This is a genomic window from Sphingopyxis sp. Root1497 (assembly GCF_001427085.1).
GTDB lineage: Bacteria > Pseudomonadota > Alphaproteobacteria > Sphingomonadales > Sphingomonadaceae > Sphingopyxis.
Window position 1 is genome coordinate 958,458 of sequence record NZ_LMGF01000005.1, and the last position, 53,985, is coordinate 1,012,442.

52 protein-coding genes and 1 tRNA gene are annotated in these 53,985 nt (G+C 66.8%); 32 read left to right on the forward strand and 21 right to left on the reverse strand.

Annotation, left to right across the window (positions count from 1 at the left end):
* Positions 1 to 23: 23 nt before the first annotated feature.
* The 3 genes from ASD67_RS19040 to ASD67_RS22760 all read left to right on the forward strand — a co-directional run bounded on the left by ASD67_RS19040 (position 24) and on the right by ASD67_RS22760 (position 4,047).
* Positions 24 to 2,171, forward strand: a complete 2,148-nt coding sequence (locus ASD67_RS19040; protein ID WP_082545185.1) for a catalase — start codon at positions 24 to 26, stop codon at positions 2,169 to 2,171.
* Positions 2,172 to 2,183: 12 nt separating this feature from the next.
* Positions 2,184 to 3,416: an NAD(P)/FAD-dependent oxidoreductase gene (locus tag ASD67_RS19045; RefSeq protein ID WP_235535744.1), complete on the forward strand. Its 1,233-nt coding sequence runs from the start codon at positions 2,184 to 2,186 to the stop codon at positions 3,414 to 3,416.
* A gap of 457 nt (positions 3,417 to 3,873) precedes the next feature.
* Entirely contained in the window at positions 3,874 to 4,047 is a 174-nt protein-coding gene (locus ASD67_RS22760) for a DUF1328 domain-containing protein (protein WP_082545186.1), read from the forward strand.
* Positions 4,048 to 4,203: 156 nt separating this feature from the next.
* Here the strand turns inward: ASD67_RS22760 and ASD67_RS19050 are convergent, their stop codons facing one another.
* Entirely contained in the window at positions 4,204 to 6,027 is a 1,824-nt protein-coding gene (locus ASD67_RS19050) for a DUF885 domain-containing protein (protein WP_056350544.1), read from the reverse strand.
* Positions 6,028 to 6,248: 221 nt separating this feature from the next.
* Between ASD67_RS19050 and ASD67_RS19055 the strand changes: the two genes are divergently transcribed.
* The 3 genes from ASD67_RS19055 to ASD67_RS19065 all read left to right on the forward strand — a co-directional run bounded on the left by ASD67_RS19055 (position 6,249) and on the right by ASD67_RS19065 (position 9,078).
* Positions 6,249 to 6,869, forward strand: coding sequence for a hypothetical protein (locus ASD67_RS19055; RefSeq protein ID WP_056350546.1), 621 nt, complete (start codon positions 6,249 to 6,251; stop codon positions 6,867 to 6,869).
* 128 nt (positions 6,870 to 6,997) lie between these two features.
* Entirely contained in the window at positions 6,998 to 7,732 is a 735-nt protein-coding gene (locus ASD67_RS19060) for a response regulator (RefSeq protein WP_056350548.1), read from the forward strand.
* Positions 7,729 to 9,078, forward strand: a complete 1,350-nt coding sequence (locus ASD67_RS19065) for an ATP-binding protein (protein ID WP_056350550.1) — start codon at positions 7,729 to 7,731, stop codon at positions 9,076 to 9,078. Before ASD67_RS19060 ends, ASD67_RS19065 begins: the two co-directional genes overlap by 4 nt.
* Positions 9,079 to 9,175: 97 nt before the next feature.
* Here the strand turns inward: ASD67_RS19065 and ASD67_RS19070 are convergent, their stop codons facing one another.
* From ASD67_RS19070 to ASD67_RS19105, 9 genes are all read right to left on the reverse strand, one after another.
* Positions 9,176 to 9,976 carry an acyl-CoA thioesterase gene (locus tag ASD67_RS19070; protein WP_056350552.1) on the reverse strand — a complete coding sequence of 267 codons (801 nt, stop codon included), beginning with the start codon at positions 9,974 to 9,976 and terminating at the stop codon, positions 9,176 to 9,178.
* Positions 9,977 to 9,983: 7 nt separating this feature from the next.
* Positions 9,984 to 11,156: a saccharopine dehydrogenase family protein gene (locus tag ASD67_RS19075; protein ID WP_056350554.1), complete on the reverse strand. Its 1,173-nt coding sequence runs from the start codon at positions 11,154 to 11,156 to the stop codon at positions 9,984 to 9,986.
* A 73-nt stretch (positions 11,157 to 11,229) separates the two neighbouring features.
* Positions 11,230 to 11,742, reverse strand: coding sequence for a DoxX family protein (locus ASD67_RS19080; protein ID WP_082545188.1), 513 nt, complete (start codon positions 11,740 to 11,742; stop codon positions 11,230 to 11,232).
* A gap of 86 nt (positions 11,743 to 11,828) precedes the next feature.
* Positions 11,829 to 11,987: a hypothetical protein gene (locus tag ASD67_RS23215; RefSeq protein WP_156377790.1), complete on the reverse strand. Its 159-nt coding sequence runs from the start codon at positions 11,985 to 11,987 to the stop codon at positions 11,829 to 11,831.
* 53 nt (positions 11,988 to 12,040) lie between these two features.
* Positions 12,041 to 13,777, reverse strand: a complete 1,737-nt coding sequence (locus ASD67_RS19085) for a cellulase family glycosylhydrolase (protein ID WP_056350558.1) — start codon at positions 13,775 to 13,777, stop codon at positions 12,041 to 12,043.
* 169 nt (positions 13,778 to 13,946) lie between these two features.
* Positions 13,947 to 14,501 carry a dCTP deaminase gene (dcd, locus tag ASD67_RS19090; RefSeq protein ID WP_056350559.1) on the reverse strand — a complete coding sequence of 185 codons (555 nt, stop codon included), beginning with the start codon at positions 14,499 to 14,501 and terminating at the stop codon, positions 13,947 to 13,949.
* A gap of 39 nt (positions 14,502 to 14,540) precedes the next feature.
* Complete coding sequence (locus ASD67_RS19095; protein WP_056350561.1) at positions 14,541 to 14,996, reverse strand: cytidine deaminase; 456 nt, start codon at positions 14,994 to 14,996, stop codon at positions 14,541 to 14,543.
* Complete coding sequence (locus tag ASD67_RS19100; RefSeq protein WP_056350563.1) at positions 14,993 to 15,754, reverse strand: glycoside hydrolase family 25 protein; 762 nt, start codon at positions 15,752 to 15,754, stop codon at positions 14,993 to 14,995. Before ASD67_RS19100 ends, ASD67_RS19095 begins: the two co-directional genes overlap by 4 nt.
* 2 nt (positions 15,755 to 15,756) lie before the next feature.
* A complete protein-coding gene (locus ASD67_RS19105) occupies positions 15,757 to 16,254 on the reverse strand; it encodes a UPF0262 family protein (RefSeq protein ID WP_056350565.1) in 498 nt (165 codons plus the stop codon).
* Between the two features lie 129 nt (positions 16,255 to 16,383).
* On the opposite strand from ASD67_RS19105, the gene ASD67_RS19110 reads away from it, so the two are divergent.
* Complete coding sequence (locus tag ASD67_RS19110) at positions 16,384 to 17,895, forward strand: replicative DNA helicase (RefSeq protein ID WP_056350566.1); 1,512 nt, start codon at positions 16,384 to 16,386, stop codon at positions 17,893 to 17,895.
* 110 nt (positions 17,896 to 18,005) lie between these two features.
* On the opposite strand, the gene ASD67_RS19115 is transcribed toward ASD67_RS19110, so the two are convergent.
* The 6 genes from ASD67_RS19115 to astD all read right to left on the reverse strand — a co-directional run bounded on the left by ASD67_RS19115 (position 18,006) and on the right by astD (position 23,527).
* Positions 18,006 to 18,797, reverse strand: a complete 792-nt coding sequence (locus ASD67_RS19115) for a phosphoadenylyl-sulfate reductase (RefSeq protein ID WP_056350569.1) — start codon at positions 18,795 to 18,797, stop codon at positions 18,006 to 18,008.
* Positions 18,790 to 19,203 (reverse strand): DUF934 domain-containing protein, encoded by a 414-nt coding sequence (locus tag ASD67_RS19120; RefSeq protein ID WP_056350571.1) that lies wholly within the window; start codon positions 19,201 to 19,203, stop codon positions 18,790 to 18,792. The genes ASD67_RS19115 and ASD67_RS19120 overlap by 8 nt, the downstream gene beginning before the upstream one ends.
* Complete coding sequence (locus tag ASD67_RS19125) at positions 19,196 to 20,827, reverse strand: nitrite/sulfite reductase (protein WP_056350573.1); 1,632 nt, start codon at positions 20,825 to 20,827, stop codon at positions 19,196 to 19,198. Before ASD67_RS19125 ends, ASD67_RS19120 begins: the two co-directional genes overlap by 8 nt.
* Position 20,828: 1 nt before the next feature.
* Positions 20,829 to 21,125, reverse strand: a complete 297-nt coding sequence (locus ASD67_RS19130) for a DUF2849 domain-containing protein (protein ID WP_056350575.1) — start codon at positions 21,123 to 21,125, stop codon at positions 20,829 to 20,831.
* Positions 21,122 to 21,910: a uroporphyrinogen-III C-methyltransferase gene (cobA, locus tag ASD67_RS19135; protein WP_056352172.1), complete on the reverse strand. Its 789-nt coding sequence runs from the start codon at positions 21,908 to 21,910 to the stop codon at positions 21,122 to 21,124. Before cobA ends, ASD67_RS19130 begins: the two co-directional genes overlap by 4 nt.
* A gap of 171 nt (positions 21,911 to 22,081) precedes the next feature.
* Positions 22,082 to 23,527 carry a succinylglutamate-semialdehyde dehydrogenase gene (astD, locus tag ASD67_RS19140; protein ID WP_056350576.1) on the reverse strand — a complete coding sequence of 482 codons (1,446 nt, stop codon included), beginning with the start codon at positions 23,525 to 23,527 and terminating at the stop codon, positions 22,082 to 22,084.
* A gap of 221 nt (positions 23,528 to 23,748) precedes the next feature.
* On the opposite strand from astD, the gene ASD67_RS19145 reads away from it, so the two are divergent.
* The 4 genes from ASD67_RS19145 to ASD67_RS19160 all read left to right on the forward strand — a co-directional run bounded on the left by ASD67_RS19145 (position 23,749) and on the right by ASD67_RS19160 (position 27,717).
* Entirely contained in the window at positions 23,749 to 24,639 is an 891-nt protein-coding gene (locus ASD67_RS19145) for an alpha/beta fold hydrolase (RefSeq protein ID WP_056352173.1), read from the forward strand.
* Entirely contained in the window at positions 24,636 to 25,784 is a 1,149-nt protein-coding gene (locus ASD67_RS19150) for a glycosyltransferase (protein WP_235535745.1), read from the forward strand. The genes ASD67_RS19145 and ASD67_RS19150 overlap by 4 nt, the downstream gene beginning before the upstream one ends.
* A 99-nt stretch (positions 25,785 to 25,883) precedes the next feature.
* Positions 25,884 to 27,287: an NAD(P)H-dependent flavin oxidoreductase gene (locus ASD67_RS19155; protein ID WP_056350578.1), complete on the forward strand. Its 1,404-nt coding sequence runs from the start codon at positions 25,884 to 25,886 to the stop codon at positions 27,285 to 27,287.
* 16 nt (positions 27,288 to 27,303) lie between these two features.
* Positions 27,304 to 27,717, forward strand: a complete 414-nt coding sequence (locus tag ASD67_RS19160; RefSeq protein ID WP_056350580.1) for a hypothetical protein — start codon at positions 27,304 to 27,306, stop codon at positions 27,715 to 27,717.
* Positions 27,718 to 27,727: 10 nt separating this feature from the next.
* On the opposite strand, the gene ASD67_RS19165 is transcribed toward ASD67_RS19160, so the two are convergent.
* Positions 27,728 to 28,726 carry a 2-hydroxyacid dehydrogenase gene (locus ASD67_RS19165; RefSeq protein WP_056350582.1) on the reverse strand — a complete coding sequence of 333 codons (999 nt, stop codon included), beginning with the start codon at positions 28,724 to 28,726 and terminating at the stop codon, positions 27,728 to 27,730.
* 125 nt (positions 28,727 to 28,851) lie between these two features.
* Here ASD67_RS19165 and ASD67_RS19170 point away from each other — a divergent pair, with 125 nt between their 5' ends.
* On the forward strand, positions 28,852 to 29,310 hold the full coding sequence (locus ASD67_RS19170) for an SH3 domain-containing protein (protein WP_056350584.1): 459 nt from the start codon (positions 28,852 to 28,854) through the stop codon (positions 29,308 to 29,310).
* 93 nt (positions 29,311 to 29,403) lie between these two features.
* Here the strand turns inward: ASD67_RS19170 and ASD67_RS19175 are convergent, their stop codons facing one another.
* The 3 genes from ASD67_RS19175 to ASD67_RS19185 form a co-directional block, all read right to left on the reverse strand.
* The gene (locus ASD67_RS19175) at positions 29,404 to 29,799 is read right to left on the reverse strand and encodes a hypothetical protein (protein WP_056350587.1); all 396 of its coding nucleotides are present in this window, start codon (positions 29,797 to 29,799) and stop codon (positions 29,404 to 29,406) included.
* Positions 29,800 to 29,936: 137 nt separating this feature from the next.
* Complete coding sequence (locus ASD67_RS19180; RefSeq protein WP_056350589.1) at positions 29,937 to 30,413, reverse strand: hypothetical protein; 477 nt, start codon at positions 30,411 to 30,413, stop codon at positions 29,937 to 29,939.
* Positions 30,414 to 30,604: 191 nt separating this feature from the next.
* Positions 30,605 to 31,792, reverse strand: coding sequence for an acetyl-CoA C-acyltransferase (locus ASD67_RS19185; RefSeq protein ID WP_056350591.1), 1,188 nt, complete (start codon positions 31,790 to 31,792; stop codon positions 30,605 to 30,607).
* Between the two features lie 158 nt (positions 31,793 to 31,950).
* Between ASD67_RS19185 and ASD67_RS19190 the strand changes: the two genes are divergently transcribed.
* Entirely contained in the window at positions 31,951 to 33,405 is a 1,455-nt protein-coding gene (locus tag ASD67_RS19190) for a coniferyl aldehyde dehydrogenase (protein WP_056350593.1), read from the forward strand.
* Between the two features lie 132 nt (positions 33,406 to 33,537).
* Here ASD67_RS19190 and ASD67_RS19195 read toward each other — a convergent pair whose 3' ends face one another.
* A complete protein-coding gene (locus ASD67_RS19195; protein ID WP_056350595.1) occupies positions 33,538 to 34,635 on the reverse strand; it encodes an AI-2E family transporter in 1,098 nt (365 codons plus the stop codon).
* A gap of 102 nt (positions 34,636 to 34,737) precedes the next feature.
* Here ASD67_RS19195 and ASD67_RS19200 point away from each other — a divergent pair.
* The 19 genes from ASD67_RS19200 to ASD67_RS23815 form a co-directional block, all read left to right on the forward strand.
* A tRNA-Leu gene (locus ASD67_RS19200) sits at positions 34,738 to 34,822 on the forward strand.
* A gap of 317 nt (positions 34,823 to 35,139) precedes the next feature.
* Complete coding sequence (locus tag ASD67_RS19205) at positions 35,140 to 35,760, forward strand: PilZ domain-containing protein (RefSeq protein ID WP_056350598.1); 621 nt, start codon at positions 35,140 to 35,142, stop codon at positions 35,758 to 35,760.
* A 150-nt stretch (positions 35,761 to 35,910) separates the two neighbouring features.
* Positions 35,911 to 37,734 carry a DUF885 domain-containing protein gene (locus ASD67_RS19210; protein ID WP_056350599.1) on the forward strand — a complete coding sequence of 608 codons (1,824 nt, stop codon included), beginning with the start codon at positions 35,911 to 35,913 and terminating at the stop codon, positions 37,732 to 37,734.
* A 267-nt stretch (positions 37,735 to 38,001) separates the two neighbouring features.
* Positions 38,002 to 38,382 (forward strand): hypothetical protein, encoded by a 381-nt coding sequence (locus ASD67_RS19215; RefSeq protein WP_056350601.1) that lies wholly within the window; start codon positions 38,002 to 38,004, stop codon positions 38,380 to 38,382.
* Between the two features lie 54 nt (positions 38,383 to 38,436).
* Positions 38,437 to 40,023, forward strand: coding sequence for a phage tail sheath family protein (locus tag ASD67_RS19220; RefSeq protein WP_056350603.1), 1,587 nt, complete (start codon positions 38,437 to 38,439; stop codon positions 40,021 to 40,023).
* 19 nt (positions 40,024 to 40,042) lie between these two features.
* The gene (locus ASD67_RS19225) at positions 40,043 to 40,576 is read left to right on the forward strand and encodes a phage tail protein (RefSeq protein WP_056350605.1); all 534 of its coding nucleotides are present in this window, start codon (positions 40,043 to 40,045) and stop codon (positions 40,574 to 40,576) included.
* A gap of 3 nt (positions 40,577 to 40,579) precedes the next feature.
* The gene (locus tag ASD67_RS19230; RefSeq protein ID WP_056350607.1) at positions 40,580 to 41,263 is read left to right on the forward strand and encodes a hypothetical protein; all 684 of its coding nucleotides are present in this window, start codon (positions 40,580 to 40,582) and stop codon (positions 41,261 to 41,263) included.
* Positions 41,260 to 42,174: a hypothetical protein gene (locus tag ASD67_RS19235; protein ID WP_056350609.1), complete on the forward strand. Its 915-nt coding sequence runs from the start codon at positions 41,260 to 41,262 to the stop codon at positions 42,172 to 42,174. Before ASD67_RS19230 ends, ASD67_RS19235 begins: the two co-directional genes overlap by 4 nt.
* Positions 42,171 to 43,448: a DUF4255 domain-containing protein gene (locus ASD67_RS19240; protein WP_056350611.1), complete on the forward strand. Its 1,278-nt coding sequence runs from the start codon at positions 42,171 to 42,173 to the stop codon at positions 43,446 to 43,448. The genes ASD67_RS19235 and ASD67_RS19240 overlap by 4 nt, the downstream gene beginning before the upstream one ends.
* Complete coding sequence (locus tag ASD67_RS19245) at positions 43,445 to 45,337, forward strand: ATP-binding protein (RefSeq protein WP_056350613.1); 1,893 nt, start codon at positions 43,445 to 43,447, stop codon at positions 45,335 to 45,337. The genes ASD67_RS19240 and ASD67_RS19245 overlap by 4 nt, the downstream gene beginning before the upstream one ends.
* Positions 45,334 to 45,588, forward strand: a complete 255-nt coding sequence (locus tag ASD67_RS19250) for a hypothetical protein (protein WP_056350616.1) — start codon at positions 45,334 to 45,336, stop codon at positions 45,586 to 45,588. The genes ASD67_RS19245 and ASD67_RS19250 overlap by 4 nt, the downstream gene beginning before the upstream one ends.
* Complete coding sequence (locus ASD67_RS19255) at positions 45,585 to 49,103, forward strand: eCIS core domain-containing protein (RefSeq protein ID WP_056350618.1); 3,519 nt, start codon at positions 45,585 to 45,587, stop codon at positions 49,101 to 49,103. Before ASD67_RS19250 ends, ASD67_RS19255 begins: the two co-directional genes overlap by 4 nt.
* Positions 49,100 to 49,753, forward strand: a complete 654-nt coding sequence (locus tag ASD67_RS19260) for a hypothetical protein (protein WP_056350620.1) — start codon at positions 49,100 to 49,102, stop codon at positions 49,751 to 49,753. The genes ASD67_RS19255 and ASD67_RS19260 overlap by 4 nt, the downstream gene beginning before the upstream one ends.
* A gap of 13 nt (positions 49,754 to 49,766) precedes the next feature.
* Positions 49,767 to 50,072, forward strand: coding sequence for a hypothetical protein (locus ASD67_RS19265; RefSeq protein ID WP_056350622.1), 306 nt, complete (start codon positions 49,767 to 49,769; stop codon positions 50,070 to 50,072).
* Positions 50,069 to 51,226, forward strand: a complete 1,158-nt coding sequence (locus ASD67_RS19270; protein ID WP_056350624.1) for a hypothetical protein — start codon at positions 50,069 to 50,071, stop codon at positions 51,224 to 51,226. The genes ASD67_RS19265 and ASD67_RS19270 overlap by 4 nt, the downstream gene beginning before the upstream one ends.
* Complete coding sequence (locus ASD67_RS19275; protein WP_056350625.1) at positions 51,223 to 51,741, forward strand: phage baseplate assembly protein V; 519 nt, start codon at positions 51,223 to 51,225, stop codon at positions 51,739 to 51,741. The genes ASD67_RS19270 and ASD67_RS19275 overlap by 4 nt, the downstream gene beginning before the upstream one ends.
* Positions 51,738 to 52,076 carry a hypothetical protein gene (locus ASD67_RS19280; RefSeq protein WP_056350627.1) on the forward strand — a complete coding sequence of 113 codons (339 nt, stop codon included), beginning with the start codon at positions 51,738 to 51,740 and terminating at the stop codon, positions 52,074 to 52,076. Before ASD67_RS19275 ends, ASD67_RS19280 begins: the two co-directional genes overlap by 4 nt.
* On the forward strand, positions 52,073 to 52,432 hold the full coding sequence (locus ASD67_RS19285; RefSeq protein WP_056350629.1) for a GPW/gp25 family protein: 360 nt from the start codon (positions 52,073 to 52,075) through the stop codon (positions 52,430 to 52,432). The genes ASD67_RS19280 and ASD67_RS19285 overlap by 4 nt, the downstream gene beginning before the upstream one ends.
* On the forward strand, positions 52,429 to 53,985 hold a 1,557-nt coding region (locus ASD67_RS23815; RefSeq protein WP_235535746.1), incomplete at its 3' end, for a hypothetical protein. The genes ASD67_RS19285 and ASD67_RS23815, both read left to right, overlap by 4 nt.

Below are 53,985 nucleotides of genomic sequence, written 5' to 3' on the forward strand. Positions count from 1 at the left end.
CCTCAAAACCCAAGGAACCGATCATGGCCAAGAAGCCCGCGCCGTCCCCCGCGACCGACCACGCCCTTCGCGACCATCAGCCGGGAGAGCGTCAGATCAAGCCGACCGACAGCCGGGGCAATGGCGACGAACTGCACCAGGACGTCGGAACCGAGGTCGCCGATCCGGCCGGCTATCTCACCGACAATTTCGGCCATCGCATTTCGGATAACCAGAATTCGCTCCGCGCTGGCGAGCGCGGGCCGACGCTGCTCGAGGATTTCGTCCTCCGCGAGAAAATCTTCCACTTCGACCACGAGCGCATCCCTGAGCGCATCGTCCACGCCCGCGGCTCGGGCGCGCATGGCGTGTTCGAGTGCACGAAGGCGATCCCTGGGCTGACCAAGGCCTCGATCCTGCAGAAGGAGGGCGCGACCTGCCCGGTCTTCGTCCGCTTCTCGACTGTCGCGGGCGGCGCGGGCTCGGTTGATACGCCGCGCGACGTCCGCGGCTTCGCAGTGAAGCTCTACACCGACAGCGGCAATTGGGATCTCGTCGGCAACAATATCCCCGTCTTCTTCATCCAGGACGCGATGAAATTCCCCGACCTCGTCCACAGCGTCAAGATGGAGGCCGATCGCGGCTATCCGCAGGCGGCGAGCGCACACGACACCTTCTGGGACTTCATCGGGCTGATGCCCGAGGCGATGCACATGATCATGTGGGCGATGTCCGACCGCACGATCCCGCGCAGCCTGCGCATGATTGAGGGTTTCGGCGTCCACACCTTTCGTTTCGTCAACGAAAAGGGCGAGGGCAAATTCGTCAAATTCCACTGGAAGCCCGTGCTCGGCATCCAGTCGACGACATGGGACGAGGCGGTCAAGATCGCCGGCGCTGACCCCGATTTTCACCGCCGCGACCTGTTCGAGGCGATCGACGCGGGCGAATTCCCGGCGTGGGATTTGGGCGTGCAGGTGTTCGACGAAGTCTTCGCCAAGAAGCAGCCTTATGACGTTCTCGATGCGACAAAGCTGATCCCCGAGGAGGATATCCCGGTCGAGATCGTCGGCCGTATGACGCTCAACCGCAACGTCGACAATTTCTTCGCCGAGACCGAACAGGTTGCCTTCCTGCCGTCGAACATCATTCCGGGGATTGATTTCAGCAACGATCCACTGCTGCAGGGCCGGCTTTTCTCCTATCTCGACACGCAAAAGTCGCGCCTCGGCACGACCAATTTCCACCAGATCCCGATCAACGCGCCCAAATGCCCGTTCCACAATTTCCAGCGCGACGGGATGATGCAGACGCTCGTGCCGACCGGACGCGCCAATTACGAACCCAACAGCCTTGCCGAGGCGGGCGAGAATGGCGGTCCGCGCGCGAGCGCTGAAACGGGCTTCAAAACCTTCAAGACGAACGACGAGCGGAACGATCCGGCGCAGAAGCTGCGCGTCCGCGCCGAGCTTTTCGCCGATCATTTCAGCCAGGCACGGCTCTTCTACCTGTCGCAGACCGAAAATGAGCAGGCGCATATCGCCTCGGCGCTGGTTTTCGAACTGTCGAAGGTCACGCTCGATCATGTTCGCGCGCGCGTCGTCGGCCAGCTTCGCAATATCGACGAGGACCTGGCCAAGCGCGTCGCCGCGGGTCTCGCGATCGACCTGCCGGCGAAGGAAAAGGCCGCGCGTGCGCCGATCGATCTCAAGACCTCCGACGCGCTGTCGATCCAGAAGAATGCCGACGACACGATGGAGGGCCGCAAGGTCGCGATCCTGTTCGCCGAAGGATCGGACAAGGCGGCGATCGACAAGCTGAAGGGCGACATCGAGGGCGCTGGCGGCACCGCCTTCCTTGTCGCGCCCAAGGTCGGCGGGATCAAGGTCAAGGGTGGCACGCTCAAGGCCGACGGCCAGCTTGCGGGCTCGCCCTCGGTATTGTTCGACGCGGTTGCTTCGATCCTGACCGACGAGCAAGCCAAGGCGCTGTCGGGGCAGGGCGCTGCGGTCCAGTGGTTCATGGACGCCTATGGGCATTGCAAGACGATCGCGCATGACGAGGCGACGCAGTTGCTGCTCGACAAGGCGGGGGTTGAAAAGGATGGCGGCGTCGTTGCGATCGACAAGTTCGAAAGCGTGGGCACCCGGCGTCATTGGGCACGCGAAGCCAAGGTGCGCGATCTTGCCTGATCGCCTGTCCTGGTGAGCCGCGCATCGGCGACCCATCATCGCGACCTCCGGACCGGCCAGTCGATCTGTTCGGCACGGCGTCGTCCCGCGATCGCCGCGCAGCCGCTGACACGCGACATCGCGTGCGACGTCGTCGTGGTCGGGGCCGGCGTGTCGGGCGCCCTGATCGCCGAGGCGTTGTCGGACGCGGGGCTCGAGACCGTTATCGTCGATCGCCGGGGACCGGCAGAGGGATCGACCGCCGCGTCGACCGCCATGCTGCAATATGAACTCGACACGCCGCTGAGCTTGATGGCCGAGCGGATCGGTCGTGAAAAGGCCGAACGCATCTGGCGGCGATCGCGCCAGTCGGTCGACGCGCTACGCGAACGGACCGAACGGCTGGGCCTTGCCGTCGATGGTGCGACGCGCGGCTCGATCTATCTCGACGGCAATATCCTCGACGCCGACGGCCTCGCGCGTGAAGCCGACGCCCGGCGACGCGCGGGCTTCGAAGTCGAATTGCTCGGGCCTGCTGCGGTGCAGGAGCGATATGGGATCAAAGGACGCCACGCGCTGATCGGCTTCGGCAATTATTCCGCCGATCCGCGCCGCCTCACCATAGGCTATCTGAACGTCGCGCTGGCGCGAGGAGCCCGGCTCTACTCGCCCGTCGATATCTGCGACATCGCGCCGACGGGCGAAGGTGTAACATTGGTCTCGGCGCGCGGACCGAGCATTCGCGCGCGCCATGTCGTCGTGGCAACGGGTTATGAGATGATGAAGGGGATTCCTCGCAAGGGGAACAAGATCATCTCAAGCTGGTCGATCGCGACGCGCCCGCAGCCCCGCGCCATCTGGCCGACTGCCGCAATGATCTGGGAAGCCGCCGATCCCTATCTCTACATCCGAACCACTCCGAGAGGAGAAATCATCTGCGGCGGCGAGGATGAGGAAATCGGCGACGCGGCTCTCCGCGACGCTAAGCTTTCCGATAAGACAGCGACGCTGTCGCGAAAGCTCGCCGCGCTGTTGCCCGGAGTGGACGCGGCGCCCGCTTATAGCTGGGCGGGCAGTTTTGGAGACAGTCCGGTCGGTACTCCGACCATCGGCCGGATCCCGGGTATGCCGAACTGCTACGCCGCAATGGGATATGGCGGCAACGGCATCACCTTCTCGATGATGGCGGCCCAAATGCTGCGCGGCCTTATCTGCGGCTATGGCGACCCTGATGCGGACCTGGTCAGCTTCCATCGCAAGTTTTGACTGCAGAGACATTCTTCCTTTGGAAGGTGTCCGCTTTCCGCATTTGTCGGCTCACGAGACGACCTTCTGGAATGGGCCACAACGAGCGATTGCCAATGCACCAGAGCAAGTGGAAGGTTGCGCGCGGCCGCTTGGGACGGGGATGATCGCCTTCGCCATCTATGACGTCTGGGGGCGTTTTTGGGGGTATATCTCCGATAAGTTATAAGAAATTATAGATAAATCAGATATTTGTATCCCTATTTCGATTCCCGCTACCGCTCCAAGTCTCCCGACATCGCCGCCCAAAACCGATCGCCGGAACCTTTCCCGGGCGTCGTCGTTTAACCTGCGCACCCATTATTCAGATTATCGAGGCGCGGCCGTTGGTTGTTTCTCTCCGGCAAGGGCGCCATCGCGCTGCTTCGGAGGCTGGTGTGCGCGCCTATCACCGTGCAGATTGTTGAGGAGACTTGATATGTTCAAATGGGCTTTGATCTTCGCCGTGATCGCGCTGCTTGCCGCGGTTCTCGGTTTTGGCGGCATCGCCGGTGCGTCGGCCGGTATCGCCAAGATCCTGTTCTTCGTCGGCCTGGCGTTCGTTGCGCTGTTCGTGATCATGGGCGCATTCGCCGCAAAGAAGGTGGTGTAAAAAAATTCGGCGCCGCCGGGAACCCATCGCGACCCGCGGCGTTTCATGGGTCTGCTTGACCGAAAGTGAGAGTGGAAATTGGTTCTTGTCTTCGGACTGAACCTAGGGAGCCCCGCCGCAGAAATGCGACGGGGCTTACCTGTTTCAGGCGGTGCGTCAGGCCGGAAAGGCGGCGCGGACGCGGCGTTCGAGTACCGCGAGCGGCACCCGTCCGGCGCCCAGCACGACATCGTGAAAGCGCTTGATATCGTAACCCGGCCGGCCGGCGACCTCGTCGCGGACGCGGCTGATCGCGATCTGGCCGACCTTGTAGGCGCAGGCCTGCCCCGGATAGACGATATAGCGGTCGATCTCGGTCCGCGAGGCGGTCGGCGAGGTCGAGGAATTTTCGACCATATAGTCGATCGCCTGCTCGCGGCTCCACCCCATCGCGTGCAGCCCGGTGTCGACCACCAGCCGCGAGGCGCGAAAGGCGTAGGACGCAAGATAGCCGATCTTGCCGAGCGGGTCGTCGTCGTACATGTCGAGCTCGTCGGCGACCTGTTCGGCATAGAGGCCCCAGCCTTCGCCATAGGCGGTCACCGACGAGGCCTGGCGGTAGAGCGGCAACTCGGCATCCTCATATTTCAGCGCGCCCTCGAACAAATGCCCCGGCGCGCCTTCGTGATAGGCGAGGGTCGGCAGCGTGTAGCGCGGCCATTCGGCGGTATCGCGCAGGTTGATGAAGAAGATGCCCGGGCGCGACCCGTCGGGGGTTCCCGCCTGCGCCGACCCGCCAGGCGCGCCGATCTCGATCTCGGGCGGGACGCGGCGAATTTCATAGGGCGCCTTGGGCATGCGGCTGAACACCTGCGGCAGCCGGCCGCGCACGGTGACGAGCAGGCCGTTCAGATAGGCGAGCATTTCGGCGCGGCCGGCGTCATCGTTGGCGAACAATTGCCCCTCAGCCTTGCCGAGCGCGGCGAGCCGGTCGCGAATGCTGCCGTCCTTATAGCCCTGCGCTTTCAGCAACGCGTCCATGCGCGATGTCAGGTCGGCCACCTGTTCGCGCCCGATGCGGTGGATTTCGGCGGCGGTCAGGCTGGTCGTCGTATGCTGGGCGAGGGTCGCGGCATAATAGGCCTCGCCATCGGGCAGGCGCGCGACCCCCGCCACGACGCCGGCGCGCGGCAGCAGCGCGGTGAGCGCCTCGATCTGCCGGGTCAGCGCGGCGCGGATCGGCCCTTCGAACGCCGCGGCGGCACGGTCGCCATAGCCGCTGAGGCCGACTTCCGCGCTGCGCCGGGCGATCGACGCGACGAGGGTCTTGCCCGCGACATCGCCGTCGCGCAGCCGCGCGAGTTGCTGGAGCGCCTGGTCGAGGATGAAGCGCGGCGCGACGACCTCCATCGCGGCATTCGCCCTGACGATGTCGGTATCGGCATCGAGCAGGGCCGGGATCGCCGCGAGCCGCGCCATATAGGCGTCGGCGTCGGCCTGGTCCTTCACCGGGTGCTGGCTGTCCATAAAGGTGCTGACCCCGGTGTAGAAGCCGCCAAGCTGGGTGACACCATAGGGCCCGGGGCGATGCCCGAAACCGCCGCTGTGATAGGTGAAGCGTGCGAGCCGCTGGCGCGCGGCGAGGTCGAATTCGGCGCTGTCGTGGGCGACGCGGGCGGTATCGCCGAGCGTATCAGCCGCGATCGCGCGAACCGCGGCAAGGTCGGTGTCGATGCGCCGTGCCTGCGCCGCGCGTCCGGCCGCCGACCAGTCGGGAAATTGCGCCCGCAGCGCGGCGCGGGCACCGGTGTCGAGGCCGAGCGACGTTGCGCGGGTCGGGTCGTCGCGCAGGCTTTGCTCGAATTGGGCGGAGAGCAACGCATCGAGCCGTGCATCGGCGCTGACGCTCTCCTTCGCGGCGACCGGCCCGGCGATGCCGGCGACGGCAAGGCCGCCGAGGCCGGCCAACAGGGTACGGCGATCGGGCGCGTAGTCGGTCATGCGATTCTCCTCTTGGATTTCGGCAAGCCTAGGGTCGGGGTCCGATCGCCGCAACCGTGGCGGCGCTCCGCGCGCTTGCGGCAGCATGAACCGCGCCGTCATTCTGCGACACTTTGCGACAATTTTTCGTCAAACCGGCACGGTGCTGGGACAAGTGGCGCCTAGAAGGGTGTCATCGAGAGCCGGCCCTCTTCGGCTCCGCGACCCGAGGAGTTCGTTACGTGAGAAAGAAATTCACCCTTTTGACGCTGGGCGCCGCGCTGATCGCCGTGCCCGTTCTTGCCGCTCCGGGCATCGGCGCCAAGGCCGACGGCAATGCCACCGTGACCCGCGCCGAAGCGCAGGCCCGCGCAACCGAGATGTTCGCCAAGATGGATGCGAACAAGGACGGTAAGCTCGACGCCGCTGACCGCGCCGCAAAGCGCGCCGAAATGCAGGCGGCCGCCTTCGCCCGCTTCGACGCCAACAAGGATGGCAATATCAGCAAGGCCGAATGGGATCAGGCATCAGCCGACCGCGCCGCCAAGCGCGCCGAACGTGGCGAGAAGCGCGCCGAGGCCGGCGAACCCGGCAAGCGCGATGGTCACCGCATGGGCGGGCATCACGGCAAGCGTGGCGGCCATCATGGCGGTCCCGGTGGTCGCGGCGGCATGATGATGAAGGCCGACACCAATGGCGACAAGGCGATCAGCCAGGCCGAATTCCAGACCGCCGCGCTCGCCCGCTTCGACGCCGCCGACGCGAACAAGGACGGTCAGGTGACCGCCGAGGAACGCCAGGCACAGCGCGCCGCATGGAAGGCCAAGCGCGCCGCTCCGCCGGCGGCTCCCGCCGCCCAATAATCGGCAGCGGACCGGCGGCAACGGCAGGCTCTTCCCCCTCCCTGGCATTGCCTTTGCCGCTGGTCCCTGCCAGCTATCGCCCACCGGTCCCCCGACCGGTGGGCGAACCATTTGCAGGATCGATTTCGATGAGTGACAGCGACGCGCCGCGCATCCTGCTGATCGACGACGAACCGTCAATCCGCGAGCCGCTGACCGAATATCTGACCGCGCAGGGTTTTGCCGTTACCGACGCCGCCAATGCCGCCGAGGCGCGATCGGTGCTGCGCGCGAAGAGCATCGACCTCGTCGTGAGCGACATCATGATGCCCGGCGAAGACGGGCTGTCACTGACCCGCCATCTGCGCGAGACGAGCAGCATTCCGGTGATCCTGCTGACCGCGCGCGCCGAGGACACCGAACGGATCATCGGGCTGGAGATCGGCGCCGACGATTATGTCGTCAAACCCTTCAACCCGCGCGAACTGGTCGCGCGTATCCGCACCGTGCTGCGCCGGACGCAGGCGGGCGGACGCACGCTCGACCCCGGCGGCACCGCCTTCGCTTTTGGTCCGTGGGTGCTCCGCGAAGTCGAACGCGTGCTGGTCGACGAGGCGGGCGAAGAGGTCGCGCTGTCGTCGGGCGAATATCACCTGCTCCACGCGCTGGTGCGCCATCCGCGGCAGGTAATGAGCCGCGACCGGCTGCTCGACCTCGTGCGCGGTCGCGAGGCCGATATCTTCGACCGCGCGATCGACAATCTGATCAGCCGGTTGCGCAAGAAGATCGAGGCGGACCCCGCCCATCCGCAGCTGGTCAAGACCGTGTGGGGCGGGGGCTATACGCTCGCCTGCGAGGTCAAGCGGCTGGGCGGCGCGGCGTGACCTTGCGGCTGTGGCCCCGCAGCCTGGTCGGCCAGATGGTGTTCGCGGTCGCGGTGGCGCTGTTTGTCGCGCAGGCGATCAATTTCACGCTGCTCGCGCGCGGGCAGCGACAACAGGTCTATGCCAATGGCGGCGGCATGGCGGTGGCGCGCATCATCGACGCGCTCGAACGCGACCGCCGCGGGGTGATGGTCGAGCCCGATGAAGGCCCGCCCGGCCGATCCCCTGAAAAGCGCCATCCGCGGCTGCAGGTCCGCGATACGCCATTCGCGCCGCCGCCGCGCGCGCGCGTCGACGCCGACCTCGCGGCGCATGTCGCGGCGCAACTGGATGAGGCGGGTCTCGACGCCGAACAGGTTCAGGCCTGGGTGCTGCCGGAACGGCACAAGACCGAAAAGATGCGCGGTCCCGCGCGCACCGCGATCGTCTCGGCCAAGATCGGCGGGCGTTATGTCGTGGTGCGCAGCTGGCTTCCCGCCGAGGGCAAAAGGCTGCAGGGCTTCCTGATCTGGCAGACGCTGTTGCTCTATGTGCTGATCCTCGTTCCCATATTGCTGATCGCGTGGCGCGCGGCGTGGCCGCTGCGCACACTGACGCAGGCGGTGCGGCGCGACCCGATGGGCGATGGTCCGCCGCTGATCGAGCAGGGGCCGTCCGACGTGCGCGACGTGATCGGCGCCTTCAACGCCTCGCGGGCGCGGATCGGGACGATGCTCGCCGACAAGGACCGGATGCTCGGCGCGGTCGGGCACGACCTGCGCACCCCGCTCGCCAGCCTGCGGGTGCGGGTCGAGGCGGTCGCGGACGAAAAACTGCGCGACAAGATGATCGCGACGATCGACGAAATGACCGCGATGCTCGCCGATATCCTCGCGGTCGCGCGCAGCGGCGCGGGCAAGGAGGCGGCCGAGCGCTACAATGTCGCGACCCTGCTCGCGCAGATGGGCGAGGAATATCGCGTGATGGGCAAGCCGGTGACGGGCCCCGATGCGCTGCCGCCACTGCCGCCACTGAGCGGCCGGCCGCTGCTGGTGCGGCGCGCGCTGCGCAACCTGATCGACAATGCGCTCGCCTATGCGGGCAGCGCTACCCTGCTGGTCGAGCAAAGCGGCGGCGAGCTGCGGCTGGTCGTCCGCGACGAGGGTCCGGGCATCGCCCCGGCGCTGATCGCCGACCTCGTCGAACCCTTTGCGCGCGGCGAGGCGTCGCGCAATCGTGCGACGGGGGGCGCGGGGCTGGGCCTCGCGATCGCCAACGCGCTGGCCGAGGGCGAGGGCGGGCGGCTGGTGATCGCCAACCGCGACGATACGTCGGGGCTGGACGCGGCGATCGTGCTGCCGGTTTAACCGTCGCCCCCGCGCGGGCGGGGGCCGCAGTCCGCCCGGAGCAGCGACCGAGGGCATAAAACGACAGCGGTCCCGCCTGCGCGGGGGCGACGGTTAATTACGCGTAGATCGCGATCCCCTGGCTGCCGCTCATCACCGGTTCGCCGGCGCGGTTCCAGATCATCATGTCCTGCACCGAAAAGCCGCCGCGCGCGAAGCCGGTCTTTGCCGACAGCAGCCACCAGCCGTCCTCGGTCTCGGGCTTGCCGGTCAGCATGTTGACCGTCCAGTTCATCGAACTGATCGGCCCGAATTCGGTGAACAGGGCCATCGCGGCAGGGGGCAGGGCGTCGCCCATCGCGAGCAGCGCGACCGCGGGATGGCATTCCGGCTCCTCGACGAAGCGCACCCAGGTCAGATAATCGCCGACGTCGCTCTTCCAGTCGAAGCGCGGGCCGGTCGTCGGGCGCATGTCGAAATGGCGCACGAAGCTAGGGCGCGCCTTGTGGTCGGGCACCGGCTGCAGGCTCTCGGGCGCCGGTGCGTCGGGCATCGTCAGGCTGTTATGGTCGAGATGGCTTTGCCGGTCGCCCGAGAAAGCGAAGGTCGCGGCGGTGCCGAAGCCCATGTCACTTGACACCCCCGCATCGACGAACAGCGAGGATTTCGACTGGCGCAGCACCCGGGTATCGACGGTGCAATCGCCGCCGACCGGGCCGACGAAACTGATCTGCGCATAGCGTAGCGGGGTTTCGGTCGGGTGCAGCGCCATCGCGCCCGCAAGCGCGACCGCCGAGCTGATCCCGCCATAGGCGGTGCGGCCCTGCATCCAGCCATCGTCGATATGCGCTCTGGCCACGCCCTCTTCGGTGCGCAGCGTCGAAAGCAGCGCGTCGAGCGCGCTGGGAGAGGTCGTCATCCTGGTCTTATTCCTCGATCTGGAAGGTCAGTCCGGCGTTGGCGGTAAGCCGGTCGATCAGCGCCTCGCCGAGCAAGGCCCCGGGGGTCCACACGCCGCCGTCGCCCTTGTTCGCGAGCAACGCGATGCCGGTTTCGGCGAGCATCTTCGACGTCGAGCCGTAACCGGGGTCGCGGTCGCCCTGCACGCTGGCGCGGACGGTCGTGCCGTCGGGATATTCGCCTACGAACAATATGTCGTAGAAACCATTCTCGCGCTCGTCCTTGCTCGGGCCTTCGCCGGGCTTGAGCTTGGATTCGCCAAACGGGTTCGCCTTGGCGATCGCCTCGGCCATCGCTTTTCCGGCATCGCCGATCGTCGTCATCATCATCTCGTCATAGACGAGGTCGGCGCCCCATTTATGGCCGAGCAGGAAATTGGTGCGGTGGACATTCTTGGTGTTGATCGTCGCCATCACGAAGGGCGCGGTCCAGGTGCCGGTCGCGCTGTCATATTCGGGCATCAATCCGCTCGGCTGCGACGGGCCGTCGAAGCCGGGGGTGAGGGCGAAGCTCGACTTGAGCAGCAGCGCGAGCGAGGGCTTTTTCGCGATGGCCTTCAGCGTTTCGGTCAGGCTGGCAATCGTGCCGCCCGACGCGCCGCCCGCCATCTTGCGGACGCGGCCCTTGACCCGCGGCGCGGGTTTGCCGTGGCGCTTCACCGCTTCGGCCTGCAGGAACAGCACGCCGAGGTCGAAAGGAATGCTATCGAAACCGCAGCTGAAGGTGATGCGCGCGCCCGACGCCTTGGCGGCGTCCTGATGCGCGTCGATCATCTCGCGCATCCAGCCGGGTTCGCCGCACAAATCGGCATAAGCGGTGCCCGCCTTGACGCACGCCGCGACGACGTCGCTGCCATAGAGCTGGTACGGCCCGACCGTGGTCAGCACGACCGACGCCCGCGCCGCCATCGCGTCGAGGCTGGCGAGGTCGTCCGCGTCGGCAACGACCAGCGGCGTGTCCTTGGGCGCGCCGATCAGATCGCGGACTTCGGCCAGCTTGTCGGCGCTGCGCCCCGCCATCGCCCATTTGGGGGCGTCGGCGCGGCCGCCATAATGCTGCACCAGATATTCGGCGACGAGGCGGCCGGTGAAGCCGGTCGCGCCATAGACGATGATATCGAACTCGCGTCCGCCGGCCATGGCAAACCTCCCTTTACGTAAACGTTAAGTGGAGGCTAGCGCAGGCCGACCGCCTTGCCAAGCGCGAAGCGGGTCAGCGCCGCCAGAACGGGCGCTTCTCCACGACCACCGGCGCACCGACGGCTTCGGCGCGGCCCTCGGCGCGTGCGGCGCGCAGTTCGGCTTCGGTCAGGCGCGCTTCGGCATTGTGGCGCGCGAGTTCGTCGCGGCGGCGCTGGCGCAAGGCGTCATAGCTCCAGCGCGTATTGCCATAGCCGAACAGGCAAAGCAGTCCGCCGGCAATAGCCAGATTCTTCATCGCGGCCATCGCCTGCATCGGATCGGTGAATTCGCGGTGGAAAAAGAGGATGGTGAGCAGCACGAAACCCGCGAGCAGGATCGAGACCAGCCGCGTCGCGATGCCGAGCGCGATGCACACGCCCGCGATCAGTTCGAACAGGCCGGTCGGGATGGCGAGGCCGCCGGGCAGGCCTGCGGCGGAAATCATCGCGTTGGTGTCGGCGACGTGGATCAGCTTGTTGATCCCCGACACCACGAAAATTACGGCAATGAACAGGCGGCCGATAAAGACGGCGATCATGGACATGGGTCATCCTCCACTCAGCGCCCCGTCCGCTTGTGCAGACAGGACGCGCGGGAGGCGGGGAGGTTCCGCCGTGAGGGCGGGAGGCCTCAGCTCAGGTCGTAGATGATGTCGTCGACATCGCCGTTCCGCTCTCCGCTTCCCCCTCGGGTGCGGCGCGCGGGCACGATGCCGCGCAGGCGCGGCGCCGACCAGTGCTTACGGGCGTCGCCCGCTTCATCGGCATCGTGAACAACCTGATCGATCATGTCGTGAACCCCCTCCAAGACAAGACCGAATATGCGAGAAAGCCCGGATAGGGTCAAGAAGCGCCCGATTGCTGGCGATTGACCGTCAAGTCCCTGATTTCGCAATCATCACAGGCGACAGCGCGCAGCGTGAGGGCGCTGGCGCCGCGCGGAAGCGCGATATCGGACAGGGTGACCGCCTGCCAGTCGGTGCTTGGGGTGAGGCTGGCTTCGCGGTCGCCGAGCGCGATGCGCCCGCCCTTCGCCGAGCGTGCGCGGATCGTCACCTTCCATCGCCCCGCCGCCGCGACGTCGAGGCTGTAGCGCATCCATTCGCCCGTCACGAAGTCGCCGACATAGGGGGCGCCGTCCGCGCCGCGCGCGATGTCGACGCCGTCGTTGCGCCAGGTGGTGCCGTTGTTCCAGGGGCTGCGCTCACCGCCGGTCGCGACATGATAATTGGCATCGACGCTGTCACGATAGGCGACGCCCGCCGGACCCAGGTCATAATCGACCGCACGGATGGTGAGCGGCGTGCCGTCCAGCCGACGCGCGGTGAAGGGCCGGGCGCCGGCATCGTGCGGCTGGCGGATCATCGCGTCGATGACATCGGGATGCGGGATATTGTTTTCGAAGCGCGTGTTTGCGGCAAGCCGCATCATCGCGGCAAACGCCTCGTCGGCGTCGGGCTTCGGGCCCTTGCCGGTCGCCCAGGCAGTGATCTTCATCCAGCCGTCGCCGGCGACGATCTCGAGCGGCTGGTTGAAGCCGATCTTCTTGAGCGGCCAGAAATTCCAGCCAATGCCTTCGCCCTCGACGAGGCGGATCGCGTCGCGATACCAGACATTGCTGTTCTCGCCCGACTCGCCGAGCCACAGCGGCCTGCCATAGCTCTGACGCAGCTTGACAATGTCGGCGATGCTCGCGGCGTCGTTGCGGTTCCAATATTTGTGGAAGCTGAGCACCATATTGGCGTCCCATGCCGCGGGCAGGCCTTTGTAGTTGTTCCCCCAGCAATTGCCCTCGACGATCACGATATGCTTCTGGTCGACGCCGCGGATCGCGGCGGTGATCCGCTGCTGCAAGTCCCACACCGCCTTGTTCTCGGTCTCGTCGCAGCCATTGCCTTTGCCCGGTGTCGCAAAGCTCCAGTTCGGCTCGTTGATCAGGTCATAGCCGCCGATCCATGGCTCGTCCTTGTAGCGCGCCGCGAGCCGGGTCCACAGCGCCACCGTCTTGCGCTGATTCTCCGCGCTCTCCCACAGCGACGGTTTCGCGGGGTCGCGGTCGGAAATGGCGAGATCATTGCCTTGCCCGCCGGGTGCGGCGTGGAGGTCGAGGATCAGGTAGATGCGGTTCGCCTTGCTCCAGGCGAGCAGCTTGTCGATGCGCTCGAAACCCTCCTCGTGCCAGGTGTCGATACTCGCCTTCGGTTCCTTGTCCACCGGCAGGGTCAGCTGGTCGAAATGGATTGGCAGCCGTACCGAGTTGAACCCCCACGCCGCCATTTGCGCGATGTCGGCCTCGGTTATGTGGTTGTCGAGCCACGCGCGGTAGAATTCCGCCGTCCGCTCCTCGCCGACCAGTTCGACGAGCTTGGCGCGGATCCGGTGCTGCTGCCCGACCTCGCCGAGCTTGAGCATATAGCCCTCCTGCAGCATCCAGCCGCCGAGTCCCATGCCGCGCAGGATGACGGGCTGGCCGCTGTCATCGACGATCTGCGTGCCCTCGACCCTCAGATAGCCCTCGGCATGGGCTGAGGTGGAGGAAAACAGTGCGGCAAGCGCCAGTGCGACCGACCCGAATTTCATGATGGCATCCCCGTTTATGATTTATGGGAACGTTATCAAATTTTGATGAGAGGGCAATGATCGGTTTCTAAACCTCGTCATTGCGAGCGAAGCGAAGCAATCCAGAGCGGTTTGCGCACGCTCTGGATTGCTTCGCTTCGCCTTCGGCGCCTCGCGATGACGATGTCATTTACAGCTTCGGCAGCGTTACGCCCTTTTGCCCCATATATTTGCCCGCGCGGTCGGCGTAGCTGATCTCGCACGGCTCATTGCCCTGCAGGAACAGGAACTGGCACGCGCCCTCATTGGCATAGATTTTGGCGGGCAGGGGGGTGGTGTTCGAAAACTCCAGCGTCACATGGCCTTCCCAGCCGGGTTCGAGCGGGGTGACGTTGACGATGATGCCGCAGCGCGCATAGGTCGACTTGCCGAGGCAGATCACCAGCACGTCGCGCGGGATGCGGAAATATTCGACCGTGCGCGCCAAGGCAAAACTGTTCGGCGGGATGATGCAGACGTCGGTTTCGCGGTCGACGAAATTCTTCGGATCGAAATCCTTGGGGTCGACGATCGTGCTGTCGACATTGGTGAAGATCTTGAATTCGGGCGCGACGCGCGCGTCATAGCCGTAGGACGAGAGGCCGTAACTGATGCACCCGTCGCGGCGCTGCGCCTCGACAAACGGTTCGATCATGCCCTGCGTTTGGGCGGCTTCGCGAATCCAGCGGTCGGAAAGAATGGCCATGCCGCCGTCATGTCGGCGCGGGCGGATTCGCGCAAGCGGTCAGTCGCGAACGAAGCCGAGATCCTTGGGTCCGAAACTGTGCGGCAGCAATTCGCTGAGCCTGTAGCTCGCGACGGTCGAACCGTCGCCCGACGCGCAATGGATGGCGATGTCGGTCTGCGACTGTTCGGCGGCCTCGTTCAGGATCTGGCGGCAACGCCCGCACGGATGCACCGGATCGCCGCCGAGCAGCGCGTCGCCATCGGGTCGCCCGCCGATGATCGCGACCGCGACCAGCTCGCCGATCCAGCCCTCGTTGGCGATCTTGGCGATCGCCGAGGTTTCGGCGCAGAGCGTCAGGCCATAGCTGGCATTTTCGACATTGGCGCCGGTCACCACGCTGCCGTCCTTGAGCAGCAGCGCGGCGCCGACATGAAAGCCGGAGTAAGGAGCATAGGCCCGGCCCGCGGCATCGCGCGCCGCATCGATCAGCGCCTCGACCATTTCGTCGCTCATTGGATATCTCCGTCGGGGCGCACGACGTTCCAGCCGACGGTGCCGTCGGCGCCCGCAATGCGCATATAGTCGTTCGCCTGCCACATCGCCCAGGGATGCGCGCCATAATCGGGGGCGAAGAAGTCGCGGCGCAGCCAGGCGGTGCGCGCGATGCCGCTGGTGACGCGGTAATCGGCCTCGAACGCCGGGCTGGGCGCGACGAGGCTCGGCTTGCCCATATGCGCCTCGATCTGCGCCAGAAAAGTGGCGAGTTCGCTCAGCAGCAGCGCGCGGGTCGGCCGGTCGGGGCAGCGGTCGTCATAGTCGAGCCACACCGCCGCGGGCAGCGCGTCGGCGCGGCGCGGGACATGGCGGATGAAATTCGCCGCCTGATCGGTCGCGAGACGACAGAGGTCGTAGCGGTGGATCGGGCCGAACTGGACGCCCGCCGCGGCCGCGCCCTTGATGTTGCGCGCGAACATCGGGTCGGCGCGGTCGGCGCCGCCCGTCGCGGCGATATAGGCGAAATCGGCGCCGGCGGCCTTGATCGATCCCCACTGGACCGAACCGTTCGACGCGTCGATCGTCACCCCCTGCCAGGGATATTGGTCGCGCGCGGGCGCCCAGCGCGCGGCCCACCACAAGGCGAGACCGACGCCGAGCAGGATCAGCAGCAGCGCCGCGCCGGTCCGCTTCAGCAGGCGCAGCAACGCGCCGCGCCAGTCGCGCTTCGGCCTGGCCGGACCTTTCCCGCCGCTCTTGATCGCCCTCGTTGCCATCGTCAGCCCTTGATATGCAGCACGCAGATCAGCGTGAACAGCCGCCGTGCGGTGTCGAAATCGACCGCGATCTTGCCGTCGAGCCGGTCCATCAGCATTTCGGCGGCCTCATTATGCAGCCCGCGCCGCGCCATGTCGACGGTCTCGATCTGCTGCGCGGTCGAGGTCTTGATCGCCTGATAGTATGAATCGCAAATCGCGAAATAATCGCGGATCGGGCGGCGAAAGCGCCCGAGGCCCAATATGATCGCCTCGAGCGGCGAATGGTCCTCGCGCGCGATTTCGAAGATCAGCCGGCCTTCCTCGACGCGCAGGGTCAGCCGGTACGGGCCGGCATAGCCGTCGGCGTGGCCGCGCTGGGGCACGAACTTATTGTCTTCGATCAGGTCGAAGATCGCGACGCGCCGCTCCTGCTCGACGTCGGCGTTGCGCCAGACGATCGAGCCTTCGTCGAGCTCGATCGAGATGATGCGCTGTTGGGAAGGGTCGGCGTCGGTCATGCTGTCGGTGCTTCTACTTGGCCGGGCATGAAGGGCAAGCGAGGAGTTATGCACAGCAATCCCCAGATATGATATGCAGGGTCAACTCGTCGGTTGCGCTGCCCCGGCGCCCGACGCATGAGGATGGCCATGCCCGAACTCGCCCTCATTCCCGCCTCGGCATCCGCCGGGGACGACCGCCAATTGCCGCGCAATATCGAGGCTGAGGCCGCGTTTCTGGGTGCGATCCTGATCGACAACCGAGTCGTCGAGGACCTGCCCGTCGCGCTGACCCCCGACCATTTCTTCGAACCGCTGCACGGGCGCATCTTCCAGCACACGATGGCGCTGATCGAGCGCAACAGCATCGCGACCCCGGTGACGCTGAAGCCCTTTTTCGAGGCTGATGAGGCGATGAAGGCAGTCGGTGGTCCCGGCTATCTGGCGCAGCTCACCGGCAGCGGCGCCGGGCTGATCGGCGCGCGCGACTTCGCACGGCAGATTTTCGACCTCGCGCTGCTCCGCGAACTCGTCGGCGTCGGCCGCGTCCTCGTCGACAATGCGCTCGACACCAGCGAGCGCGTCGACCCGCAGTCGCAGATCGAGGAGGCCGAAACCGCGCTCTACCGCGTCGCGGGCGGCGAGGCCGAGATGGGCACGGTCAAGAGCTTCAGCCAGGCGAGCCTCGTCGCGCTGCAGGCGGCCGAACGCGCGCTCAATTCGGGCGGTCACCTGTCGGGGATCACGACCGGCATCGGCAGCATGAACGCCAAGATCGGCGGCATGCACAACAGCGATTTGATGATCCTCGCCGGACGTCCGGGCATGGGCAAGACCTCGCTCGCGACCAACATCGCCTATAACGCCGCCGAACGCTTTCGCCGCGACGAGGAGGACGGCATCCCGCCCGAGAAGAATATGGGCGCGAAAGTGGCCTTCTTCAGCCTCGAAATGTCCGCCGACCAGCTCGCGACGCGCGTGCTCGCCGAACAGTCGGGGGTGTCGGGCGAGGCGCTGCGCATGGGCAAGATCAGCAAGGATCAGTTCCAGCAGCTCAGCCGCGCGGCGCAGACGCTGCAGACGCTGCCTTTGTTCATCGACGACACGCCCGGCCTGACGATCGCCGGCCTGCGCACCCGCGCGCGCCGCCTGCAGCGCCGCCACGGCATCGGCTTCATCATCGTCGACTATCTCCAGCTGTTGCAGGGATCGTCGAAAAGCGGCGACAATCGCGTCCAGGAAATTTCAGAAATTTCACGCGGTCTGAAGACCTTGGCAAAGGAACTTCATGTTCCCGTGATGGCGCTGTCGCAGCTTAGCCGTCAGGTCGAAAGCCGTGAGGACAAGCGCCCGCAGCTCTCCGACCTTCGCGAATCGGGTTCGATCGAGCAGGACGCCGACATGGTGCTCTTCGTGTTTCGCGAGGATTATTATGTCGCCGCGAAAGAACCCAAGCGCCCGGTCGAGGGCGACGATGTGAAAATCCATGCCCAGCATGAGGAATGGGCGGCCGAGATGGAGCGCGTCTTCGGCCTCGCCGAAGTCATCGTCGCGAAATCGCGTCACGGCTCGACCGGCAAGATCCGCATGCACTTCGAGGCGAAGACGACCAAGTTCAGCGACCTTGCCGACGACGGCATGGCGTATGACGATTATGAGTAGTCAAACATCGTCATTGCGAGCGTAGCGAAGCAATCTCCAGCTATCGGCCTCGCCCAAGGCCGATAGCTGGAGATTGCCGCGTCGCTATGCTCTTCGCAATGACGAAATAGTCAGAACGCGGGGTCGTTCGCCGGATCGTCGTCGATCGGCGACACCACTTCGTGGATGCCGCATTCGGTCTTGTCCCAGCCGCGCCAGCGGCCCGAGCGCGGGTCTTCGCCCGGCAGGACCTTCGACGTGCAGGGTGAGCAGCCGATCGACGGATAGCCCTCGGCTTCGAGCGGGTGGCGTGGCAGGTCGTGCGCTTCGAAATAGGCGTCGAGGTCGGCGCGCGTCCAGTTGGCGAGCGGGTTGAACTTCAGGCGGCCGGTCGACCCATCGAGTTCGAAGCGCGGCAGGCCGGTGCGCGTCGCCGACTGGAAACCCTTGCGGCCGGTGATCGAGGCGTCGAAATTGGTCATCGCCTTTTCGAGCGGCTTGACCTTGCGGATCTCGCAGCAACCGTCGGGGTCGTAGGACCAGCGCAATTCGGTTGCGTCCTTCGCCGTCAGGTCCGCGGCATCGGGGGTCAGGTTGACGATATTGAGGCCCAGCCGCGCCGCGAGTTCGTCGCGGTACGCCAGCGTTTCGGGGAAATGCTTGCCGGTGTCGAGGAACAGCACCGGCATGTCGGGCGCGGCGCGGCTCACGAGGTGGAGCAGCACCGCGCTTTCGGCGCCGAAGCTCGACACGATCGCGGTTTCGCCGAGCAGTCCGGCACCGATCACGCTGGTCACCACCTCGGCGGCGTCCTGGCCGCGGAACAGGTTGTTCAGGCGGATGACGTCGGCCTGCGTGAAACGCGGCGCCACGTCGATCCGGTCGCGGGAGCGGTCGTCCGGAGAATTCCTCACCTCAGCCATGCCTCAGCTTCCAGATCGGCACCGCGCCGTCGGCGGCGCCCTGATAATGTTCGGGCCAGCGCGCCAGCGCCGCTTCGACATCGGCGGGGTTGAGGTCTTTTTCGGCGGCGAAGCTGTCGAAACCGCAGCGCTTCATATAGGCGATCTGGTCGACCAGCACGTCGCCCTGCGCGCGCAGTTCGCCGACATAGCCCGCCTCGCGCAGGATGCGCGCCGACGAATAGCCGCGGCCGTCGCGGAATTTCGGGAAGGCGACCTCGATCAGCGCCAGCCGGTCGAGATGCGGGATCAGCGCGCGCGCATCCTCGTCGGGTTCGAGCCGCACCGCGGTCGCGTTCGACTGCGACAGAAAGGCGTCGAGAGTGACGGCGGGTTCTTCGCCGTCGGCGTGCACATGCTCAACCATAGATCGCCTCCTTGAACGGGGCCATGCCGATACGGCGATAGGTGTCGACGAAGCGCTCGCCTTCGGCCCGTTCGGCCAGATATTTGTCGGTGACGCGTTCGACCGCGTCGACGATGCCGTCCTCATCGAAACCGGGGCCGGTGATCGTGCCGAGGCTGACGTCCTCCGCCCCCGATCCGCCGAGCGATAACTGGTAATTTTCGGTGCCCTTGCGGTCGACCCCCAGGATGCCGATGTGCCCGGCATGGTGGTGGCCACAGGCGTTGATGCAGCCCGAAATCTTAAGCTTGAGCTCGCCGAGTTCCTTCTGACGGCCAAGGTCCGAAAAGCGCGTCGCGATCTTCTGCGCGACCGGAATCGAGCGCGCATTGGCCAGGCTGCAATAATCGAGCCCGGGGCAGGCGATGATGTCGCTGATCAGGTCGAGGTTCGGCGTCGCCAGCCCTGCGGCGTCGAGCGCCTGCCAGATCGCGTACAGATCGGCCTTGCGGACGTGCGGCAGCACGATGTTCTGCGCATGGGTGACGCGCAACTCGTCATGGCTATATTGTTCGGCGAGGTCGGCCATCAGGTCGATCTGCGCCGACGATGCGTCGCCGGGAATGCCGCCGACGGGCTTCAGGCTGATGTTGACGATCGCATGGCCCGGCACCTTGTGCGCGGCGACATTTTGGTCGACCCAGACGGCGAAGTCGGGATCGCTGCGATCGATCGCGTCGGGCGCCGACATGTCGAGCGGCGGGGCTGCGAATTGCGCGGCGATGCGATCGAACTCGGCCTTCGGCGGGTCGATGCCCAGCGCCTTCACATGGACGAATTCTGCCTCGACCTGACGGCGATATTCATCGGCGCCCAGCTCGTGGATCAGGATTTTGATCCGCGCTTTGTAGATATTGTCGCGGCGACCATAGCGGTTGTACACGCGCAGGCACGCCTCGGCATAGCTCAGCATGTCGTCGAGCGGCACGAAATCCTTGATCAGCGGCGCGATCATCGGGGTGCGGCCCATGCCGCCGCCCACGTAAAACGCCGCGCCGTGAACCCCGTCCTTCTCGACGATCTGGATGCCGATGTCGTGGAGGCGCATCGCGGCGCGATCCTCGTCGGCGGCGATCACTGCGATCTTGAACTTGCGCGGCAAATAGCTGAATTCGGGGTGGAAGCTCGACCATTGGCGGAGCAGCTCGGCCCAGGGCCGCGGATCGGTGATCTCGTCGGCGGCGGCGCCGGCCCATTGGTCCGAGCTGATATTGCGGATGCAATTGCCGCTTGTCTGGATCGCGTGCATTTCGACCGACGCGAGATCTTCGAGGATCGCGGGGGCGTCCTCCAGCTTGATCCAGTTATACTGGATATTCTGGCGGGTGGTGAAATGGCCGTAATCGCGGTCGTACTTGCGCGCGATATGCGCGAGCATGCGCATCTGGCGGCCATCGAGCGTCCCGTAAGGCACCGCGACGCGCAGCATATAGGCGTGAAGCTGGAGATAGAGCCCGTTCATCAGGCGCAGCGGCTTGAACTGGTCCTCGGTGATTTCCCCTGCCAGGCGGCGCTTCACCTGATCCGAAAATTCGGCAACGCGGGCGGCGACCATCGCATGGTCATATTCGTCATATTTATACATGTCAGATCACCCAGTCGCCGGCCGCGGGATCGGCGGGTTTCAGTGTCAGGTCGGGGCGCACGGTGGGGCCGAGCGCGCGGATGCGGTCCTTGATATGCGCCGGGCGCGGGCCTTCGGCGGTCGCTTCGCCGTTGATGATATAGGGCGCGTTAACGCGGCGGGCGCCTTCCTCGGCGGCGAGGGTCGCTTCGCCATGCTCGCCGACATCGGCGGCGTCCTCGATGTGCAGCGACCAGTCGCTGCCGGTCCACCAGGTAACGAACCCGGTCTTCAAATCATTGCCCGTGAGCAGTTTCATGCGAGATTTCCTGTTAAAGCGGCGACGCCGGGCGCGCCGAGGCAGTCGAGCGCGTCGGCGCGCGCCGCGACCTTGCCGACGATGATGAGCGCGGGGCTGGCGACCTTTTCGCGAACGACGAGGTCGCCGAGGTCGGTGAGCAGGGTACGCAGCACGCGCGCGTCGGCGGTCGTGCCGCGCTCGATCACCGCGACGGGCAGGCCCGGCGAAACACCATCGGCGATCAGCTTGTCGGCGATCGCGCTGGCGGTCGCGAGGCCCATGTAGATGACGAGGGTACGGCCATGCCCGGCAAGTCCCGACCAGTCCTGATCGCTGAGGTCCTTGCACTGGCCCGCGACGAAGCTGACCGCGCTCGCATCGTCGCGATGGGTGAGCGGAAGGCCGGCCTGCGCGGCGCAGCCAGCTGCGGCGGTGATGCCTGGCACGACTTCGCAGGCGACGCCGGCTTCGCGCGCCGCATCGAGTTCTTCACCGCCGCGACCGAAAATGAACGGATCGCCGCCTTTCAGGCGCACGACCTGCTTGCCGGCCAGCGTTTCGCGGACGAGCAGGTCGTTGATCATGTCCTGCTTCATCGTATGGCGGCTGCGCTGCTTGGCGACGCTGATCCGCTCGACATGCGGCGGGATAAGCGCGAGCACTCCGTCGCCGACCAGCCCGTCATGGACGACCAGGTCTGCGCTTTCGAGCAGCCGCGCGGCGCGCAGCGTCAGCAGGTCGGGGTCGCCGGGACCGGCGCCGACGAGCCAAAGCTTGCCAACAGGAGGGGGAGTCTTTTCCATAAAGCGTAGATGGGCCGCGACCGCCCGCTTGGCAAAGCAGCCTTTATTGACGGCGATGAAGGTAAAATTGACCCCGCTTCCCAGCCCTTCGTCATTGCGAGCGTAGCGAAGCAATCCAGAGCGGTTTACGCCTGCTCTGGATTGCTTCGCTACGCTCGCAATGACGCGCTTTCAGAGATATTTCTTGGTCACCAGCTGCGATTCCTCGGGATCGCGCAGCCCGACGCCGATCGAGGCGCGCACCGCGTCGCTTTCGCTGCTCGCGACCGGATAGGCGCAATAGTCCGCGGCATAAAAAGCGCTCGGCCGATGGTTGCCCGACAGGCCGATGCCGCCGAAGGGCGCCGCCGACGAAGCGCCATTGGTCGGACGGTTCCAGTTGATGACGCCCGCACGCGCATTCGCCCAGAACTGGTCGTAGAGCTGCGGCGAGCCGCCGATCAGCGCCGCCGACAGGCCGAAGGCGGTGTTGTTCGCCTCGGCGATCGCGGCCTCGAAGCTGTCGACGCGGACGACCTGGAGCAGCGGACCGAACAGTTCGATGTCGGGGCGTTCGGGCATGTCGGTAACGTCGATGATGCCGGGGGTGAGGAAGGGGCGGCCCTGCACCGGGCGGGTCATGTGGCGGATCACCTTGCCGCCGTTCGACATCAGGATCAGGAAGCTCTCGGTCAGGCCGTCGGCGGCCTCATTGTCGATCACCGGCCCCATATAGGGCGGCGGGGTGGCAAAGGGTTCGTCGACGATCAGCCGTCCGGTCAGCTTGCGCACCTCCTCGACCAGCCGCTCGGCCATGCTGTCCTTGACGATCAGGCGGCGCGCGTTGGTGCAACGCTGCCCGGCGCTGAGGAAGGCCGATTGCACCACGAGGATCGCGGCGGTGTGGAGGTCGGGGGTGTCCCAGACCACGACCGGATTGTTGCCGCCCATTTCGAGCGCGAGGATCTTGTCGGGGCGGTTGGCGAACTGGCGGTTGAGTGCGAGCCCGGTGCGCGCCGACCCGGTGAACAACAGCCCGTCGATGCCCGCATGGCCGGCGAGCGCCTTGCCCTCGTCGGGGCCGCCGATGACGAGACGCAGCACCTCCTTCGGCACGCCGGCGCTGTGGAACAGGTCGACGAGCATCGCGCCCGTCGCGGGCGTTTTCTCGGACGGCTTGAAGACGATCGAATTGCCCGCGATCAACGCCGGGACGATATGGCCGTTGGGCAGATGCGCGGGGAAATTATAGGGGCCGAGCACCGCGAGCAGCCCGTGCGGCTTGTGGCGTACCGCGTTGCGCAGCCCCATCGCACCCTCGATGCGGCGGTTCGGGGTGCGCTCGGCATAGGCGTTGATCGAAATATTGACCTTGTTCGCGACCGATTCCACCTCGGTGCGCGCTTCCCAGAGCGGCTTGCCGGTTTCGCGCGAGATCAACGTCGCCAGCGTCTCGGCCTCGGCCTTCACCCGGTCGGCGAAGCGGCGCAGCGTTTCGGTGCGGAAGGTGAGGGGCTTTGCCGCCCATTCGGGCCAGGCGCGGCGGCCGATTTCGACCTCATGATCGACGTCGCTGATTGCGCGGCGCCAGATTTCGTCGCCGGTCGCCGGTTCGTGGCTGACGAGCTCCGCCGTCATGACGTCATGCACCGCGCCCGGCGGTCTTTGCGGGGATGGACGAGGGTGATGTCGGGAAGCGGTCGCTGCATTGCCCCAACCTCTTATCGGTGAAAACTTGGGGCGGCAAGCCGAGGACCAAGCATCGCTTGCGCGGCCGCGCTGGGTTGGCGATAGATGGCGCGAATCCGCGGGCGCGCGGCAGGCGAAGAAGGGAAGCCGGTATTTCGGTCAAGCAGGATATTCGCGGTGACGGGCGCCGCGACTGGTCGGACCATTATTGGTGGTCGCTCGACGGGGTGCGGCTGCATGCGCGTGTCTATGCCGGCCCCGCCGACGCGGCGGACGCGCCGCCGATCCTGTGCCTGCCCGGCCTGGCCCGCAACGCCCGCGATTTCGAACAGCTCGCACCGCATCTGGCGCAATATCGCCGCGTCGTTGCCGTCGAGTTTCGCGGCCGGGGCGAGAGCGCCTATGCCAAGGATCCGATGACCTATGTCCCGCTGACCTATGTCCAGGACGTCATCGCGCTGCTCGATGACCTGAAGGTCGATCGTTTTGCGACCGTCGGGACCTCACTCGGCGGGCTCGTCTCGATGCTGCTCGCGGCGACCCAGCCGGGACGGCTGGTCGGCGCCGTCCTCAATGACGTCGGCCCCGAGCTCGAACTCGCGGGGCTCGAACGCATTCGCGACTATATCGGGTCCGGCGGCAGCCAGCCGACGTGGATCCACGCGGCGCGGGCGGTGAGCGAACTCAACGGCGCGGTTTACCCCGGTTACGAAATCCACGACTGGTTGCGGCTGACCAAGCGCACCCACCGGCTGACCGCCGAGGGCCGGATCGTCACCGATTACGACAAGCAGATCGCGGCGCCGCTGCGCGTGCCGAACGGCGGCGATGCCGGGATCGACCTGTGGCCCGCCTATCGCGCACTCGACGGAATTCCGCTGCTCGTGCTGCGCGGCGAACTGTCCGATATCCTCGCGCGCGGCGCGGCCGAGAAGATGGCGGCCGAACTGCCGCGGGCGCGGCTGGCCGAGGTGCCGGGGGTCGGCCATGCGCCGACGATGGACGAGGCCGAGGCGGTTGCCGCGATCGACGGCTGGCTGGCGGAATTGCCCGCGACGTGATCGACGACGGGCGTCCGGTTCGCATCCTGCATTTGCATTCGAGCTTTTCGCTCGGCGGCAAGGAGGCGCGCGCGACGCGGCTGATGAATGTGATGGGCGACAGGGCGCGGCACACCATATTGTCGGCGGTGCCCGATGCGCTCGGGGCGCGCGCGGCGATCGATCCGGGCATCGATGTCGAATTTCCGGGCGACGCCGCACCGGCGCTGCACGGCAAACCCGGCCTGTCGCGCTACCGGGCGCTGGCACGATATATGGCGGGGTTCGACCTGTTGCTCAGTTATAATTGGGGCGCGATGGACGGGGTGATGGCGCACCGGCTGTTCGCATCGCGTCGCCGACTGCCGCCGTTGATCCATCACGAGGATGGCTTCAACGAGGACGAGACCGCCCGGCGCAACTGGAAGCGCAACGCCTTCCGCCGCCTCGCTCTGCCGACGACGGAGGCGCTCGTCGTGCCGTCGCACCTGCTCGAACGGATCGCTGCCGCCGAATGGGGCGCCGCGCGGCGCACGCAGCTGATCCGCAACGGCATCGACGTCGCCGCCTATGCCGGCGGGCCGGACGTTCCGATCCCTGGCTTCGAACGCCGCCCCGGCGAGGTGGTGATCGGCACCGTCGCGGGATTGCGCAAGGTCAAGGACCTGCCGCGCCTCGTCCGCGCGGTCGCGCCGCTGCCCGCGAACGTCCGCCTCGTCATCGTCGGCGAGGGGCCCGAGCGCGATGCGATCCGCGCCGAAGCCGCGGCGTGCGGCATGGCCGACCGGCTGATCATGCCGGGGTTCATGGCGCAGCCGGCGCGCTGGATCGGCCATTTCGACCTGCTCGCGCTGTCGTCGCTCAGCGAACAGGCGCCGATCGCGGTGATCGAGGCGATGGCGGCGGGTCTGCCGGTCGCCAGTCTGGCTGTCGGCGACGTGGTCGAAATGGTTGCCGCCGAAAATTGTCGCTTCATCGCCGATGACGAAACGGGATTCCGCGCGGCGCTTGCCGATTTGGCTGCCGACCCGGCGCTGCGCGCGATGGTGGGGGCCGCAAACCGCCGTGTCGCGGTCGAACGCTTCGATGAAACTATCATGGTCGCCGCCTATGAAAACCTCTATGGTCGTGCGCTGGAAGGCCGCCGCCTCTTCTCCGGGGATTAGGGGCAGCGTCCATTGACTTTCATCGCCGCCTTCCGCTTACGGAAGCGGCAAAGGAGGCTTGGTCGCGACACGCAGCCGGGCGGAGAGAAAGAGGTTTTTGTGTTCAAAGGTTTGAAGCCCATCCTTTATGGCGGTCGCGAAGTCTGGCCGTTGGTCGAGGGCGGCAAGGGCGTGTCGGCGACCAACCATATGTCGAGCGGCGCCTGGGCCGCGGCGGGCGGCATCGGCACCGTGTCGGCGGTCAACGCCGACAGCTATGACGCCGAGGGCAAGATCGTCCCGCAAGTCTATAATGCACTTACCCGCAGGGAACGCCACGAAGAGCTGATCCAGTATGGCATCGAAGGCGCCGTCGCACAGGTCGAACGCGCCTATGAAGTGTCGGGCGGCAAGGGCGCGATCAACATCAACGTGCTATGGGAAATGGGCGGCGCGCAGCAGATCCTCGAAGGCGTGCTGGCACGCACCAAGGGCATGATCGCCGGTGTCACCTGCGGCGCGGGCATGCCGTACAAGCTTAGCGAAATCGCCGAGCGCCACAATGTCATGTACCTTCCGATCATCAGTTCGGCGCGCGCCTTTCGCGCGCTGTGGAAGCGCGCCTATCACAAGGTCCCGCACCTGCTCGGCGCGGTGGTCTATGAAGATCCCTGGCTCGCCGGCGGCCACAACGGCCTGTCGAACGCCGAAGATCCGCTGGTGCCGCAGGATCCCTATCCGCGCGTCGCCGCGGTGCGCGAGACGATGCGCGCCGAGGGGATCGCCGACTCTGTGCCGATCGTCATGGCCGGCGGCGTCTGGTATCTGCGCGATTGGGAGAATTGGATCGACAATCCCGAGCTGGGCCAGATCGTCTTTCAATATGGCACCCGCCCGCTGCTGACCGAGGAAAGCCCGATCCCGCAGGCGTGGAAGGATCGCCTCCGCACCCTCGACGATGGCGACGTGCTGCTGCATCGTTTTTCGCCGACCGGTTTCTATTCGAGCGCGGTGCGCACGCCGTTCCTGCGCGACCTCGAAGCGCGCTCGGAGCGCCAGATTCCTTATTCGAAGCAGGAAGCGGGCGACCATATCGTCCAACTCGACGTCGGGGTGAAGGGCAAGAATTTCTGGGTCACCCCCCACGACCGCGCCCGCGCCCGCGACTGGGCGGCCGAAGGCTATACCGAGGCGCTGAAGACCCCCGACAACACCGTCGTCTTCGTGACCGACAGTGACAAGGCGGTGATCCGCAAGGACCAGACCGACTGCATGGGATGCCTGTCGCATTGCGGTTTTTCGTCGTGGAAGGACCATGACGACTACACCACCGGCTATCTCGCCGACCCGCGCAGCTTCTGCATCCAGAAGACGCTGCAGGACATCGCGCATGGCGGCGACCCCGAACAGAATCTGATGTTCGCGGGCCATGCCGCGTTCAACTTCAAGACCGACCCCTTCTACTCGAACAACTTCACCCCGACGGTGAAGCAACTCGTCGACCGGATTTTGACGGGGGACTGAGCATAACGGGGGACGAATGACCGAGGTCGATTGGAGCGCTCGCGTTGGGCGCTTGGCGGATGAGGATCTCGTCGAGATCGTCTCTACCGGCGACAGTGGAGGCTTTGAGGCGGTCGCTGTGCAGGCAGCGACGGTCGAGCTTAACCGGCGCGGTATCGCTCCTCAATTCGTTGGCGATGTTGAGACTGCGGTTCAGGACCGGCACGCATCGCGGCGCGCACGCGCAACTGAACCGCTGAGCAATGCAGGCTGGGTAGCTTTCATCCTGTTCGGCCCGATTCTGATGGTCACGCTGGCGATCGTGATCATCTTCGCCGCGATGGGGCAAACGCAAAAGGCGAAGGATGCGCTGATCACGATCCTTTGGTCGTTCCTGCTTTGGGCAGCTCTGGGCTGGGGGCTGTTGTTCCTCCTGGGCTGGCCAGGCTAGGCCCTGACGATCAGGCCCACCCCTCCAGCACCTGATCGGGCGGGCGATGCCCGTCGCTCCACGCGCGGATATTCGCGATGACCTTTTCGCCCGAGGCCTCGCGTCCCTCGATCGTCGCCGAGCCGAGGTGCGGCAGCAGCACGACATTGTCGAGCGTGAGCAGTGCCGGGTCGACCGCGGGTTCGTGCGTATAGACGTCGAGTCCCGCACCTGCGATGCGCCCGGTCTTCAGCGCCGCGACCAGCGCGCTCTCGTCGACGATCTCGCCGCGCGCGGTGTTGATCAGATAAGCGGTCGGCTTCATCGATGCGATGCGCGCGGCGTTGACCAGTTCGTGCGTCTCGGTCGTGTGCGGGCAATGGACCGTCACCACGTCGCTGATCCGCAGCAGCGTGTCGACGCTGGCATGGTAGCTCGCGCCCAATTCCTCCTCGATCGCTTCGGGCAGGCGGCGGCGGTTGTGATAATGGATCGACAGGCCGAAGGCGCGGGCGCGGCGCGCGACCGCGAGGCCGATCCGCCCCATGCCGATGATTCCGAGCAATTTGCCGCCGACGCGGTGGCCGAGCATGCCGCTCGGCGCCCAGCCCTGCCACAGTCCCGATCGCATCAGCTTTTCGCCCTCGGCCAGCCGGCGCGGGACGCTGAGGATCAGCGCCATCGTCATGTCGGCGGTGTCCTCTGTGAACACGCCGGGCGTGTTCGACACCATGATGCCCTTGGCGCGCGCCGCCGACAGGTCGATATGGTCGACCCCGGCGCCGAAATTGGCGATCAGTTTCAGCCGTTCGCCCGCGGCCGCGATCACCTCGGCATCGATTTCGTCGGTCACCGTCGGCACCAGCACGTCGCAATCGGCGACCGCAGCCTTCAATTCGTCCTTGGTAAAGGCCTGATCCCGCGCCGACAGCGCAACGTCGAACAGTTCGGCCATGCGCGCCTCGACATGCGGCATCAACTGGCGGGTGACGATGACGCGCGGGCGCCGGGGACGGGAAGAATCGGGCATGGCGCCGATAGAGCGCGCGGCGCGGGAACGGTCAAGGCCCGCGCGCGTCTTGCCCCTGTGGGAAAGGCGCGTGCGTGCGGACGCCAGCGGTTGAAAAAATGCGCCGATTGCAACAAGGGTTGAAGATGACCAGCCAAAAAGTCCTGATGCTTGCACTCTGTTTCGCCGTGATCGCCCCGGCCGCGGCACAATCGGACCCCGAATTGCCCTATTGGGCCTCGATCAGCGTCGACGAGGCGCGGATGCGCAAGGGGCCTTCGCCCGACGTCCCCGTCATCTGGGAATATCGGCGCAAGGATTTGCCGGTCCGGGTCGTCGCCCGGTTCGAAACCTGGCGCAAGATCGAGGACCCTGACGGGACGCAGGGTTGGATGGCGGCGCGGCTGCTCAGCCGCACCCGCACCGCGATCGTCACCGGCGAGGTCCGCCCGATGCGCGAAGCGGCGAGCGTGTCGGCGGCGATCGTCTATCGCGCCGAACCGGGCGTCGTCGGCCGGATCACCGACTGTGCCAATGGCTGGTGCCAGTTCGACGTCAAGGGCCGCCGCGGCTGGATCGAAACCGATCATATCTGGGGCGATTGACGGTGGGTTGAGGGGGTATCCGTAAAGTTCGCTCGACACGAACGGAGATAGGATGGTCTCATCACCATCCCAAAGTCCGATCCGATACGCCCCTCAGCTCTTCTTCGGCGTCACCGTCACGACCGTGCCATCGTCGGCGGTCGCGGTGAAGCTGCCGTCGGCGCCCGGCTTGGTCACCGCCCAGCACATGCCCGGCGCGTCGCCTTCGGGGTCGAAGCAATCCTTGCCGTCGTGCGTCGCATACAGGCCCTTGACCTGCTTGCCCTTGGCATCGGTGTCGACATAGGTGCCGTCGGCGTTGATCGTGGTCGTCGCCACCGTGCCGTCGGCCATTTTGACGTCATAGGTTCCGGGCGCTGTTCCCGAGTCGGTCGCGGGCGCGGGCGCCGCGGTTTCGGTCGGCGCGGCCGGGGTTTCCTTTTTCTCTTCAGTCTTTTGCGAACAGGCCGACAGCGCGGCGAGCGCGGCGAGCAGGACAAGCTTCTTCATGACATATTCTCCCCGTGTTGCGGGGCGCAGGCTATGCCTTTCCGCCCGGTGCAACAACGGGAATCGCGAGCGGCGTCGCGTCCGTGGAAAAGGGCCGGACGGTTTCCCGTCCGGCCCTCTTCAGCGATCAAGGTCGCTTAGCGCCAGTTGAAGTGGTTGCGATAGACCTTGACGACCCGGCCATTGCGCTCGTTGACGAGCAACAGGTCGTTGTAATGGCGGACATAGGTCAGGTTGCGACCAGCCCGCGGCACGCCCCAGCGGCTATCCCAGCTCGGACGATAGCTCGGCGCATAATAGTTCGAGCGCAGCGTCGAACCGACGCGGAACTGCTGATAGCGAAACGGCGCGCGATAGTTGGAATAGCGGTTGTCCTGACGCCAGTCGCGCTTGCTGTTGCGCAGGTCCTGCTTGGCGCCGCGATAGTCCCGGCGTTCCTCGCGGACGTCGTGGCGATTGCCATGACGCTGGGCGTCGCGCAGTTCCTGGCGTTCTTCGCGAACGTCGCGGCGATCGTTGCGGATTTCGCGGGTCTGCGCCTGTGCGGCGACCGGCATGGTGGCGGGAACCATCATCGCGGCGATCAGGCCGGCGGTGAGAAATTTGCTCTTCATTGTGCCATTCCTTTTTCCGTCAGGGGGAGGGGATCTGCCCGATGACTGATGCTGGAATAGGCGAGTCGATTTGAACGGACGCGGAATGCGGCGTTTATTTTCAGGACATTAGTGTCGCAGTTTGTCGCATTGGAACGACAAAAGGGCGCCGTCTTGCGACGACGCCCCGGAACTTTCCTCGAAAAGCCGGTTCAGATCAGTTCGATCGCCACCGCGGTCGCTTCGCCGCCGCCGATGCACAGGCTGGCGATCCCGCGCGTCTTGCCGTGGCGCTGCAGCGCCGCGATCAGCGTGGTGATGATGCGCGTGCCGCTGGCGCCGATCGGGTGGCCGAGCGCGGTCGCGCCGCCATGGACGTTGATCTTCTCGCGCGGGATGCCCAGGTCGTGCATCGCGAACATCGCGACGCAGGCGAACGCCTCATTGACCTCGAACAGGTCGACGTCGGCGATCGACCAGCCGGTCTTGGCGAGCAATTTGTTGATCGCGCCGACCGGGGCGACGGTGAAATCCTTCGGCTCCTGTGCGTGCGCGGTATGTGCGACGAGGCGCGCGACGGGCTTGGCGCCCTTGGCGTCGGCGACCGACTGGCGCGTCAGCACCACCGCGGCGGCGCCATCCGAAATCGACGAACTGGTCGCGGCGGTGATCGTGCCGTCCTTGGCAAAGGCGGGCTTCAGCGTCGGGATCTTGTCGGGCATCGCCTTGCCCGGCGCTTCGTCGGTGTCGACGACGATATCGCCCTTGCGGGTCGTGATCGTCACCGGTGCGATTTCGTTCGCGAAGGCGCCGTCGGCGATCGCCGCCTTGGCGCGGCTCAGCGATTCGAGCGTATACTCGTCCTGCGACTGGCGCGAGAGTTGATAGGCGTCGGCGGTGTCCTGCGCAAAGGTGCCCATCGCGCGGCCGGCCTCATAGGCGTCTTCCAGCCCGTCGAGGAACATATGGTCATAGGCGGTGTCATGCCCGATGCGCGCGCCCGAACGGTGCTTCTTGAGCAGGTACGGCGCGTTGGTCATCGATTCCATGCCGCCCGCGACGACCAGGTCGATGCTGCCCGCGGCGAGCGCTTCGGCGCCCATGATCACCGTCTGCATGCCCGAACCGCACACCTTGTTGACCGTCGTCGCCTGCACCGATTTGGGCAGGCCGGCCTTGATCGCGGCCTGGCGCGCCGGCGCCTGGCCGAGCCCGGCGGGAAGCACGCAGCCCATATAGATGCGCTCGATATCGTCGCCCGACACGCCCGCGCGCTCGACCGCGGCTTTCACCGCGGTCGCGCCGAGGTCGGTCGCGCTCGCGTCGGACAAGGCGCCCTGCATGCCGCCCATCGGGGTGCGCGCATAGGAGAGGAAGACGACGGGATCGGTGGCGGTCATGGCGAGAGACTCCGTAGGGGAAAATTGGATCGGCGGTCCGATTAGCGGTTTTGCTGCAGTTGCGAAAGGGGCAGGTCCCACATAGGAGGCCGGTTTCAACTTGCAACCGGCCGCGCGCCATGATCAAACATCGCGCAAATCAATCAGGGAGACGGGTCATGGCCACCGCCATCAAGCAGGATATCGTCGGCGAAACGCAGCGCATGGGCGAGGTGCTCGCCGCGCAGAAGGCGAGCTTCACCGCCGCTATGCCCGAAAGCCTCGCGGTGCGGACCGACCGCATCGACCGCGCGATCGCGCTGCTGGTCGACAATGCCGAGGAGTTCGCCAAGGCGGTAAGCGAGGATTTCGGTCACCGCAGCCGCGAGCAGACGCTGATGACCGACATCATGCCCTCGGTCAGCGCGCTCAAGCACGCGAAAAAGCATCTGTCCGCCTGGTCGAAGGGCGAAAAGCGCAAGCCCACCTTTCCGCTCGGGCTGCTCGGCGCGAAGGCCGAGGTCGTCTATCAGCCCAAGGGCGTCGTCGGCATCGTCGCGCCGTGGAATTTTCCGGTCGGCATGGTGTTCGTGCCGATGGCGGGCGTGCTCGCGGCGGGCAATCGCGCGATGATCAAGCCGTCCGAATATACCGAAAATGTCTCGGCGCTGATCGCGCGGCTGGTCCCCGATTATTTCGACGAGAGCGAGATGGCGGTGTTCACCGGCGACGCCGACGTCGGGGTCGCTTTCTCGAAGCTCGCCTTCGACCATATGATCTTCACCGGCGCGACCAGCGTCGGCAAGCATATCATGCGCGCCGCCGCCGATAACCTCGTCCCCGTGACGCTCGAACTCGGCGGCAAGTCGCCGACCTTCATCGGGCGCAGCGCCAATAAGGAGCAAGCGGGCCAGCGTGTCGCGCTCGGCAAGCTGATGAACGCGGGGCAGATCTGCCTCGCCCCCGACTATCTGCTCGTCGCCGAAGATCAGGAGGGCGAGGTGATCGACAGCATCACGAAGGGCGCCGCGGCGCTTTATCCGACGATGCTCGCCAACGACGACTACACCTCGGTGGTCAACGTCCGCAATTATGACCGCTTGCAGGGTTACCTCGCCGACGCGCGCGAAAAGGGCGCCGAGGTGATCGAGGTCAATCCGGGGGGTGAAGATTTCGCCAGCGCCAACGGCCACAAGATGCCGCTCCACATCGTCCGCAACCCCACCGACGACATGCAGGTGATGCAGGAGGAAATCTTCGGCCCGATCCTACCGGTCAAGACCTACAAGACGATCGACGAGGCGATCGACTATGTGAACGCGAACGACCGCCCGCTCGGCCTCTATTATTTCGGGCAGGACAAGAGCGAGGAGGACCGCGTCCTCACCCGCACCATCTCGGGCGGCGTCACCGTCAACGACGTCTTATTCCACAATGCGATGGAGGACCTGCCGTTCGGCGGCGTCGGTCCGTCGGGCATGGGCAATTATCACGGCCTGGATGGCTTCCGGACCTTCAGCCACGCCCGCGCGGTGTATCGCCAACCGAAGCTCGACGTCGCGGGTCTCGCGGGCTTCAAGCCGCCCTATGGCAAGTCCACCGCGAAGACTTTGGCGAAGGAACTGAAGAAATAGGGCGCACTATCATTCCTCGTCATTGCGAGGAGCGAAGCGACGCGGCAATCCCCGGCCATCGAGGCTTATCTAGGCCGATGGCTGGAGATTGCTTCGCTACGCTCGCAATGACGAGCTATATTTGATCCCCGCTCAATCCTGCCCGGCGATCTTGATATCCTTGCCCAGCAGCGTCTTCACATAGACCCGCTGCACCATCACATAGACCACCACGGTCAGCGGCGCCGCGAGCAGCACGCCGAGGAAGCCGAACAATATCCCCGCCGCGACCACCGCGAACAGCAGCACTGCGGGCGGCACGTCGACCGCCTGTTTCTGGATCATCGGCTGCAGGAAATTGCCCTGCAGTTGCTGGATCACCAGGAACAGGACCAGCGTCCACAGCGCGGTCATCGGCGACACGGTGAACGCCAGCAGCACCGCGGGGATGCCCGCGATGATCGGCCCGACCATCGGGATGACGTCGAGCAGGCCGGCGATCAGCCCGAGCCCGCCCGCCGCGGGCACGCCGAGCAATGCCAGCCCGGCCCAGGTCAGCGCGGCGACGACCAGCGACGACACCGCCTGCCCAACCATCCAGCCTTTCAGCCCGCGCGCGGCGTCGCCGAGCGCCAGCGATGCGGTCTCCTCGGCGCTGGCGGGCATCAGCAGCAACAGCCCGCGGCGATAGGTCGCGGGATCGCCGGCGAGAAAGATCGCCGCGACGAGCACCAGCACGAAGTCGGCGATGCCGCTCCCCGCCGCCAGCGCATAGCCCCCGGCCTGCGAGGCGAGGCGCGAGATGTCCTCGCTGCCGACCGCGGCCAATTCGCGCACCCGCTGCCCCAGGCCATAGCGGTCGAGAAACGCCTCTACGCCGCGCAGGGCCTGCGGAATCTGTTCGCGGATCGTGTCGACCTCGCGCGCCAGCTGCGATCCGAACAGCATGAAGGCCCCGGCAAAGATCGCGACGATCCCCGCGACCGACAGCGCGAGCGCGAAGCCGCGCTTCATCCCGGTGCGGCGGACGATCCAGCCCGCGATCGCATCGAAGATCGCGCCGAGCACGACCGCTGCAAAGACGAGCATGAAGAAACGCGTCAGGCTGATCAGCAGCCACGCGACCGCGATCAGCGCGAGGACGATCAGCGCCGCGCCGGCGATCCGGCCGGGACCGAAAGGCGCCGCCGCTTCGCTCCTGGCGCGGGGTTTGGCGGAGGACGCGCGGGCGGGCGGGGGCTTGTCGGTCATCGTGGCACCTTATCGGCAGCATTCGAGCGCGCAACCGTCCGCTTGTCATCTTTCGCGCTGGACGCGGACGGTCCTTTTGTGGCAACGGCTCCGCGTCCACGGGCCCCTGTGGTGAAATTGGTAGACGCGCTCGACTCAAAATCGAGTTCCGCAAGGAGTGCTGGTTCGAGTCCGGCCAGGGGCACCATAATCGTTTCGTGCGAACCGCATCTCTGGTTCTGACGGTTCGGACTTCGCCCGATTGGGTCCCGATCCGCCGTTTCGGCGCCGATGCTTCAATATTGGCGATAATTAACGCGCGATCGTTGGAAATTATTCATAATCTAAGGGCATTCTATGGTCAGGCCCCGATGGGCGCGTTTCGTTGTCCTTAACGATGACCGGTGGACCAGCCGGGTTGAGGAGCGGCCGCGTCGGCGGGGAAGGGTGGGGTAATAAGCTAAGTGAATGAATTTTAGCAGCTTGAATGTCTCTTCTGGGCGCTGTTGGAATCAGGAGGAAGGCATGAACGAACCCCGCTTCTCTGCCCCCGGAGAAGATCAAGATGGCGACACCGACGCCGATCGCCGTGGCGGCGACCGGTTCCGGACCGTGTGGCGCATCGCGAAGGTCACCCGCGACGGCGACGCCGGGCTGTGGCGCGTGCGCAACATGTCCGACGGCGGCATGATGCTCGCGGTCGAGGTACCGGTGTCGGTCGGCGAGCGGCTCGAAATCGCGCTGTCCGAAACCATCGTCATCCAGGGCCGCGTCGCCTGGTGCGAAGAGGGGCGCTGCGGCGTCGCCTTCGACGCGGCGGTCGATGGCAACGAAGTGCTCCGGCAACTCGCCGCCGAACAGCAGTCGGGCGACTATCGCGCCCCGCGCCTGCCGGTGCACACCCGCGCGCAACTGATAACCGACGGCGCGGTCAGCGACATCGAACTCGCCGACCTGTCGCAAAGCGGCGCCGGTTTCCTGCACGATGTCCCGATGGAGGTGGGCAAGGCGCTCGAACTCGTGTTGCCCGGCGACATCCGCCGTCAGGCGATCGTCCGCTGGTCGCGCGGCGGCCGCGGCGGGCTGTGGCTCACTGAACCGCTGGGGCGGGCGGATCTGGAGAGTATCCGGCATTTCAAGTCGTGAGGGGGCCGGTTTGGGGTATTAGCGGACAAGCCGCTCTATAAATCCCGCTCGACACGAACGGAAAGAGGGGCCGGTCTGGACACCACCCGCCAACCATCCTTTGCCTCTCCCGCCATCCTCCCTATAACCCTTTCAAACGAAAGGGGTCCCATGCAGCTTTCCCGACGCGAATTCTCGCTGGCCATCGGCGCCAGCATCCTTGCCGCCCCGACGGCGCGCGCCGCTGCGCCCGCTGGCAGCGCCGACGCGGCGCTCACCGCCTTCCTCGATGCGGCGTTCGAGGCCGAAATCGCGCTCGATCCCGAGCAGCTGACCCAACTCGGCCGCAAGGAACAGCAGGACCGCTTCACCGACCCCAGCGACGCGGCGGCGGCGGCACGGCTCGCATGGCGACGCGGCAGCGTGGCTGCGATGAAGAAGCAGTTCGACCGCGCGCAGCTCGGCGAGGATGCGCGCGTGTCCTATGACATGTGGGCGCTCGAACTCGAACGCGCCGAGGCGTCGACCAAATGGCGCGACCATGGCTATATCTTCGATCGCAACGGTCCGCACACCGGCTTGCCCAATTTCCTGATCAACCAGCACCGGGTCGACACGCCTGCGGACATGGAGGCCTATGTGGCGCGCGTCACCGCGCTCGGCCCGACGCTCGACATATACCTCGGCCGCGCGCAGGCGGCGGCGGCGAAGGGCATTCGCATGCCCGGCTTCGCCTATGACCAGTCGATCGAACTGATCGGGCGGCTCACCACCGGCGCGCCATTCGGAAAGGGCGAAGACGCCGCGCTGTTTGCCGATGCCAAAGAAAAGGCGGCGGGCCTCGTCACCGCCGGGAAGATCGACACGGCCGCCGCCGACGCCTTCACCGCGCGCATCGCCCAGGCGATGACCAGCTCGCTGAAGCCCGCCTATGACCGCATCGCCGGCTGGCTTGCCGAAGACCGCGTCAAGGCCGGCACCGAACCGCGCGGCGCCGGCGCGCTGCCCGACGGCGCGGCCTTTTATAACGCGATGCTGCGGCTCCAGACCACGACCGGCATGACCGCCGACGAAATCCACGACCTTGGCCTGTCCGAAGTCGCGCGCATCCGCGCCGAGATGGAGGCGCTGAAGGCGAAGATCGGCTATGAGGGCAAGCTCGAGGATTTCTTCGTCTTCCTGCGCAGCGACGATCGTTTCTACGTCGCCAACGACGATGCCGGCCGCGCCGCCTATCTCAAGCTGGCGGGCGACTATCTCGACGGCATGCGCGCGCGGCTGCCCGAACAGTTCGGGCGGCTGCCCAAGGCCGACCTGATCGTCAAGCGCGTCGAGGCGTTTCGCGAGGAACCGGGCGGCGCGGCGCATTATTCGTCCGCCGCGCTCGATGGCTCGCGCCCGGGCATCTATTATGTCCATCTCGCCGACACGCGCGCGACCCCGATCTACGAGATCGAGGGCACGACCTATCATGAAGGCCTGCCCGGCCATCATATGCAGATCGCGCTCGCGCAGGAAATGACCGGCACGCCGCAGTTCCGGAATAATTATTTCTACGGCGCCTATGGCGAGGGGTGGGCGCTTTACGTGGAGCGGCTGGCCAAGGAGATGGGCTTCTACACCGATCCCTACAGCGATTTCGGGCGGCTGGGGCGCGAGATATGGCGCGCGATCCGCCTCGTCGTCGACACCGGCATCCACGCCAAAGGGTGGAGCGAGGAACAGGCGTTCGCCTATTACAGCGCCAATTCGCCGCAGCCTACGGCCAAGATCCGCTCCGAAATCCGCCGCTATTTTGTGATGCCGGGGCAGGCGACCTCGTACAAGGTCGGCATGCAGCGCATCCTCGCGCTGCGCGAAAAGGCGCGCGCCGCGCTCGGCGACCGCTATGACCAGAAGCTGTTCCACGAGATCGTGCTGGGCCGCGGGTCGGTTCCGTTGCCGGTCCTCGAGGCGCAGGTCGACCGCTGGATTGCGAGTCCCGCCAAAGCATAGAGCATCTTCGGTTAACTATATGCGGTCAGCTTTGTTTAAGATCCGGGGCACAGTGTCCCCGGGTCGACATATGATTGCCTGACTGCCCAAAATACTGATGACACGCCTTATTTGCCGAACCGTCGCTCCACGCGAACGGTTCATCGCTCTTGGCGTATTCGTCCAATAGAGTCCGGGCCGACCCATGGTAGCCTGAGGCTCAATCAAAAAAGCTTTGGTCGCACAAACTTCGTCGCTTGCGTTTCGGCAAAGGGAGGTTGTGCAGTTATGTCCCAGAAATTCTCATGGTCGTTCAGCGGGGGCGCGCCCTCCGGTGCCGGCGTCAACAACAGCGGCAGCGCCGAGATCGACGCGATCACCAGCGCTGCGGTGACCCTCGTCAAGGCGATGCCCGCCGACCGCGATCTCGCGCTGCAGATCGACGATGTCGAAAAACTCGCCTTCTTCATCATGACCTCGTCGCTCAACGACGGCTCGGTCGATGTGAAGGCCGACGGCGCGACGCGTACCAAACTCACCGGCCCGCTGATCCTTTATGGCGAGGCGATCGCGCTGTTCGCGGGCGATCTCCAGACGCTCAGCCTTCGCAACAGTTCGGCGACCGACGCCGCCGAGATCACCATCCTGTTGGGCTTCAAGCTCGACTGACTAGTTCGGTCCCGTGAGGGGCCGTCATCCGACTGGCGAAAAGGGAGTGCTGCCATGCCCGTGTCCGTGACCTATCCCGGTGTCTATATCCAGGAACTGCCATCGGGAGTGCGCACCGTCAGCGGCGTCGCGACCTCGATCGCGGCTTTTGTCGGGCGCGCGCTGCGCGGTCCGGTGAACCAGCCGCTGACCTGTTTCAACTATGGCGACTTCACGCGCCGCTTCGGCGGCCTGTGGGCGAGCGGACCGATGTCCTATGCGGTCGACGATTTCTACGGAAACGGCGGCGGACAGGCCGAGATCGTGCGCCTGTTCAAGCCCAACGCCCCCGATGACGACGGCATCGCATTGCTCGAAATCGGCGCGCTGGCGCTGCGCGCCGCAAGCCCGGGAAGCTGGGGCAATGCGCTGGCCGGCACCGCGACCCACCCCGACATCGCCGACCCGGTCGGTGCGGCGGCCGCCGCCGTCAAATATGGCCTCGACGTCGCCGACCTGTTCGACATCCGCATCGAGGACAAGACGACCGGCGCGGTCGAAATCTTCCGCAACCTGACCGTCAAGGCCACCGGCGGCGCGCGCCGTTTCGACCGCGTGCTCGCCGCCGAATCGAGTCTCGTCCAGTGCCAGCTCAACATCGACGGTACCCCGAAGCTCGGCAACCGGCCATCGAACAATGCGACCGGCGCCGGCGCCGACGGCAACGACGGCGCGGCGTTGCTCGACACAGACTATATCGGCGACGCCGCGACCAAGACCGGCATCTATGCGCTGAAAAAAGCCGACATCTTCAACCTGCTCTGCATCCCGCCCGACGAGCGCGACGGCACGTTGCCGCGCACGGTGAACGAGAAAGCGGCGCAATTCTGCAAGGACGAGCGCGCGGTCCTCATCGTCGATCCGCCCGCCGACTGGGACGACAAGCCCGACGAGGCGGCGGGGCTGGTCAAGACCAAGCAGCTCGACGGCGCGACCTCGGTGCTGTCGCTCTCCTTCGCCGACAATGCCGCGCTCTATTTTCCGCGCATCCTGCGCCGCGATCCCAAGCGCGGCGGCCAGATCGACAGCTTCGTCCCGTGCGGCGCGGTGGCGGGAATCATCGCCCGCACGGATACCAACCGCGGCGTCTGGAAATCGCCCGCCGGCATGTCGGCGACGCTGGCGGGGGTCGAGGGGCTGTCGGTCAAGCTGACCGACGAAGAGAACGGCCTGCTCAACCCGATCGGGGTCAATTGCCTGCGCAGCTTTCCCGGCACCGGGCTGACGGTGTGGGGCGCACGCACCTTGCGCGGGTCCGACCAGCTTTCCGACGACTATAAATATCTCGCGGTCCGCCGCCTCGCTTTGTTCATCGAGGAAAGCCTGTATCGCGGCACCCAATGGGTGGTGTTCGAGGGCAATGACGAACCGCTTTGGGCGCAGATCCGCCTGTCGGTCGGCACCTTCATGCAGCGCCTGTTCAAGCAGGGCGCGTTCCAGGGCACCAGCCCGCGCGACGCCTATTTCGTCAAATGCGACGGCAGCACGACGACGCAGGACGATCGCAACCAGGGCATCGTCAACATCGTCGTCGGCTTCGCGCCGCTGCTGCCGGCCGAATTTGTCGTCATTTCCATCCAGCAGATCCGCAACGCGGCCTGACCCATAGGGGAGAGCGATCATGGCACCACCTTTCAGCGTCAACGCCGAGCGGCGCGACCCTTACAAGACCTACAAGTTCCGCCTGCGCCTGCCCGACGGCGCCTATCTCGCGGGCCTCAGCAAGATGAGCGCGCTCAAGCGCAGCACCGAGGTCGTCAAGTTCCGCGAAGGCGGCGACCCGTCGACCTCGCGCAAGTCGCCGGGCCAGACCGAATATGAAGCGGTGACGCTCGAACGCGGGGTCACCCACGACACGACGTTCGAGCAATGGGCGAACAAGGTGTGGAACTTCGGCTCGGGCCTCGGCGCCGAGGTCTCGCTCAAGGATTTCCGTAAGGACCTCGTCCTCGAAATCTACAACGAAGCGGGGCAACTCGCGCTCGCCTACCGGTTGTTCCGCTGCTGGCCGTCGGAATTCGTGGCTTTCCCCGACCTCGACGCCTCGGCGAGCGCGGTCGCGATCCAGACGCTCAAGCTGGAGAATGAGGGCTGGGAACGCGACTATGACGTCGCCGAGCCCGCCGAGCCGAGCTTCACCGAACCGACGTTGTAACCGATGCGCCGGTTCACCGCCCTGGAGCTGATCGAGATCAGCGAAAGCGGCGCGTCGCTGGGACCCGCCGGCCGCGGGCTGTTGTTGCTCGCCGCCGGAGGCTGGCCCCGCGATGCGGCCGAAGCGCTGCCCGTCGGGGGGCGCGACCGGGCGCTGTTCGCCCTGCGCGCCGCGCAGTTCGGGCCGCGGATGGAGGTCGCGCAGGCCTGCGCCGACTGCGGCGAGGCGATGGAGTTCGCGCTCACCGCCGCCGATCTCGGGCGCGACGCCGCGGCGGACGCGGGCGCCCTTGTCGCGGCGGTCGACGGCGTCACCGTCCGCGCGATCAGCGCCGGCGACCTCGCGGCATGCGAGCAGGGGGGCAATGCCGAGGCGGCGCGGCAAATCCTGCGCAGCCGCGTCGCACCCGATGGCGACAAGATCGACGACGACCGCCTCGACGCCATTCTTGCCAATCTCGACCCCGATACCGAACTCGACATCGCGGTCGCCTGCCCGGCGTGCGGGGGCGAACAGGCGCTGGCCTTCGATATCGCCGCCTTTTTCTGGGACGAACTGTTGCTGCGCGTGCCGCGATTGCTCGACGACGTCGCCGACCTCGCGCACGCCTTTCACTGGTCCGAACGCGACATCCTGGCGCTGACCGCGTCGCGGCGCAGCTTCTACCTGTCGCGGGTGCGCGCATGACCGGCCTGCTCGCCCGCATGGCGGCGCGCGCGACCGGCGAAATGCCCGTCGCGGCGCCGCGCATCCCGACGCGTTTCGAACCGTTGCCCGAGGAGTTGGGCCTGCCGCAACCCGTGCCCGCGCCACATGAGGCGCCGTCGCCGCCGCCATCCCCCGCCGGCATCCAGTCGATCGCACCTGGGGCTGCGCCCACGCCGGGGCTTGTCCCTCCGGCGGCGATGGCCGCGGACGCCGTGCCGCTGACGCCGGCTGCGATGCCCGCCACCGCGTCCCCAGCCGCCATTCCGGCGGCGCCGATCGCCACGCCGGCCCCTGCGGCAGCGTTGCAGCGCCGCGCCGTGCCCGCGCCCGATGCGTCCGGCCCGCCGCCCGCGCCCGCCGATGCGCCGCGCCCGGTCGCGGGTGAGGCCCTCCCGGCGGTCGAAACCGCGCCGTTGCCCGATGCGCCCGCGCGCCCGCGCGTCGCGGTGCGGATAGGGAGCACTACGATGACGCCTCCCGTAAGCCCGGAAATGCAGCCATCTCCGGTCGACGCGGCCTCCTCTGCCGATCCGATTTACGCCGAAAACCGTCTGGCCCCGCCCGCCGCTGCCTTGTCGGACGCGGTGCCGCCGCCGTCCGTCGCACCCACGGCGCAAACCGCAACCGCGCTCCATGACGCGCCCGAGCCCGCCAACCGCATCGTGCCGATCGAGGTGACACGCCCCACCGATCGCGCCCCGGCGTTGCCCACACATCCCGCCGTTCCAAGCGCCGCTTCGCCGGCGCCCGTCGCCGCCCCGCCGGTGGTCGAAATCCATATCGGCAGCGTCGAGGTTCGCGCCGCGCCGCTTGCCGCCGCGCCCGCCGCGCCGCCCGCACCGACATCGACCTCGCTCGACGCCTTCCTCGCGCAGGGGAGGGGGCGATGAGCAATTTTCGCGCCCTCGCCGTGGTCACCGCGACGCTCGAACATGTGCTGCAGGATGCGGCGAACCAGGCGGTCGGGCAGGCCGATGTGCGCGTCGGGGCGCCGACCGCGAAGCTCGCCGAGGACGGCAGCCCGCTGATCAACCTGTTCCTCTTCCGCGTCCTGCCCAACACCCAGCATCGCAACGACCATTTCCCGTCGCGCGACGGCGGCGGCAATCAGCGCACCCGCGCGCGCATCCATCTCGACCTTCATTATGTGCTCAGCTTCTATGGCGATGCCGCCAAGTTCGAGCCCGAACGGCTGTACGGCGCCGCCGCGCTCGCGCTGGAGCATGCGCCGGGCCTGTCGGTCGCCGCGATGGAGGCGGCGAGCGCCGATGCCGCGAACCAGACGATATTGGCCGCCGCCGATCTCGCCGCCGAGGGGCGGGCGATCGGCCTCGAACCCGAACAGCCCTCGCTCGAGGACTGGTCGAAGCTGTGGTCGGTCTTCTTTCAGGTGCCCTATGCGCTGTCGGCGACCTATGTCGTGCGCAACGTCGCGATCGAGACGCAGGACGATCCGGGCCCGCCGACCCCGGTCGCGACCCCGGAAATCTTCGCGGCGCCGATGGGGCCGCTGCAGATCCGCAGCATCGGGCCATCCGAAGGCCAGACCGGCCCCGCGCCATGGGGCGGCACGCTGCACCTAACCGGCACCGGCATCGCCCGCTTTGGCAACAGCCTGCGCATCGACGGCCAGCCGTTGACGCTCGATGAGGATGCGATCTCGGGCGACGCGCTCGCGCTGCCGCTCGACGCCGCACTGTTCGGCGGCGTGGTGCCCAGGGCGGGCGCGCATCAGCTTGAGGTGGTCGCTGCGCCGGTCGATCCCGCGATGCCCGAGCGGCTGCGGCGCGGCTCGAACGTCGTCGCCTTCGCGATCCTGCCGGTGATGACCCAGGTCGCCGCGGCGACCGGGCCGGGCAGCGCCGCCGGACTGCGCTCGGGGACCGTTACCGTCGACATCGATCCGCCGCTGCGCGCCGGCCAGTCGGCGACCCTGCTGCTCAACGCCTTCGGCCCCGGCCAGCTCGGCAATGCCGCGATCGAGGTGGTCGCGCCCGCCGCCTTCCCAGCGAGCCAGCTAGACTTCGCCTTCACCGACCTCGTCGCCGGGGATTATCTCGCCCGCGTCGATGTCGACGGTTTCGCCTCGCAGCCCGAGGTCGGTATCGATCCCCAGCAACCCAACTTCGGCCGCATCATCGGCCCGCTGGTCGACCTGTCATGACGGGAACGGCGAAATTGCGGCCGCTCGCCGATGCCTTTGCCGCTGTGGCAGGCTGGCTCGACGGCGGCAAGGCGGCGGCGCCGCGCACCCGCGCCGATGTCATCGCCGAACGCTTCGGACTCGACGCCTTCGGGCGCAACCTGTTGCTGCTCGGGGCCTGGGCCGCGCTCGATCCGGTCGCGGGCGACAAGATCGCGGCGCTGCACGGCGATCCGGGCCGCACCGTGCCGTCGCTTGGGCTGGCGCTGGTCAAACTGCCCGGCGCGAACTGGTCGGCGCTCGGCGCCGATGCACCGCTGCGCGGTTTCGGCCTCATTCGCATCGACAGCCGCGAAGGGCTGGGGGCGACACCTTTTTCGCTCGCCGAGGCGCTGCTGCTCGCGCTCGTCGACGCGCCGTCGCTGACCGAGGAACTGGCGCTGCAGGCGCGCCGCGTCGATCCGCCCGTAACCCTGTCGCCATCGCGCCAGCGCCTCGCCGATGCCGTCGCGCTGCGCATCGTCGGCGAACCCGACATGACGCTGCAACTCTGCGGCGCCGACCCGCTCGGCAAGGAACAGGCCGCCGCCGCGGCGCTCAAGGCGGCGAAGCGGCCGCTCTACGCCATCGGCGCCGCGGTCCTGCCCGGCGCGCCCGCCGATATCGCGCGGCTCGCGCAATTGTGGCGCCGCGACCTGATGCTGACCGGCGGCGCGCTGTTCGTCGATGCCGACCGGCTGAGCGACCCCGCATCGCTCGCGCTCTTCGCCTCGCTGCTCCGGCAGCCGCTGATTGTCGGTTCGCCCGATGCGCTGGCCTTGGGTCAGGCGCCGACCGTGCGGCTCGACATGCCGCGGCTGACCGCGCAGGAACAAGTGCCGTTGTGGCGCGACCGGCTTGGCCCCTATGCGAAAAAGCTCAACGGGACCATCGAGCGGCTCGCGGGCCATTTCCCGGTGTCGCCCGAACTCGCCGAGAGCGTCGCCGCCGAACTCGCGGTGCTCGCGCCCAACCCGGCGGCGAAGCCAAAGAAGGGCGCGCCCAAGATCGAGGATATCGCCTGGGATGCCGCGCGACGATTCGCGCGCCCGCGGATGGAGGACCTCGCGCGCCGCATCGACAGCGAGGCGAAGTGGAACGACCTCGTCCTGCCGCCGGCGCAAAAGGATGTGCTGAAGGCGATCATCGCGCAGGTCCGCAACCGCCCGACCGTCTACGAAAGCTGGGGTTTCGCCAAACGCAGTGCCGGGCGCGGGCTGGGGATCAGCGTGCTGTTCTCGGGGCCGTCGGGTGCCGGCAAGACGCTCGCGGGCGAAATCCTCGGCGCCGAACTCGGCCTCGACGTCTATCGTATCGACCTGTCGTCGATGATGTCGAAATGGATCGGCGAGACCGAAAAGAACCTCCGCCGCCTGTTCGATGCCGCCGAGGAGGGGGCCGCGATCCTCCAGTTCGACGAGGCCGACGCGCTGTTCGGCAAGCGCGGCGAGATCAATGAAAGCCGCGACCGTCACGCCAATATCGAGGTCAGCTACCTGCTCCAGCGGATCGAGGAATATCGCGGGCTGTCGATCCTGACGACGAACTTCCGCTCGAACATCGACAGCGCCTTTCTGCGCCGGCTTCGCTTCATCATCGATTTCGATTTTCCGGGGCAGACCGAGCGCGCCGAAATCTGGCAGCGTATCTTTCCCCAATCGACCCCGCGCGCCGCGCTCGATTTCGACCGGCTGTCGCAGCTCAACCTGTCGGGCGGCTCGATCCGCAACGTCGCGATGGGCGCCGCCTTCGCCGCCGCCGATCGCGGCCACGACGTTGGCATGGCGCATATCCTGTCCGCCGCGCGGCTCGAATATGAAAAGAGCGGGCGCTCGCTGACCAGCGCCGAGCTCAAGGGATGGCTGTTGTGATCGCGCCCGCGCGCATCCGCCTGACGATCGACCGGCTGACGCTCGTCGGCGTCGCGCCCGGAGATGCGGCGGCGGTGCGCCGCGCGCTCGTCGCCGCGGTCGAGGCGCGGCTCGCCGGCGCCGATCTGGCGACGCTGACCGGCGACCGTTCGCGCCTGTCGCTGACCATCGCGCCGGTGCACGGTCCTGCCGCGCTCGGCCATGCGGCGGGACGCGCGATCGGCGGCCAATTGGCGGGGGCAGGGCGATGAGCACCGCCCACGCCGTCGCCGCGAAGGCCCATGCTGCGCCGAAAGCGGCCCCTCCGGTGATGCGCGCCGCGGCGCCGCAAGCCCGCTACGCCGCCCCGCCGATCGCCTCGCTCGCCGCTATCCCCGCGGTGCAGCGCGAGTGCGACGCTTGCGAGACCGAGGACAAGGAACCCGGCCTCCAGCGCCGTACCAATGCGGCGGCGAGCGCGGCCTCGGTCCAGCGCAAATGCGCGGCTTGCGACAGCGAAGAGCAGGAAAGCGGCGTCCAGCCGCGGCTCGAAGTCGGCCCCGTCGGCGACCGCTACGAACAGGAAGCTGACGGCATCGCCGCGCAGGTGATGGCAATGCGCGATCTCGACACTGCGCCGGTCGACGTCTCGACGACCGGCGGCGCGGTGCAGCGGGCGTGCGGCGCCTGTTCCTCCTCGTCCGAAGAACCCCGCGCCCGCCGCTTCGCCGATCCCGAGGAGGAAAAGACGGGCAAGGTCCGGGCTCGCCGCGACGGCGGCGACGAAACCATCGCGGCGTCGGATACCCAATTGACCAGCGGCGGCAGCGAACTGCCCGCCGCGACGCGGAGCTTTTTCGAAAGCCGCATGGGCCGCGATCTCGGCGACGTGCGCGTCCACAGCGGCGGCGACGCGTCGGCGAAAAACGCCAGCATCTCGGCACGCGCCTTCACTTACAAGAACCATGTCTGGCTCGGCGCCGGCGAAAGCGCCGCGCCCAGCTTCACGATGGCGCACGAACTCGCGCATGTGATGCAACAGACCGCGCCGGGGCCGGTCGGGCCGGGCGTGGCCCGCCGCCCCGCCAGCGCGGCGCACCCGCGTGTCCGCCGGGCCAGCGTGCCCTTCTGGCTCCCCGCTGAATTCACGCTGCCGGGCGCGGCAGAGCCGGTGTCGGCGCTGATGACCAACACCGGCAAGCATCATGCCGCGGTCACCGCGCTCGCCAAGGCCAACACCGGCTCGAATATCCTGACCGAGGTCATGATGCCCAACGCCAAGGCCGATGGCGCGGGTTGCGGACTCTGCGGCTTTGCCGACCTCTATCGCTCCGATCAGGGCACCGTCCCCGGCGTCGAACTCGATTGCGGCAAGACCGAACCGCCGACCGCGCCGAAAGCGGCGGCGGGCCTGAAAGTCTTCGATGCCACCACAACGTCGAGCTGCGCCTTCGCTGCGAAGGGAGCGGCGGTCGCGGGGGCCTCGACGGGCAGCGGGCGGGCGCCGACGCTGGCCGCCGGCGCGCCGGTCGGCAGCATCTCGGGCATCCAGCTTGCCGACATGAAGCCCGGTCACAATGAATCGGCGCGCGCCAAGGGCGTCGAGCAGATCAACAGCTATTTCGACGGCCTGACGCTGGTGCGCGACAAGGCGCGCGCGGCGGGCGGCACCAGCATCTATCAGTTCGGCAATCCGAAATTGATGTCGCAGACGCTGATGCCGAACATCCCGGGCAAATGGGATCCCAACCAGACGGGCGGCGACTGGCCGGTCAACAATATCCGGCTGCACATGGGGCCGCTCAACGATTTTTCGCCGCCGGGAATCAAGGGCCGCTGGTCGATCGCCAAGGACCCGATCAACAGCGGCATCTGGACCTATTTCCTCGCCCCCGAACCCGCCAGCCTCGCCGCCGCGATGAAGACGCCCGAGGCGAAGAAACATGGCGTGAAATCGGCCAAGGCCAAGATCGACAAGATCATCGGCTGCCTGACCGCCCCGCCGTCGAGCCGCAAGGCGGCGTGCAAGCGGCCGCTGCCCAAGGCCAATCGCCGCCCGCTCGCCCGCTCGGCCGCGCCCGTTCGCGTCCAGCGCAAGACTCCGGTCCCCAAGACCGACCATTTCAACCTCGAAAACTGGAACAACCTGCGCCGCGGCACGGCGGGGAGCGGCAAGGGCGTCAGCCTCAAGACGCAACTCGACAAGGATTTCAAAAAAGACGTCCGCGAAAAGATCCGCTTCCAGGGGCGCGCCATCGAATCGATCGACTGGATGAAAAAGTCGCTCGGCGTCGAACGTCCCAAACCCAAGGATTCGGACGCCATGGTCGCGGGCCGCGACCTGCTCGAAAAGATGATGTTCTGGGCCGGCGAAACCCCGGTGGGCGACGTCGCGCGGATCTTCGGCATCCTGCGCAAGACCCTCGGCGGCGTGTTCATCAAGGCGGCGCAGGCCTATGAAAAGGTCAAGGCGAAGTTCCACGCGACCTTCAAGGGCGCGCCGTTCAAGACGTCGAACAGCTCGCCCGCGGCGCAGGCCGCGATGCGGGTCGCCAAGGCGGTCTTCATGACGATCGGCAAGATCGTGATCGCCAAGACCACCTCCGCCGTCGTCAAATGCATCGAAAGCGGCTTCGTCAATTTCATCAAGTCCAAGGTCGAAGGCGGGCTTGAGGATCTTCTGGCCCAGGCCGCCGAAGCCGAAAAATTCATCACCCAGATCAAGGACGATATCTTCGCGACGATCGAGACCGAGTTCGGCGCGATCATCAAGCCGTTCAAGGACGAACTCGACGAGATCGTCAGCGGTGCCAAGATGATCGCCAGCATCACCGGCGCGGTGGTCGAGGCGATCAAGGTCGTCCGCCTTGGCTTCTGCCTTGCCGGGCTTGGGGCTGCGGGGGTCGGCGCGATCGTCACCTGCATCCTGTCGCTGGCCGACTATGTCGCGTCGAAATTCGGCTATTCGCCGCTCGACTGGCTCGTCCAGCGGATGATGAAGAGCTGTCCCGCGCGCCAGGTCATGGCCAAGGCGATCCTCGCGGTCGACACGGTGCGCAAGCTGCCGACCGTGCTGGCGCAGAAGATCCTGACAAAACTCAAGGAGATCTTGCCCGCGCCGATCCAGCCGATGCTGTGCGACATCGACAAGATGGTGGCCGAGGACGTCGAGCTGAAGGACTATCAGTGCAAGACGGGCGCCGGCGACGAGTCCGACGGCGAAGGCGAAGGCGGCGGCAGCGGCGACGGCGGCGGACCGGCGGCGCAGGAGGGCGATGCCGCCGATGGCGGCGGTAGCAAGGGCGAAGAGCAGGGCGGCGAGGCGCCGGCCAAGGACAGCGGGCAAAGCGGATCGACCGGCACCCCGGGCATCGCGGGCGGCGGCGGCGAAGCCGAGAGCAAGGGCGGCGCGTCGCCGCCCGCGGGCACCAGTTCGGTCAAGGGCGGCACCGTCGTCTCCGGCGATCCCAAGGTCGGCTCGGGCTTCATCGAATCGGGGATCAACTGGCAGCGCGCCTACAATAATGAAAATGTGAAGGTCCGCATCACGATCAATCTCGGCGACCGGATCATCCGCGACCAGCCCTGTACGATCCGCGTCGTCAACCTCGGCCCTGCCGAAGGCGGCGGCAAGCTCGCCTATTTCTACTTCCCCGACGATGCCGAACTGAAAAAGACCGAAGGCACGTTCGTCATCACGCAGCCGGGCCAGGATCCCTATAACTGGAGCCCCAATCGCGGGCCCAAGCACAGCGCGGCTTTCCCGATCCGGGGGAGCGGGAAATGACCAACTTCCCCGGCTCCCCCAAAACGATCAAAGGCGCCATCGTCGGGCTCGACCTGTTCAACCCGCTCGCCTCGGTCGCGATCTTCCAATATAATCCCGAACAGATTTCACGCAGCCTGACGCCGCAATATTCGGAGGCCGGGGGCGGGCGGGCCGAGGCGCTGCGGCTCGCCGGGCCGCCGACCGAAACGATCAGCGCCAACCTCAGCCTCGACCTGATCGACCAGATGGAGCGCGGCGACGCCGGGCCGCTCGGCGCCGGCATCACCGGCTATCTCGCGGCGATGGAAATGCTGGTCTATCCCAAATCGCTGCTCGTCGCGGCGAACCAGATATTGCTGCAGGTCGGCACGATGGAGGTGATCCCGCCGGTCGCCCCGCTCACCCTGTTCATCTACGGCTGGAAACGCGTCGTGCCGGTGAAGATCGAAAGCCTGTCGATCACCGAGACGATGCACGACCCCGACCTCAATCCGATCCGCGCCGACGTCGCCGTGTCGATGAAGGTGCTCACCTACAATGATCTCGCGGTCACCCACCCCGGCTTCTGGGCGTTCATGGCGCACCAGGTGGTCAAGGAGGTGCTCGCGACCGTCGCCAGCGTCGACAATGTCGGCGCGATGCTCGGCGGCGATGTGAAACTGTTCTGAAAGGCCACACCGCATGTTCACGCTCACCAGCCGTTATGCCCATCAGCCGGTGCTCGCCGCCGACCGCGGCGACGGGGTGACGGTGCGTTACGTGCTGCCGCGCATCCTGCCCGACCCCGCCGACACGCTGATCGCGACGCGCCACCGCGCCGTCGACGGCGACCGCATCGACCTGCTCGCCTGGCGCAACCTCGCCAGCCCGACCGCCTGGTGGATGATCGCCGACGCCAACCGGGTGACCCATCCGGCGGCGCTGCCCGGTCAGCCGGGCGACATCACGCTGATCCCGGTGCCGGGGACGGGAAGGGTCGCCGGATGAGCCTGCTCGGCAACATCCTCGGCATCCGCCTCAACCTGCTGATCGGGCCCAGCCCGGTCGCGCTGCCCGCGCCCGCCGACGTGATGAATGCGATCGCCGACCTCGAGGTCAAGCTGACCGACACCACCGAATCGGGCTTCAAGCTGTCGATCAACACCGGGCGCACCGGCCCGACCGATTTCCTCGAATCGCCGCTGATCATGCACCCGCAACTCCAGCGCGGCTGCCGCGCCATCGTCACCATGATCTTCGACGTCATTCCCTATGTGATCTTTGACGGGCTGGTGACCAAGCGCGAATATACCCCGGGCAACAGCTCGCGGTCGGGGGTGCTGACGCTGTTCGGCCGCGATCTCAGCATGGAACTCGACAAGGAGGTCAAGCAGACCGAGCATCCGGCGATGGACGAAACGATGATCGCGACGCTGATCGCGGTCTCCTATCCGCAATTCGGCATGCTGCCGATGGTGCTGCCGCCCAAATTCATCGACCCGCCGATCCCGATCGACCGGGTGCCGCAGCAAAGCTGTTCGGACTGGGCCTATCTGCACCAGATGGCGCGCCGCCACGGCTATGAAACCTATATCGACCCCGGCCCGGTGCCGGGGATTAACACCCTCTATTGGGGGCCGCCGGTCAAGCCGGGGGTGCCGCAACGCACGCTGACGGTCGACATGGGGCCGGGGTCCGACGCCTATGACGTTACGACGTCGGAGGATGATACGGTGCTGACCTCGGTCGAGACCAAGGTGCTCGACCGGATCACCGGGGTCGAAATGCCGGTGATCGCGCTCGTCGGCAGCAACCCGCCGCTCGGCGCGATCCCCGAAACCGTCGCGCGGTTCGGTTCGACGCGCAGCGAGCCGATCACCACCACCGGGCTCAACATCGGCCAGGCGATGGGGCAAGCCCAGGCCAAGATCGACGAAGGCGCGAAAAAGGCCTTCACCGTTTCGGGCACCCTCGATTCGACCCGCTACAACGCCGCGCTCAAGGCACGCGACCTGGTGTTCCTGCGCGGCGCCGGGCTCAGCTATGGCGGGCTCTACAAGGTGTCGGAGGTCCGCCACCTGATCAGGCCGGGCAGCTATGAGCAGCAGTTCATGCTGACCCGCGGCGACCGCCTGCCGATGGCGCCGATGGTGCTGCCATGAACCCCGCCGACGCCTGCCCGACCTTTTACGGCAAATATCGCGGCACGGTCGAAAACCCCGCCGACCTGCAGGGCATCGGCCGCATCCAGGTCAGCGTGCCGGGGGTGCTCGGCGACGGCACGCTCGCCTGGGCGATGCCGTGCCTGCCCGGCGCCGGCCCCGGCGTCGGCCTCTACGCCATCCCGCCCAAGGGCGCGAAAGTGTGGGTCGAGTTCGAGGGCGGCAATCCCGACTATCCGATCTGGTCGGGGGGCTTCTGGGATCTCGGCGACACCCCCGCGCCGCCGGGACCGGTCGGTTTCCTGACCAAGGCGTGGAAGGGCGAGAATTTCAGCCTCGAGATCATGGACATTCCCGGCGCGCCGACACTGGCGCTCGAACTCACGACCGCGATGGGACCCGCCAAGATCGAGGCCGATGTCTCCGGCCTGACGATCACCCACGGCGCCAGCACGGTGAAGCTCGCGATCGACGGCGTGTCGATCAACGGCGCCAATTTGAAGATATTGCCATGACGATCCCGCTCGTCACCATGGCCTCGGTCGCCCAATGCCCGCACGCCATCCCCGGTACCCTGTTGTCGTCGGCGTCGAAGGTGCTGGTCGTCGGCGCGCCGCCGCTGGTGATGGGCGACAAGGGCATGGTCGCGGGCTGCCCGTTTCAGCTTCCCGCGGGTCCGACGCCGTCACCCTGCGTCACGCTGCAACTGCTCGGCGCGTCGAGCAAAGTGATGGTCGAGGGCAAGCCCGCGCTCAAGATGAACCCCGGCGACCTCGGCATCGCCGCGACCCAGGCGCCGCAGGGCCCCGTCGTGTGGGCAAGCGTCCAGACGAAGGTGCTCGCGCTATGACCCACTTCGGCTTTCCCTATCGCATCGACGCCAATGGCGGCACCGCGGGCGCGGCGCATGAGGCGCATATTCGCGAGATGATCGAGCTGTTGCTGTTCACGCGGCGCGGCGAGCGCGTCAACCGCCCTGATTTCGGCGCCGGGGTCAACGACCTCGTCTTCTCCGAAAACGCGCCCGAACTCGCGGCGGCGGCGCAGCATATGGTGATGGCGGCGCTGCAACAATGGCTGTCGGGCGCGATCGAGGTGCGCGGGGTCGAAACCGCCGCCGAGGACAGCCGCCTCGCGATCACCGTCCGTTATCGTCCGCTCGACGAGGCGCGTGAGCGTGTCGTCACCGTGGAGCAGGTGTTTTGACCGCCGCCTTCCAATATTGCGGCACCGAGCGCCGCCGCCAGCGCGTCGCCGAGGCGAATGTCGACACCGGCGGCGGGGTGCTGCTGAACGGCATCGACTATCTCGAGGTTGTCGACCGCGACGCGCCGACTCCTGAGCTGCGCCAGCGGCTGCTGACGCTCGTCTTCCTGCGCGACGACGGCGTTCTCGCGGCGGGCGTGCCGTTGCTCGACGCCGACTATTTCCGCATCGGCGGCGGCACCCGCGTCACCGGCATCCGCGTCACCGACGTCGCGGCGGGGCCGGTGGCGCACAGCCTGACGCTCACGCTCGACGCCGCAGGCGATTATTCGCCCTATCGGCTGTCGGTGCGGCTCGGGGCGGTCAATGACACGGTGCCGCCGTTCCTCGACCCGATGCTCGCCGCGCTCGATTTCAGCTTCAAGGCCGAATGCCCCTCGGCGTTCGACTGCGCCGCGCCCGACGGACCCGGCGCGCCGCGCGCCTTCGGCCCGCCGATCGACTATCTCGCCAAGGATTATGACAGTTTCCGCCAGCTGATGCTCGACCGCATGGCGGTCAGCCTGCCGGGCTGGACCGAACGCAGCCCCGCCGATCTCGGCGTCACGCTCGTCGAGGCGCTCGCCTATGCCGCCGACCAGACGAGCTGGTTCCAGGATGCGGTGGGGACCGAGGCCTTTTTTGGCCGCGCCCGACTGCGCCGGTCGATCCTCCGCCACGCGCGGCTGCTCGGTTACAGCGCGTCCGAAGGCTGCAACGCGCGGGTGCCGGTCATGGTCACCGCGCGGTCGAATGTCACGCGCGCCGCGGGGCAGCCGCCGATCCTGCCCGTCGGCACCCGCCTGCTGACCAGCCCGACCGATCTGCCCGCGACCTTCGCGCCGGTCCAGCCGCGCGATCCGGAGGTTTTCGAGGAACTGGTCGGTGGCGGCGCGCTGGTCTTCGAAACGCTGCAGGAATTGCGCTCGCTGCGTGTCGCGCGTAACGCGATGCGGCTCCACGACTGGGGCGATGCCGCCTGCTGCCTTCCCGCCGGGTCGACCACCGCCTTCCTCGTCGGCACCCGCGCCGCGCTCGGCCTCGCGCGCGGCGACCTCATCCTGTTCAAGGAACGCATCCCCTTCGGCGGCGGCGAGGCCGACCCGCCCGACCCGGCGCACCGCCAGCTCGTGCGGCTGTCCGCCGATCCGGTCGATGTCGTCGATCCGGTGATGGCCAAGGCGCTGGTCCGCATCGACTGGTTCGCCGACGACGCGCTGACCTTCCCGCTCAACCTCACCCCCAATGGCGCGCTGGCGCACGGCAACATCATCCTCGCCGACGAGGGGCGCACGATCGACTATGGGCTGACTCCGGCCCAGGCGCGCGAGGACGGCATCGCGGTCGGCGGTCCCGACCGCTCGGGCCTCGCGCCCGACGACGGCCCGGGCGCGCTGCTGCGCTACCGCCTCGCCGCCGACGCGATCGTCCATGGCGTCGGCTACGATGGCGAGGCCGCGCGCGGCCAGTCCGCGCGCGCGGCGCTGGCTCCCGCCGGCCAGCCGCTCGCGGCG

What these genes read in the sequence shown, in the direction of transcription:
- ASD67_RS19240 (WP_056350611.1), top strand. Translation starts at nt 42,171, where the DNA reads ATGAGCAATTTTCGCGCCCTCGCCGTGGTCACCGCGACGCTCGAACAT.
- ASD67_RS19215 (WP_056350601.1), top strand. Translation starts at nt 38,002, where the DNA reads ATGTCCCAGAAATTCTCATGGTCGTTCAGCGGGGGCGCGCCCTCCGGT.
- ASD67_RS19270 (WP_056350624.1), top strand. Translation starts at nt 50,069, where the DNA reads ATGAGCCTGCTCGGCAACATCCTCGGCATCCGCCTCAACCTGCTGATC.
- ASD67_RS19235 (WP_056350609.1), top strand. Translation starts at nt 41,260, where the DNA reads ATGACCGGCCTGCTCGCCCGCATGGCGGCGCGCGCGACCGGCGAAATG.
- ASD67_RS19225 (WP_056350605.1), top strand. Translation starts at nt 40,043, where the DNA reads ATGGCACCACCTTTCAGCGTCAACGCCGAGCGGCGCGACCCTTACAAG.
- ASD67_RS23215 (WP_156377790.1), bottom strand. Translation starts at nt 11,987, where the DNA reads ATGATCGATCAGGTTGTTCACGATGCCGATGAAGCGGGCGACGCCCGT.
- ASD67_RS19160 (WP_056350580.1), top strand. Translation starts at nt 27,304, where the DNA reads ATGACCGAGGTCGATTGGAGCGCTCGCGTTGGGCGCTTGGCGGATGAG.
- ASD67_RS19040 (WP_082545185.1), top strand. Translation starts at nt 24, where the DNA reads ATGGCCAAGAAGCCCGCGCCGTCCCCCGCGACCGACCACGCCCTTCGC.
- ASD67_RS22760 (WP_082545186.1), top strand. Translation starts at nt 3,874, where the DNA reads ATGTTCAAATGGGCTTTGATCTTCGCCGTGATCGCGCTGCTTGCCGCG.
- ASD67_RS19130 (WP_056350575.1), bottom strand. Translation starts at nt 21,125, where the DNA reads ATGAAACTGCTCACGGGCAATGATTTGAAGACCGGGTTCGTTACCTGG.
- ASD67_RS19175 (WP_056350587.1), bottom strand. Translation starts at nt 29,799, where the DNA reads ATGAAGAAGCTTGTCCTGCTCGCCGCGCTCGCCGCGCTGTCGGCCTGT.
- ASD67_RS19190 (WP_056350593.1), top strand. Translation starts at nt 31,951, where the DNA reads ATGGCCACCGCCATCAAGCAGGATATCGTCGGCGAAACGCAGCGCATG.
- ASD67_RS19085 (WP_056350558.1), bottom strand. Translation starts at nt 13,777, where the DNA reads ATGAAATTCGGGTCGGTCGCACTGGCGCTTGCCGCACTGTTTTCCTCC.
- ASD67_RS19060 (WP_056350548.1), top strand. Translation starts at nt 6,998, where the DNA reads ATGAGTGACAGCGACGCGCCGCGCATCCTGCTGATCGACGACGAACCG.
- ASD67_RS19185 (WP_056350591.1), bottom strand. Translation starts at nt 31,792, where the DNA reads ATGACCGCCACCGATCCCGTCGTCTTCCTCTCCTATGCGCGCACCCCG.
- ASD67_RS19165 (WP_056350582.1), bottom strand. Translation starts at nt 28,726, where the DNA reads ATGCCCGATTCTTCCCGTCCCCGGCGCCCGCGCGTCATCGTCACCCGC.
- cobA (WP_056352172.1), bottom strand. Translation starts at nt 21,910, where the DNA reads ATGGAAAAGACTCCCCCTCCTGTTGGCAAGCTTTGGCTCGTCGGCGCC.
- ASD67_RS19120 (WP_056350571.1), bottom strand. Translation starts at nt 19,203, where the DNA reads ATGGTTGAGCATGTGCACGCCGACGGCGAAGAACCCGCCGTCACTCTC.
- ASD67_RS19220 (WP_056350603.1), top strand. Translation starts at nt 38,437, where the DNA reads ATGCCCGTGTCCGTGACCTATCCCGGTGTCTATATCCAGGAACTGCCA.
- ASD67_RS19100 (WP_056350563.1), bottom strand. Translation starts at nt 15,754, where the DNA reads ATGGCAACGAGGGCGATCAAGAGCGGCGGGAAAGGTCCGGCCAGGCCG.
- ASD67_RS19265 (WP_056350622.1), top strand. Translation starts at nt 49,767, where the DNA reads ATGTTCACGCTCACCAGCCGTTATGCCCATCAGCCGGTGCTCGCCGCC.
- ASD67_RS19285 (WP_056350629.1), top strand. Translation starts at nt 52,073, where the DNA reads ATGACCCACTTCGGCTTTCCCTATCGCATCGACGCCAATGGCGGCACC.
- ASD67_RS19170 (WP_056350584.1), top strand. Translation starts at nt 28,852, where the DNA reads ATGACCAGCCAAAAAGTCCTGATGCTTGCACTCTGTTTCGCCGTGATC.
- ASD67_RS19230 (WP_056350607.1), top strand. Translation starts at nt 40,580, where the DNA reads ATGCGCCGGTTCACCGCCCTGGAGCTGATCGAGATCAGCGAAAGCGGC.
- ASD67_RS19125 (WP_056350573.1), bottom strand. Translation starts at nt 20,827, where the DNA reads ATGTATAAATATGACGAATATGACCATGCGATGGTCGCCGCCCGCGTT.
- ASD67_RS19205 (WP_056350598.1), top strand. Translation starts at nt 35,140, where the DNA reads ATGAACGAACCCCGCTTCTCTGCCCCCGGAGAAGATCAAGATGGCGAC.
- ASD67_RS19075 (WP_056350554.1), bottom strand. Translation starts at nt 11,156, where the DNA reads ATGGCCGGCGGACGCGAGTTCGATATCATCGTCTATGGCGCGACCGGC.
- ASD67_RS19210 (WP_056350599.1), top strand. Translation starts at nt 35,911, where the DNA reads ATGCAGCTTTCCCGACGCGAATTCTCGCTGGCCATCGGCGCCAGCATC.
- ASD67_RS19275 (WP_056350625.1), top strand. Translation starts at nt 51,223, where the DNA reads ATGAACCCCGCCGACGCCTGCCCGACCTTTTACGGCAAATATCGCGGC.
- dcd (WP_056350559.1), bottom strand. Translation starts at nt 14,501, where the DNA reads ATGGCCATTCTTTCCGACCGCTGGATTCGCGAAGCCGCCCAAACGCAG.
- ASD67_RS19070 (WP_056350552.1), bottom strand. Translation starts at nt 9,976, where the DNA reads ATGACGACCTCTCCCAGCGCGCTCGACGCGCTGCTTTCGACGCTGCGC.
- ASD67_RS19255 (WP_056350618.1), top strand. Translation starts at nt 45,585, where the DNA reads ATGAGCACCGCCCACGCCGTCGCCGCGAAGGCCCATGCTGCGCCGAAA.
- ASD67_RS19180 (WP_056350589.1), bottom strand. Translation starts at nt 30,413, where the DNA reads ATGAAGAGCAAATTTCTCACCGCCGGCCTGATCGCCGCGATGATGGTT.
- ASD67_RS19095 (WP_056350561.1), bottom strand. Translation starts at nt 14,996, where the DNA reads ATGAGCGACGAAATGGTCGAGGCGCTGATCGATGCGGCGCGCGATGCC.
- ASD67_RS19080 (WP_082545188.1), bottom strand. Translation starts at nt 11,742, where the DNA reads ATGTCCATGATCGCCGTCTTTATCGGCCGCCTGTTCATTGCCGTAATT.
- ASD67_RS19050 (WP_056350544.1), bottom strand. Translation starts at nt 6,027, where the DNA reads ATGACCGACTACGCGCCCGATCGCCGTACCCTGTTGGCCGGCCTCGGC.
- ASD67_RS19110 (WP_056350566.1), top strand. Translation starts at nt 16,384, where the DNA reads ATGCCCGAACTCGCCCTCATTCCCGCCTCGGCATCCGCCGGGGACGAC.
- ASD67_RS19195 (WP_056350595.1), bottom strand. Translation starts at nt 34,635, where the DNA reads ATGACCGACAAGCCCCCGCCCGCCCGCGCGTCCTCCGCCAAACCCCGC.
- ASD67_RS19105 (WP_056350565.1), bottom strand. Translation starts at nt 16,254, where the DNA reads ATGACCGACGCCGACCCTTCCCAACAGCGCATCATCTCGATCGAGCTC.
- ASD67_RS19260 (WP_056350620.1), top strand. Translation starts at nt 49,100, where the DNA reads ATGACCAACTTCCCCGGCTCCCCCAAAACGATCAAAGGCGCCATCGTC.
- ASD67_RS19280 (WP_056350627.1), top strand. Translation starts at nt 51,738, where the DNA reads ATGACGATCCCGCTCGTCACCATGGCCTCGGTCGCCCAATGCCCGCAC.
- ASD67_RS19115 (WP_056350569.1), bottom strand. Translation starts at nt 18,797, where the DNA reads ATGGCTGAGGTGAGGAATTCTCCGGACGACCGCTCCCGCGACCGGATC.
- ASD67_RS19245 (WP_056350613.1), top strand. Translation starts at nt 43,445, where the DNA reads ATGACGGGAACGGCGAAATTGCGGCCGCTCGCCGATGCCTTTGCCGCT.
- astD (WP_056350576.1), bottom strand. Translation starts at nt 23,527, where the DNA reads ATGACGGCGGAGCTCGTCAGCCACGAACCGGCGACCGGCGACGAAATC.